A 47,340-nucleotide genomic window follows, 5' to 3' on the forward strand; every position below is an offset into this window, starting at 1 on the left:
CGCGAGCGCCGGGACGAACTGCTGGGCATGGCCCGACACAACCCGTTCGCGGTGGTGGTGCTCACCGAGATCGACTCGGCCGCCGCGGGCGGGCCCGAAACCCGGCTGGCGCGCAAGACGCGGCTGCTGCGCCTGCTGTACGAATACACCTACGGCGAAGCGGACGTGAACCGGCTGTTCACGTTCATCGACGGGGTGCTCACGCTGCCGCGGGCGCAGGCGCGCCGGTTCAACGAGACAGTGGACGCCATCGAAAAGGAGTACGACGTGGCTTACGTGACGAGTGTGGAGCGCATCGGGATCGAGAAGGGGTTGGAACAGGGGCGCGGCGAAGGCCGTCACGAAGGGTTGCGCCAGGCGCTGTCGTCCCAGCTCGAACGCCGCTTCGGCCCGCTGCCCCCAGCCGCCCGCGAGCGCGTGCAGACCGCGTCGGTCGACACTCTTCAGGCCTGGCTGCTGCGCGTGCTGGATGCGGCGAGGCTGGACGACGTGTTCGAAGCATGATCTTCATCATCGCAACGCACGGGTCGCACCTGCCCGCGTCGCAGCCCATGCCTTAGCCCGTGGTCACGGCGTAGACGAAGTGATGGTGCGCTCGAAGCGCTCGGCCACCGGCCCGACGTAGGCCAGCGCGAGCGCGGCGCCCCAGCTCGTCGTCGCGACGAAGTAGGCGAGCGCCTGCCAGCCGGTGACTGCTGGCGTCGCTGTGATCGTCACGATCACCAGCGAGATCGCGGTGCAGGCCAGCGCCAGGCTGCGACCCCAGCGCTGGAAGGTGAACAGCCCCAGGAGCATGGCGCCATAGGCGCCGATCAGCGCACCGGCCAACAGCATGAAGAGGGCGCCCTGGGCCTGGCCCAGCGAGGGCGTGGGCGCGTCGCCGCGGATCGTGCCTGCCAGGACCAGCCCGGCGTACAGCAGAGCGGCGATGACCTGGACGGCGAGCAGTAGGCGGTAGTGGTTGGGCGTCATGGTACGAGGCTGGGAGCAGACGAGTCGCGTCGCGCAATGTAGCACTGAACGGATGCGTGCCGTCCACCACGTCGTGGCGGTCCGGCGCCAGTCGGCGTCGCCAGCGCCGGCCATACGTCCACGCAGTCGTCGCGGGCGATGGCTCGCACACGATGGGGCGCAACCACTCGACGCACGAGCCCGCGGCGCGCCCGCGCTCAGGCGCCACCCAGCAGGTCGCGCGCATTGAGCAGGTCGTAGACGATGGCCGGGTTGTTCTCGAAGCAGCGCCGGATCGCCGTCGGCAGCGCCTGGCGGGTCTTGCGGCAGAGCCCGGGCATGGGGGTGATGCGGATATCCAGCCCGCGCACGGTACGCACGCCGTGCATGCTGGGCGTGACGTCGACTTCGAGGCCGAGCTGCTCGCGCATCAGGTTCTGCATCCGCTGGAAGTCGGTGTAGCTGCCGATGCGCTCGATGCGGGCGAGCAGCCGCTGCTCCTCCTCGCGGGTGAGCAGCAGAATGCGCGCGTCCGCCTGCGGGTTGCCGTGCAGGGTGTCGCGCTCACAGATACAGGCGCCCGGCGGGCATTCCTTGCGCAAGCGTACGTTGGTGGTCATGGCGGCGTCCATGATAGCGCGTGCGCTTGCGGGGCGTGCACACGCGGGTTATTACTACGCGGCGGTGCGCTCGGCGCCGACAAGAACTCACAAAGGAGACGACACATGCGGCAGAATCGGTTTCGCGATCGGGTCGAGGTCACCCTGGACGAGGCCGGCGTGGCCCAGGTCGTGCTGGATCGACCCGACAAATTGAATGCGCTGGATGGCGACATGTTCGAAGGGCTGGTCGAGGCGGGCGACTGGCTGGACCGGGCCCAGGGGCTGCGCGCCGTCGTGCTGCGCGGTGCCGGGCGCGCCTTCTGCGCCGGTCTGGACATGGCCAGCTTCGCGCGCATGCGCGAAGGGGCGGGCGACACCGCGACCCGCGACCTGCTCGCTCGCACTCATGGTCTGGCCAACCGTGCTCAGCAGGTTGCATGGCAATGGCGCACGCTGCCCGTGCCGGTCATCGCAGCAGTGCACGGCGCGGCCTTCGGCGGCGGCCTGCAGGTGGCGTTGGGCGCCGATGTGCGCTATCTCTCGCCGGATGCGCAGATGTCGGTGATGGAGATCCGCTGGGGTCTGGTGCCCGACATGGCCGGCATCGCTCTGATGCGCGAGCTGTTGCGTGCGGACGTGGCCCGCGAGCTGGTGTACAGCGGGCGCGTGCTCAAGGCCGACGAAGCCTGCGCGCTGGGCCTGGGTACGCGCGTGTGTACGGACCCGGTGCATGAAGCGCTGGCGTTCGCCGCCGATGTGGCCGCACGCAGTCCCGACGCGATCCGCGCGGCCAAGCGTCTGCTGGGCCAGGGCGCGGACGCGGACGCCGGCGAGCTGCTGATGGCGGAGTCCGTGGAGCAGCAAAAGCTGATCGGCAGTCCGAACCAGCGCGAGGCCGTGCTCGCGGGCATGGAAAAGCGCGAAGCGCGCTATATCGACGTTGACTGAACCCGGCTGAGTTTCATCGCCGTCCGGCGTGCGCATCACGCGTCGGACGCCTCGCTGTCGGCACTCCCCTGCGTCTCGGCGTCCAGCCGCTGCATGCTGTCGAGCATTTTCAGCAGGTAGTGCAGGGTGTGCGTCATGTCGTTCACGGAAAAGTCGCCCAGGATGCGTTCGTAGTACGCACGGATCTTGGGTTGCGCCTGCACTTCCCACACCTGCCGCCCGTGCTCGGTCATCGTCACCAGCCGGGAGCGTCGATCGCGCCCGTCGGGCACGATGCGCACGTTGCCGTCGCGCTCCATGCGGCCGATGAGCCCGGACAGGTTCTGCCGGCTCACCATCAGATAGCGCGCCAGTTCGCCGATGCCCATGCCATGAGCGGCCCGCGGACGCGAGAGCGCGCCCAGCACCGCCCATTGTTGCGTCGTCAACCCCTCCTGCTCGACTGCCCTCGTCCCGGTTTTATGCAACATGTTTGCGCATTGATATAGCCGGAAGAAAAGCCTGTTGGCGAGGTCAATCCGAGTTTCGCTAGGGTTTTCTCTCATGTTTCTTTCGAATTTACGGTGCAAACGCACTTGCCAAGTCGCGGTTCTTGCGCCTAGTATATGTCAACATATTTACTTAATTAGCTGCCGGCAAAGACGGACGGCAGGGTGATGGTCAAGGAGCAAGCATGGGCAGGTTCTCAGGTAGAACGGTGGTGGTCACCGGCGGGGCGGGCGGCATCGGCGGCGCAACGTGCGCACGTTTCGCGGCAGAGGGTGCCCGCGTGGCGGTATGCGATCGAGACTTGGCGGCGGCCGAGCGAATGGCAGCCAGTCTGTCGGCGCAGGGCGCCACGGCGCTGGCGGTGCACTGCGATATTACTGTGGGCGACAGTGTCGACTCCGCAGTGCACACCGTCGAGGCGTCGCTGGGGCCGATCGACGTGCTCGTGAACAATGCGGGCTGGGACGTGTTCAAGCCGTTCGTCAAGACCACGCCCGAAGATTGGGCTCGGCTCATCGCCGTCAACCTGACCGGAGCGCTGCACATGCACCGCGCGGTGCTGCCGCTGATGGCCGCACGCCAGTCGGGGCGCATTGTGAACATCGCTTCCGATGCGGCGCGCGTCGGCTCCTCCGGCGAAGCCGTCTACGCCGCCTGCAAGGGCGGACTGGTGTCCTTCTCCAAGACGATCGCGCGCGAGCACGCCAGGCACGGCATCACCGTCAACGTGGTGTGCCCGGGGCCGACCGATACCGCGCTGTTCGCCGAGTACCGCGAGGGCGCGGGCAATCCCGAAAAACTCATGCAAGCCTTCACGCGCTCCATCCCCCTGGGCCGCATCGGGCAGCCGGCCGACCTGCCGGGGACGATCCTCTACTTTGCCAGCGACGACGCGGCGTATGTCACCGGCCAGGTGCTCAGCGTGTCGGGCGGGCTGACCATGAACGGCTGAGCCGCTTCGCCAGACATCCCGGAGACGACACATGCAATTCGAAGACATCCTGTACGAAGTCCGCAACGGCGTAGCGTGGATCATCATCAACCGCCCCGACAAGATGAACGCCTTTCGCGGCCAGACCTGCGACGAGCTGATCCGCGCGCTGAACCGCGCGGGCTACGACCGCTCGGTTGGCGCCATCGTGCTCGCCGGCGCGGGCGAACGGGCTTTCTGCACGGGCGGCGATCAGTCGGCCCATGACGGCAACTACGATGGACGCGGCACCATCGGCCTGCCCATGGAGGAGCTGCACACGGCGATCCGCGATGTGCCCAAGCCGGTCATCGCGCGCGTGCAGGGCTACGCCATCGGCGGCGGCAACGTGCTGGCCACGATCTGCGATCTCACCATCTGCTCGGACAAGGCCGTGTTCGGCCAGGTCGGCCCCAAGATGGGGTCGGTCGATCCGGGCTACGGCACGGCATTCCTTGCCCGCGTGGTCGGCGAGAAGAAGGCGCGCGAGATCTGGTACCTGTGCCGGCGCTATTCCGGCCAGGAGGCGGTGGCCATGGGCCTGGCGAACGTCTGCGTGCCGCACGAGGCGTTGGACGGCGAAGTGCAGCGCTGGGCCGAGGAGCTGTGCGAGCGCAGCCCGACCGCGCTGGCCATTGCCAAGCGCAGCTTCAACATGGACACCGCGCACCAGAGCGGCATCGCCGGCATGGGCATGCTCGCCCTGAAGCTCTACTACGACACCGAGGAATCCCGCGAGGGCGTGGCCGCGCTCAAGGAAAAGCGCAAGCCGGAATTCCGCCGCTACGCGAAGTGAGCCGGCCCGCCGCCTGGCCATGCGGGCCCGATGCGGGCATGCCGCGTTGGCCGAGGGCGCCGGCGCAGACCAAGGAGACGAACGTGAATCCCTATATCGACGAAGACGTGCAGGCGCTTGCGCAGCACACGCGGCGCTACGCTCAGGAGCGGATTGCGCCGGGCTTCCTGGAGCGCGACCATACCCGCGTGCTGGATCGCGGCCTGATGCGCGAGATGGGCGGGATGGGCCTGATCGCCCCGGAGTTGCCGGAGGCGCTGGGCGGGCAGGGGACGGGGCGGGTGGCGGCGGGCGTCATCCACGAGGAGATCGCGCGGGCGGACCTGTCGATGTCCTACGTCAACCTGCTGGGCTCGCTCAATGCGCAGATCCTCTGCGCGCATGGCGCGCCCGAGGTCGTCGCGCCGTGGCTGCGCGGCATCGCCGCCGGCGAGTTGCTGTGCGCGATCGCCCTGACCGAGCCGCGCGGCGGCTCGGATGCCGGCAGCCTGCGCCTGCGCATCGAGCGCGTGGGCGAGCACTATGTGCTCAACGGCGAGAAAACGTCCATCTCGGCGGCGGACCAGGCCGATCTCGCGGTGGTCTTCGGCCGCACCGGTACGGTGGCGTCGGGCGCCCGCGGCATCACGGCACTGGCCGTGCCGCTGGACGCGCCCGGCATCACGCGCACACGGTTCGACTGCCACGGCCAGCGCGCGATCGGCCGCGGTTCGCTGTTTTTTGAGAACGTGCGCGTGCCGCTCGCCCATCGCCTGGGCGAGGAAGACCAGGGTTTCGCCCAGGTCATGCAGGGTTTCGACTTCTCCCGTGCACTGATCGGCTTGCAGGTGCTCGCTGTGGCGCGCGTGGCCCTGGAGGAGAGCTGGGCCTACGCGGCGCAACGGCAGGCGTTCGGCCGGCCGTTGTCGGCCTTCCAGGGGGTGTCGCATCCGCTCGCGGATCTGGACACGCAGGTCTGCGCGGCGCGTCTGCTGTGCCTGCAAACGCTCTGGCTGAAGGATCGTGGCGCACCGCACACGGCCGAGGCGGCCATGTGCAAGTGGTGGGCGCCCAGGCTGGCCTACGACACGGTCCACCAGTGCCTGCTCACCTTCGGACACGGCGGCTACGACCATGGCCCGATGGAGCAGCGCCTGCGCGACGTGCTGGGGTTCCAGATCGGCGACGGCACGGCGCAGATCATGAAGACCATCATCGGGCGCGATCGTGCCGGGCGCGAAGCCGTGCCCGTCTGAGCAGGCGTGCAAAGCCGCTCCGGCGCCGGTCGAATGGGCCCGGGCGCTGCAAGTCACATCGCAAACCCAACGAAGCATCACCAGACTCGCGGCCGCATCGCGGTTACGCGGGCACGCCCAGGAGGAAGACCATGGAATTCGATGCCGTGTTGCTGCCGGGCCGCCGGGCCCGTCTGCGCGAAGCCGGGCATTGGCGGGACCTGACCATCAACGATGCCCTCGATGCATGCGTGCGCCTGGCGCCGGACAAGACCGCACTGACGGCGGTGACGGCCGCGGACGGCCGCGAACAGCGCTACACCTACCGCGAGCTCGCGCGCCAGGCCGATCGCATCGCCATCGGCCTGTACCGGCTGGGCGTGCGCCGTAACGACGTCGTCGCCTGCCAACTGCCCAACGTCTGGCAGTTCACGCTCACCTACCTTGCCTGCGCGCGCATCGGCGCCGTCATGAACCCGCTGATGCACATCTTCCGCGAGCGTGAGCTGCGCTTCATGCTGTCGCATGCCCAAGCCAAGGTAGCGATCGTGCCCGCGGTGTTCCGCGGCTTCGATCACGCGGCCATGCTGCAGGCGCTGCAGCCCGAGCTGCCTGCGCTGGAGCAGGTGGTGGTGGTCGGGGCGAGGCAAGGCGAGGGCGCCGCGGCCAACAGCTTCGAAGCCCTGCTGAGCGAACCCGCCTGGGAAGATGACCCGCAGGCCGAACGCATCCTGCGCGAATTCCGTCCGGGGCCCGACGATGTGACGCAGCTTATCTATACATCCGGCACCACCGGCGAGCCCAAGGGAGTGATGCACTCGTCGAACACGCTGTTCGCCAACATCATGCCGTATGCCGAGCGCCTGCGGCTGGGCAGCGACGACGTGATCCTGATGGCCTCGCCGATGGCGCACCAGACGGGCTTCATGTATGGCCTGATGATGCCGGTCATCCTGGGCGCGAGCGCCGTGCTGCAGGATACCTGGGAGCCGTCGCTCGCCGTGTCCTTGATCCGCAGGCACGGCGTGACGTTCACCATGGCGTCCACCCCGTTTCTCACCGACCTCACGCGCGCCGTCGAGCAGGGCGGCACGCCGGTGCCGACGTTGCGCACTTTCCTGTGCGCCGGCGCGCCGATCCCTGGCCCGCTGGTCGAGCAGGCGCGCAAGGTGCTCGGCAGCAAGATCATCTCGGCCTGGGGCATGACCGAGAACGGCGCAGTCACGTTGATCGATCCGGACGACGATGACGTGCGCGCCTTCACCACCGACGGCAAGCCGCTGCCCGGGGTCGAGCTGCGCATCGTCGACGGGGAAGGGCGCGAGCAGCCGGTGGGCGAGAACGGCCGGCTCCTGGTGCGCGGTTGCTCGAACTTCGGCGGCTACCTGAAGCGTGCGCATTTGAACGGCACCGACGCGGACGACTGGTTCGATACCGGCGATCTCGCGCGGCGCGACGAAGCGGGCTACATCCGCATCAGCGGGCGCAGCAAGGACGTCATCATCCGCGGCGGCGAGAACATCCCGGTCTTCGAGGTGGAGACCTTGTTGTATCGACATCCGGCGATCGCGCAGGTGGCGGTGGTGGCCTATCCGGATGCACGCCTGGGCGAACGTGCCTGCGCGGTGGTGGTGACCAAGCCCGGCGCCAGCCTGAGTTTCGAGGAGATGGCCGCCTTCCTGAAGGAGCAGAAGGTCGCCCTGCAATACGTACCGGAGAAGCTGCTCGTGCTCGACAGTCTGCCCGCGACGCCCAGCGGAAAGATCCAGAAGTTCCGCCTGCGCGAGATGCTGGAACAGGCGGCGGCCGGCTCCCGGGCGGCGTGAGACGCGGCGGCCCCACCTGACCCGGGAGCGCGCCGAGACGATATCCCTGCACGCCATCGGGCCGCACGCAAGGCGCGGCCAGGCAAGCAGCAGGCAGTTTGCAGGATGCAGCACCCCCATACAACACATACCCGGAGACAATCCATGCAAACCTTCATTCGCGCGCACGCCGTGCGCTGGTTGTCCACCGCACTGCTCGGCGCGGCCTTCGCGGCGGGCACGGCAGGCGCGACCCCCTGGCCCGAGCGCCAGGTTCGCGTTGTCGTGGGCTTCGCCCCCGGGGGCACCACCGACGTCATGGCGCGCCTGGTGGCGCAGGCCCTCGGCGACCAGCTCGGCCAGCAGTTCGTGGTCGAGAACAAGCCAGGCGCCAGCGGCAACATCGCGGCGCACGAGGTCGTGCGCGCCAATGCGGACGGCTACACCCTCCTGGTCGCGCCCACTTCCGTGGAAACGGCCAACCCGTCGCTGTTCAAGGCGAGTTTCCATCCGGCCCAGGATCTGGCGCCGGTGGCCAGCGTCGGACGTACGCAGATGTACCTGGTCGCCCGTCCGGACCTGCCGGTCGCCGACGCCGCCGAACTGGTCGCGCTCGCCAAGGCCCGGCCCGATACCTTGTCGTACTCGTCCTCAGGAACCGGCACGCCGCCCCATCTGGCGGCCGAACTCTTCAAGCAGCAGGCCGGCATCCAGGCGACCCACGTCCCGTATGGCGGGGCAGCGCCCGCGCTGCGCGACGTCATGGCGAGCCAGGCCGATTATGTGTTCGACCCGGGCATTGCGTTCCCGCACATCCGTACCGGCAAGGTGAAGCTGCTCGGCGTGGCGAGCGACAGCCGTTCGCCATTCTTCCCGGACGTGCCCACGCTTGCCGAACAGGGCATTGCCGGCGCCGGTCTGGACATCTGGTTCGGCGTCTGGGCGCCGCGCGACACGCCGGCCGAGGTCAAGACCGCGCTCGCCGCGGCCGTGGCCAAGGCGGCTGCGGACCCGGCTTTCGGCAAGCGCTTCAACGACCTGGGCGCCGAGCCGGTGGCGCTGGATACGGCCGCGTTCGCCAAGCTGCTGGCCGAGGAGGGCGAACTCATTTCGGGCCTCGTCAAGAGCCGGGACATCCGGGTGGAGTAGAACGACGGGCCTCGGCGCCGCGCCCGACTCAGGGGCGCGCCTGTGCCTGTGCCTGCGGCTGGACGCAGGGCGCGCCTACCTCGTCGGCACCGAGGGTATTGCGCACCCACACCAGCTCGGCGGCAATGGCCACCGCGATCTCGGCCGGCGTGCGGCTGGCGATCGGCAGGCCCACCGGGCCGCGCAGGCGCGCGATGTCCTCCTCGGTGAGGTCGAACATTGCCAGCCGCTCGCGGCGCTTGGCCTGGTTCGCCCGCGAGCCGAGCGCGCCGACATAGAACGCGCGCGACTTCAGCGCTTCGAGCAGCGCCATGTCGTCGAGCTTCGGATCGTGGGTGACCGCGACGATGGCCGTACGCTCGTCGGTACCGATGTCCAGCACGGTGTCGTCGGGCATTCCCGTCGTCAGCGTGGCGTGAGGCGCATTCCAGGTTGCCGTGACTTCTTCGCGCGGGTCGCAGACGATCACGTGGAAATCGAGCGTGACCGCGATGTCCGCGAGCACGCGCGCCGTCTGGTTGGCGCCGATGATGAGCAGGCGCCAGCGCGGCCCGTAGACGGCGCGAAAGACGCGGCCGTCGAAATCCGAGCCGTCGGTGGGCGAGGCAGCGCGCACGCTGGCCTCGCCCGTCTGCAGATCCAGGGTACGCATCACGATGCGATGCTGGCGGATCTCGCCGAGCACGGTGTCGAGCCAGGCGGTGTCGCGCAAAGGCTCGGCGATCAGGCGCAGCGTGCCGCCACAGGGCAGGCCGAAGCGCGCGGCCTCGTCGCGCGACACCCCGTAGGTGATGCGTTCGGCCTGTGCGGCCAGCCGGCCCTCGCGCGCGCGCTCGATCAGGTCGTCCTCCACGCAGCCGCCGGAGACCGAGCCGACCAGACGCCCGTCGGCGCGCAGGGCGAGCATGGCGCCGGCCTGGCGCGGCGCCGAACCCCAGGTCTGGACCACGGTGACGAGATGGACGCCATGACCTTGTGCGACCCAGTCGCGGGCCTGGTCGAGGACTTCGAGATCGAGAGCGTTCATGCGGATTCTTCGGTTCGGAAACGTCTGGATAGCACTTTGCGCAAAGTATACTTTGGCGACACTATACTCAAGCTCATGAGTTTCATCTATCCGGTACTCGCGACGTCCGAATGGCGGCGGGCCAGGGCCGTCGGTCTGCTGCTTGCGGCAGGCCGTGGCAAGCGCTATGCCCGCCTGTCCGGCGGCGCCGACAAGCTGCTTGCCTGCCTGCCCGACGGGCGCACGCTCGCCGAAGCGGCGGCGGGCCACCTGCTCGAAGCTGTGCCCCACGTGCTTGCGGTCGTGCAGCCTGGACAGTCCGTCCGCGCCGCCCGGCTGCAGGCCGCCGGTTGTGTCGTCATCGAGGCGCCGGACGCCGAACGGGGCATGGGCGCATCCCTGGCCGCGGGTGCGCGCTGCCTGCTGCAGCATGGTGTCGGCGCCGGGGCCGACGGCGCGCCGGCCTTGCTGGTCGCGCTGGCCGACATGCCGTGGCTGCGGCCATCCACCATCTGCGCCTTGCTGGCGTGCCGGCCCGCGGCAGCGATCGCCGTGCCCAGATACGGGCAGCGCCGCGGGCATCCGGTGCGCTTCGCGCGCGATCTGTGGAGCGAGCTTGCCGGCCTGGACGCAGACACCGGCGCGCGCGAGTTGTTCGCGCGCCATGACGTGGCCTTCTTGGACACGGCCGACGCCGGGGTGCTGCGCGACGTGGACGTGCCCCAGGCGCTGCGCGATCCCGTGTAGCGTCGTCCGGTTTCTTCGATGGTGCGGCTGCGCGGTGCCGGGAGCGGCCGCGACGGTCCGGAACTGCCCTCGCATCTCGGGAAAGCCAGCTTTGGACGTCGAACACGCGGCGCGGCGCGCCCGTGCCTTGGCCCCTCAGCCGGACAGGCGGGGCAGTGCGAGCCGGAACCAGGTGCTGTGGGCCGTTGCGCTCAGAGCGACGTCTTCTCCCGGCGCGACTTCCATGGCGCTCCAGCGCGCCCAGCCGTCGCCTGCGGCCGTCCGGCCTTGGCCGTCGAGGGCGAACAGCAGCACCGGCCTGTCCTGCGCCGGGGCACGCCACGTAGCGCCCTCGGGCAGCGCGAGCATGGCCAGGTCGATGCCGCTTTCGGTGAAACTCGCCAGGCGGCGCTCGCATACGCCGGATTGGCCGGCAAGCTCGCGCCAGGCGTAGGCCGCGGGGTGGATGAAGACCGGAGCACCGTAGCGCGGCGGCGGGTAGACGAGCGGTTTGCCGTTGACGTGGCTCCAGATGGCCTCGTAGCCGTCGCGGTTGCGCGGCTTGGCGGACTCGTCGTCGTGCCGGTACACGCCGCCTTCGAAGCGGCCGCTTTGCGCAAGCTCGCGCGCGCCTTGCGACATCTGCGCCATGCTCATGTAGCCCGAGCCGGAGGCACCGCCGAACTGGACGACCATGGTCAAGGCCGTCTGGCCGACTTCGGCCTGGTTCTGCGGGCCGTAGTAGCAGCCTTCCGGGAAGTACGCCAGGTCGCCCGCGTCGATGTTCAAACGCGGGCCGATGTTGGTCGGCGCTTCGAGCGCAACGCGCACCTGGTCGAAATTGTGGCGATGCCGCGGTGACAGGAAGTCGGCCTCGACGCGCCCGATGACCACGCCGTAGTTGTTCGGATCGCCTTGCGTGCCGGTCAGCAGTTCCTTGAATTCGATTCTCCCCTGACGTGGGTTGTCGATGAAACGCCAGGGCACATCGTCGTAGTTCGCAAGCTTCACGCTCGTCTCCCCGTAGGTTGGGACGAGTGCAGTCTAAATCGTCCTACGATTTTTCGTCAACGTACGGTGCTGCCGCCTGCAGCAGGAAGGCGGTGTGGCGAATGTGCGCACGCATCAGGAGCTCCGCGGAGGCGGCGTCGCCCGAGAGCACGGCGGCGGTGATCGCGCGATGATCGCTGTTCGAGCTGGGAAAGCTCTCGCGCCGCAGGTCGGCCGCCATGGCGATGCGAAAGAACGCGGTGGATAGGTGATCGACCTGGGCGCTCAGGCCCGGCGAGCCGGCCACCGCGAGCAAGGCTTCGTGGTAGCGGGCGTTGGCCTGCAGGTAGGCCTGCGCCGGCCGCCCGGCCGCCAGTGCGGCGTCGAGCGCGTCTTGCGCGTGAGCCACGGCCTGCGCGTCGATGCCGCGCGCTACGCGCAGGGCCGCCTTGCGCGCCACCAGGCCCTCGAGCACTTCGCGCATGTCGAGCAGGTCGGCGACTTCCTGCGCCGACAGCGAGCGCACGGTCGCGCCGCGAAAGCGGTGCAGTTCGAGCAGGCCCTCGGCCGCCAGGCGCGCCAGCGCCTCGCGCACCGTGCCCCGGCTCACGCCCAGGTTGCGCTGCAGCTCGGCCTCGACGACGCGGGCGCCCGGGGCGTAGCGGCCACGGCGCACGTCCTCGCGCACGACGGTCATGACGTGTTCGAGGGCGGATGAGCGCGCCAGCCGGGCGTGCGCCGGCTCGGGCGGGGTTGGCGGGCTGAGCTGCTTTGACATTGTCCTACGATCCTCTGACAATACCCAATAACGTCCTACGATAAATCAGGAGACAACCATGGCGATGCACACACGGTGCATGCGGTCTTTCGTGCTGGGCCTGCTCGTGGCGGCCGCGCTGCCAGCGCTGTCGAGCGCAGCGGCGGAGCATTATCCCGCACGCCCGATCACGCTGGTGAGCCCGGCCCCGCCCGGCGGCGGCACCGACGCCATCGGGCGCGCCATGGCGGACGCCATGTCGCGCAGCGCCGGCGTGCCGGTGGTGGTCGAGAACCGGCCGGGCGCGTATTCCCAGATCGCCACGGCCATGGTCGCGAAGGCGCCGGCGGATGGCTACACGCTGCTGCTGGTGGCGAGCGGGCACACGGTGAACCCGGCGGTCTTTCGGGAGCTGCCCTACGATACGCAGGCGGATTTCAGCGCGGTGGCGCAGATCGCCACCGCGCCGGCCGTGCTGGTGGCCAATCCCGGGCTGGGCGTGAGCACCGTGGCCGAGCTGCGAGCCTACGCGCGGCAGCATCCGGAGCGCGCCACGTTCGCGTCGTCCGAAGCCTCGATCCAGCTCATGACCAGCGAACTCGGTGCGCAATTGCCCGCGCCCCCGACCATCGTCTACTACAAGGGCACGGGCCCCTCGATCAACGATGTGCTTGGCGGTCACGTCGGCTTTGCCGTCACCAGCATCGCCTCCGTGCTGCCCCATCTGCAGGCGGGCCGCCTGGTGCCCATCGCGGTGACGGGCAAGCGGCGCGCCGAGGCCTTGCCGGACGTGCCGACATTTCAGGAGCAGGGCTTGAGCGGCCTGGAAAGCACGGTGTGGCAGGGCATTCTGGTGCCCGCGGGTACGCCGGCCGAGGTCATCGACTTCCTGAACGCTCGCGTCAACGAGGCGCTGCAGGACCCGGCGGTGGGCGCGCGTCTTCGCACGTCGGCCTATGAGCCTGTCGGTGGCGATCCCGCCGTGTTCTCGGCCTTTCTCGCGCAGGACATGGAGCGCCAGGCCGCGCTCGTGCGCAGCGCGGGCATGGTCCCGCAATAGGATCGCCGCCGCGGCGAGCCCCAGCGGGCCGTCGGCACAGCCGGCCGGGCGGCGGGCGTCTCGACGGGTTCTCAGGGGCGCTCAGGCTCCGGCCGCGCGCGCCGCGGATTCGCGCTCGCTCTGCCGCGCCCGCTGCAGGATGAACTCGATCAGCGTGGCCGCGGCCTTGGTGTGATGCAGGTTCGGCATGTACAGCATGTACATGTGATTGCCGAAGATGCTCAGGCGCCATTCGTCGAAGATGGTCACCACGTCGCCGCGGCGCACGTCTTCGCGGGTCACGTAGTCGGGCACGATACCCACGCCCAGGCCGGCCAGGATGCTGCTGCGCAGGAAGATGAAGTTCTCCGAGACGACCGTAGGCTCGAGCAGGACTTCGTGCCGCTCGGTGCCGATGTAGCCCGCCACGCGCAGGCGGCGGCCGATCACGGCGGAGGTGATGAGCGGCAGGCTGCGCAGCTCCTTGAGTTCGCTGGGCGTGCCGTGTTCGCGCACGTAGCCCGCCGAGGCGCAGGCGACGTAGCGCACCGGCCCCATGTCTCGCGCGACGAGGTTGGGCGGCGGCTCCGACATGACGCGCACGGCGATGTCGACTTCGCCTTGCAGCAGATCGGCGACCCGGTTCTCGAATACGACGTCGAGCACGATGCCCGGATACAGGCGCTTGAACTCCAGCAGCCAGGCGGTCATCACGTACTGGCCATAGCCGGTCGGTACGCTCAGGCGCACACGCCCCTGCAGCGTCTGGCCCAGGGTGGTGACCGACTCGCTGGCCGCGAGCAGTTCGTTGCGGATCGCCACGCCGTGTTGGTAGAGCTGCTGGCCGATCTCCGTCGGCTCGATGCGCCGCGTGGTGCGCCGCAAGAGCTGCTGGCCGATGTCGCGCTCGAACTGGTTGAGGCGGTAGCTGACGTTGGCGCGGGTCATCTTCAGCCGGCGGGCGGCTTCGCTCAGGTTGCCGGCATCGACAATTTCGACGAACAGAGTGAGCGCGTTGGGGTCCATGCCGGATTGTCAAATTTACTTTGACGGTTTGTCAATCTTCCCTGCCATTGTCAACTTCTGGGCAGCGGATGACAATGTTCGGCTTAGCTTACCCTGCCTGCGTGCCGGTGGCGCGGGCATGCCTCGGGAGTTTGTACAACATGAACCAGTCGGACAACGCGAGCGTGGTGCGTCGCGAACTGCACGGTCGCGTCCTGCTCGTGACCATCGACCATCCGCCGGTGAACGCGCTGAGCGCGGACGTGCGCGCGGGCCTGGCAGCCGCCATGGACGCGGCTGCCGGCGACGATCAGGTGGGCGCCGTCGTAATCGTGGGCCACGGCAAGAACTTCATTGCCGGCGCCGACATCCGCGAATTCGGCAAACCGCCGCGCGAGCCGTTCCTGCCGGAAGTCTGCCGCCGCATCGAAAGCAGCGTCAAGCCGGTGGTCGCGGCCATTGCCGGCGCTGCGCTCGGCGGGGGCCTGGAGATCGCGCTGTCCGCGCACTATCGTATCGCCCTGAAGGGCGCCAAGCTGGGCCTGCCGGAGGTCGCGCTCGGCCTGTTGCCGGGCTCCGGCGGCACGCAGCGTCTGCCGCGCCTGGTCGGCGCGAAGCTCGCCCTGGACCTGATGCTGAGCGGACGCCACATGGGCGTGGACGCCGCGCTCGACGCCGGTCTGATCGACCGCGTGGGCGACAGCGCCGATGCGTCCGCCGCGGGCCTGGCCTATGCCAACGAACTGCTGGCGTCCGGCGCGCCCGTGCGGCCCACGCGCGATGCGCAGGGCCTGGCTGACCGGGCGGCGGCCCAGGGTGCGATCGACGAGGCTCGCAAGACGGCGGCCAAGGCCCGCGGGCTGCTCTCGCTCGGTCGGATCGTCGATGCGGCGCAGGCGGCCCTGGATCTGCCCTTCGAGCAGGGCATGGCCAGGGAGCGCGAACTCTTCCTGGAGTGCCTGGCGAGCCCGCAGCGCGCGGGGCTGGTGCACGCCTTCTTCGCCGAGCGCGAGTCGGCCAAGGTGCCCGAAGCCCGCGTAGCCCAGCCGCGTCCGTTCGCGAGCATCGCGGTGATCGGCGGGGGCACCATGGGCGCGGGCATCGCCGTGGCCGTGCTCGACGCCGGCCTGCCGGTGATCATGATCGAGCGTGACGACGAGTCGATCGCGCGCGGCCGCCAGAACGTCGAGAAGGTCTACGACGGGCTGATCAAGAAGGGCCGCCTGACGCCCGAGCGCAAGGCCGAGATCTTGGCGCGCTACACGGGCAGCACCCGCTACGATGACATCCGCGACGTGGACCTCGTGATCGAGGCCGTGTTCGAGGAGATGGGTGTGAAAAAGGGCGTGTTCGCCGAGCTGGACCGGGTCTGCAAGCCCGGCGCGGTGATCGCCACCAACACCTCCTATCTGGACATCGACGAGATCGCCAACAGCATCACCCGGCCGCAGGACGTCATCGGCCTGCACTTCTTCTCGCCGGCCAACATCATGAAGCTGCTCGAGATCGTGGTGCCCGCCAAGGTGGCGCCGGACGTGGTGGCCACGGCCTTCGCGCTGGCGGGCAAGCTGCGCAAGGTGCCGGTGCGCGCCAAGGTGTGCGATGGCTTCATCGGCAACCGCATCCTCGCCGTGTATCGCCAGTCGGCCGACTACATGATGGAAGACGGCGCCTCGCCCTACCAGATCGACAAGGCCCTGCGCGACTTCGGTTTCGCCATGGGCCCGTTCCAGGTGTCCGACCTGGCCGGCGGCGACATCGGCTGGGCCACGCGCAAGCGACGCGCCGCCACGCGCGACCCCAACGCGCGCTACGTGCAGATCGCCGACCGCATCTGCGAGCGCGGCTGGTTCGGTCAGAAGACCGGGCGCGGCTATTACCTTTACCCCGAGGGCTCGCGCACCGGCCAGCCCGATCCCGAGGTCCAGGCCATCATCGACGCGGAACGCAAGCGCGCGGGCGTCACGCCGCGCAGCTTCACCGACGAGGAGATCGTGCGCCGCTACATGGCGGCCATGATCAACGAGGGCGCCAACGTGGTGAACGAGGGCATTGCCCTGCGTCCGCTCGACGTCGACGTCACCTTCGTGCACGGCTACGGCTTTCCGCGCTGGCGCGGCGGCCCCATGAAGTACGCCGACAGCGTCGGCCTGGACAAAGTGCTCGCCGACATCCGCGAGTTCGCCAAGGAAGATGCGCTGTTCTGGAAGCCCTCGCCACTGCTCGAGAAGCTCGTGGCCGAGGGCAAGGACTTCGACAGCCTGAATCGCGCGCAGTAGCGGCGCAGCGGCCGCGTGCCGTGCGCGCGGCGACGCCGAGGGCGCGGGCGCCGCGGGTGGCGTCCCCGCCCATTGTGGCCATCAGCACCGCCCTGGGCGGCGCGCATTTGCCGGCGTCGGCTTTAGCCGCGCTGGAACACGATCCACAGGAATTCACATGGACCTGAACTTTACCCCCGAGGAAGAGGCCTTCCGCAGCGAAGTGCAGCAGTTCCTCAAGGAAAAACTGCCCGCACGCCTGTCCGACAAGGTCAAGAGCGGCCTGCGCCTGACGCGCGAGGACATGGTGCAGTGGCACGCGATCCTGAACGAGCGCGGCTGGCTGGCCAACCATTGGCCCAAGGAAAACGGCGGCCCGGGCTGGAGCGCGGTCGAGAAGTTCATCTTCGAGACCGAGTGCGCGCTGGCCGGCACGCCGCGCATCGTGCCCTTCGGCGTGAACATGCTCGGCCCGGTCCTCATCAAGTACGGCAGCCAGGAGCAGAAGCAGTACTGGCTGCCGCGCATCCTCAACGGCGACGACTGGTGGTGCCAGGGCTATTCCGAACCCGGCGCGGGCTCGGACCTGGCCTCGCTCAAGACGACGGCGGTGCGCGACGGCGATCACTACATCGTCAATGGCCAGAAGACCTGGACCACGCTGGGCCACTACGCCAACATGATCTTCTGCCTGGTGCGCACCAACAAGGACGTCGCCAAGCAGCGCGGCATCAGCTTCCTGCTGATCGACATGAACACGCCGGGCGTCGAAGTGCGTCCGATCATCACCCTCGACGGCGAGCACGAGGTCAACGAAGTCTTCTTCACCGACGTCAAGGTGCCGGTGGCCAACCTGGTCGGCGAAGAGGACAAGGGCTGGACCTACGCCAAGTACCTGCTCACCTACGAGCGCACCAACATCGCTGGCGTGGGCTTCTCCATGGCCGCGCTCGAGCGCGTCAAGCGCACGGCCGCCAAGGTCAAGCGCAACGGCAAGCCGCTCAGCGAGGACCCGGCCTTCGCCGCCCGCCTGGCGCGTGTCGAGATCGATCTCGAGAACATGAAGACCACCAACCTGCGCGTGATCGCGGCGGTGGCCGGCGGCGGCGTGCCCGGCGCCGAGAGCTCGATGCTCAAGATCCGCGGCACCGAGATCCGCCAGGAGCTCACCGCCCTCATGCGCAAGGCGATGGGCCAGTACGCGCAGCCCTTCGTCGAGGAGGCACTGCACGAAGGCTACGAGAGCGAACCGATCGGCCCGCAGGAGGCGGCAACCGCTGCCGCCTCCTACTTCAACAACCGCAAGCTGTCGATCTTCGGCGGCTCGAACGAGATCCAGAAGAACATCATCTCCAAGATGATCCTGGGCCTGTGAGGATTGCACCATGAACTTCGAACACACCGAAGATCGGCGCATGCTGGCGGATACGCTGGATCGCTTCATCGCCGACCAATACGATTTTCCCGCCCGTGACAAGATCGCCACGTCCGACGCCGGATACAGTCCCGAATTGTGGGCACAATTTGCCGAGCTGGGCGCGATCGGCGCGCTGTTTCCGGAAGCCGACGGCGGTTTCGGCGGCGCGGGCTTCGACCTTTCCGTGGTGTTCCAGAGCCTGGGCCGGGGCCTGGTGGTCGAACCCTTCCTGGGCGCCCTGATGGTGGGCCGCGCGATCGGCCAGGCCGGCAGCGAGGCGCAAAAGGCGCGCATCGCGTCGCTGATCGACGGCAGCCTCATTGCCGCGCTGGCGCACGATGAGCCGCAGGGACATCACAGCGAGACCCGCGTCGGCCTGCGCGCCGAGCGCAAGGGCGACGGTTGGGTGCTGAACGGCGCCAAGTCGGTGGTCAAGCAGGGCGAGGCCGCGAACCTGTTCCTGGTCAGCGCGCGCACCGCCGGCGCCGAGGACGATGCCGACGGCATTTCCCTGTTCCTCGTGCCGGGCGATGCCGCCGGGCTCGCCCGCCGCGGCTACCGCCTGATCGATGGCGGCCGCGCCGCGGATCTGACCTTCGAGCAGGTCGAGGTGCCCGCCGACGCGCTGCTCGGTACTGAAGGCCAGGGCGCAGCGGTGCTGCAGCACGCGCTGGGCTACGGCCTGCTCGGCCTGTGCGCCGAGGCCGTCGGCGCGATGGATGTCGCGCGCGACGCCACGCTCGAGTACCTGCGCACGCGCAAGCAGTTCGGCGTGCCGCTGGGCAGCTTCCAGGCCCTGCAGCATCGCATGGCCGATCTGCTGCTGGAGATCGAGCAGGCCCGCTCGGCGGTCATCAATGCCGCAGCCGCCATCGATGGCGAGCCGGCCCAGGCCGCGCGGACCCTGGCTGCCACGAAGTACACTATCGGCCGGATCGGTATCCGCGTTGCGGAAGAGAGCATCCAGTTGCACGGCGGTATCGGGATGACGTGGGAGCTGCCGCTGGCTCATGTGGCCAAGCGCCTGGTCATGATCGACCACGAGCTGGGCGACGAAGACCACCACCTCGAGCGCTACATCGCCCTCGGCGCCCGCGCCGCGGCCTGAGGCGGCCCGTCGCACCAGCCCGCCGGGCAGCAGCGGCGGGCATGCAGGGCGGCGTCGCGCCGCCCTGCGCGGAACCGACCAGCATACGATCACGATCAGGGACACGAATGTCGGAAACTTCTCAAGGATTGCCGCTCGCCGGCGTGCGGGTGCTGGATTTGTCGCGCGTGCTCGCAGGGCCCATGTGCGCCCAGGCGCTCGGCGATCTGGGCGCCGAGGTCATCAAGGTGGAACACCCGGCGCGCGGCGACGATACCCGCGACTGGGGGGTTCGGATCGCCGCGACCAACACCGCCTATTTCAACAGCGCCAACCGCAACAAGCGCTCGATCGGCCTGGATCTGCAGACCGAGCAAGGCCAGCGCATCGCGCGCGAGCTGGCCGCCAAGAGCGATGTGGTAATCCAGAACTTCAAGACCGGCGGCATCGAGAAGCTGGGCCTAGGCTACGAGACCCTGCGCGAACTGAATCCCAAGCTGGTGTTCTGCTCGATCACCGGCTATGAGCGTTCGGGCGTGGAAGCCAAGCGCCCCGGGTACGACCTGGTCGTCCAGGGCGAGGCCGGTCTGATGGCGCTGAACGGCGAAGAAGGCCAGGGCCCATTGAAGTTCGGCATCGCGGCCGTCGACATGTTCACGGGCATGTTCTCCGCGCAGGCCATCCTCGCAGCGCTTTTCGATGCCCAGCGTACCGGCAAGGGCCGCCACGTTGAAATGGCGCTCTACGATTCCGGCCTGATGATCACCTCGTACTACGGCATGGAAGCCCTGCTCCTGGAGCAGGATCCGCCCAAGTACGGCAATGCGCACCCGTCCATCGTGCCGTACGGCGTGTTCGACGCGGCCGACGGCCCGCTCGTCATCACGGTGGGCAACAATGCGCAGTTCGCACGTTTTTGCGAAGCGATCGAACGCCCCGATCTCGCGGCCGACGAACGCTTCAAGACCAACATCGGGCGCGGCCAGAATCGGGTCGCGCTGATGGAACAGGTCGGCCCCGAGCTGCTCAAGCGCAAACGCGCCGACCTGCTCGCCAAGCTCGCTGCAGCGGGCATTCCTTGCGGTGAAGTGCTGGGGTTGCTGGAGGCACTGCGCTCGGAGCGCACGCAAAGGGCGGGCTTGCTCACGCAGCGTGATTATCCCGAGGCCACCGACGTCCCGGTCATGGCGCCGCCTTACAAGCTGGATGGCGAGCGTACGCCGGTACGCCTTGCTCCGCCCTCGCTGGGCGAGCACACCCGGGAGATTCTTTCGTCGGTTTTGGGCATGAAGGATGCGGAGATCGACACTCTCAAGACCAACGGCGTCCTATAGGGCGAACCGGCGGTCGGATGGATCCCACAAGGAGATAACTAACATGGCTTTTTCGTTTCAACCCGGTCGTCGCCATCTGATGGCGGCAGCGCTCGCCGTCTGCGCCAGTGTCGGTTTCGCGCAGTTCGCGCACGCTGCGGACAACTGGCCCGACAAGGCGGTGCGCCTGATCGTGCCGTTCCCGCCGGGCGGCCCGACGGACACCGCTTCGCGCATCGTCGGCCAGGAGCTCAGCAAGCGCATCGGCCAGCCGGTCGTGGTCGAGAACCGCGCCGGCGCATCCGGCGCCATCGCCGCGGCCGCCGTGAGTAATATGCCGGCCGATGGCTACACCTTCATGATGCTCGCCACGCCTACCTTGCTGGCGCCGCACCTGTATCCCAGCGCCAAGTACGACGTCCAGAAGGATTTCGCCCCGGTCGCGACCGTCTATTCGCTGCCGATCGTGGTCGTGGTCAATCCGAAGGTCCTGGACGTGCACAACATGCAGGAACTGATCGCCAAGGCCAAGGACGAGAAGGGCAACCTGAACTACACCAGCTCGGGTGTGGGCAGTTTCGGCCACCTCACCATGGAGCGCATCAAGAAGCTGGGCGACTTCGACATGCAGCACGTGCCCTACGGCGGCGGCACGCCGGCCATCACCGACACGATCGGCGGCCAGGTGCCCATGATGTATGCCGATCTGGTCGCCGCGCTGCCGCACATCCAGGCCGGCAGCCTGCGCGCGATCGCCGTGGGCTCGCCCGAGCGTCTGCCGATGCTGCCGGACGTGCCGACGATCGCCGAGCAGGGCTTCGAGGGTTTCGAGGCGGTGTCCTGGGGCGGGCTGCTCGCCCCGGCCGGCACGCCGACGGACGTCATCGAGCGAGTCAGCAAGGAAATGAAGGAAATCCTCGACGTGCCGGAAGTCCAGGAGCGCATGATCGGCGCCGGCGCCATCCCCAACTACGAGGATCCCGCAGGCGAGGCCGCCCGGATCAAGTCCGACGACGAAACCTGGGGCGCGGTGATCCGCGAGAACAACATCAGCGCGGGTTGATGTCCTGACCGGCAGCTCGCAAGGGCTGCTCCCATTGCGAAAAAGGCCGTGACGCCGTGAGGCGTCGCGGCCTTTTTTCTCTTTGGGTGCGCCTGGCCACGGCTCTTCGCGCCGGGCGAGACCGATGCGGGGCGCGGAAAACCCAGCCTCCTGCGGCGGGCACAACGATTGCTGTGCCATGGGCGTGGAATTCCCACTCTCTAGGAGACCTTCGATGAACAAGGATCAAGTGAAAGGCACCGCCAAGGATGCCGCGGGCAAGGTTCAGGAGGCCGCGGGCAAGGTGACCGGCAGCCGCGAAACCCAGGCCAAAGGCTTGGCCAAGCAGGGCGAGGGCAAAGCCCAGAAGAGCTGGGGCGACGCCAAGGAAGCCGTGAAGGACGCGACCAAATAATGAATGTCGGCAGGAACGCAGGGGGCGACGTGCCCCCCGCGTCGGGCCGCGGGCGGGCTGAGCCGCCCTTTGAATTGGAGAACCCATGAACAGCGATCAGTTTGAAGGCAAGGCGGACCGGGTGGTCGGGCGCGCGCAGGAAGCGGCCGGCGTGCTCACGGGAAATGACCGGATGCGAGGCGAGGGCGCTGCACGTCAGCTATCCGGCGCAGCACAGGACTTGTATGGGCAGGCCTGCGACCAGTTGAAGGGCGTCGCCGCCGAGGTGGCCGACCGCGTCGAGCGCAACCCGATCGGCGCGCTCCTGGCCGCCGGCTTCGTCGGTTACGTGCTGGGCGTGCTGAGCCGGCGTTGAGCCACAGGCATCGGCACCGGACTTCCCGGACTTCGTAGACCATCCATCAAGCGCCGTCGCCCGCAGGCGGCGCGGGAGCGCCCATGAAAGGAATTCTGCTTTGGCTGATCGGCATTCCGATCCCCATCATCATCCTGCTGTATTTCTTCGTTTTCTGAGGCTCCGCAAGCCGGCGCCTGCATGCCTCGGGGCCTTTAGGGGTCCCGGGGCATTGTTTTTTGCGGTGCGGCCGATCACAGGGCGCCTGCCGTCTGCCGCTACCCACCCGCCATCACCCGCCGAGCCGGCCGGGTTGGCGGTACACTTGCGCGCATGATCGAACTCGGCATCAACATCGACCACGTGGCCACGCTGCGCCAGCAGCGCCACACGTCCTATCCCGATCCGGTGCGGGCCGCGCTGCTGGCCGAAGATGCCGGGGCGGATCTCATTACGCTGCATCTGCGCGAGGACCGTCGGCACATCCAGGACGCCGACGTGCACGCCGTGCGCCGCGAGATCCGTACGCGCATGAACCTGGAGTGCGCCATCACCGACGAGATGCTGGCCATCGCATGCGGAGTGCGCCCGGACGACGTCTGCCTGGTGCCCGAGCACAGGGCGGAACTCACCACCGAGGGCGGTCTCGATGTGCTGGGCCACTTCGAGCAGGTAAGGCTGGCCACCGCCAGGCTGCAGGACGCGGGCATCCGCGTATCGCTGTTCATCGATCCCGAGGCTGCGCAGATCGACGCCGCGGCCCGTGCCGGGGCGACGGTGATCGAGCTGCACACCGGCGCCTACGCCGAGGCTGCCGAGCCGGCCGCCGAGATTCAGCGTCTGCGGGCCGCCGTGGCCGAAGGCCTGCGCCAGGGCCTGCGCGTGAACGCCGGGCACGGCCTGCATCTGGACAATGTGCAGCCGATCGCGGAGCTGGACGGCATCGCCGAGCTGAACATTGGCCATGCCATCGTGGCCCAGGCCGTCTTCGACGGCTGGGAGCGCGCCGTCCGGGACATGAAGGCCGCGATCGTTGCCGCGCGTGTGCGCACCGAGCGCGGCGTTCTGCTGGCGCGCTCGAAAGCATGAACGACGGTGCCGGGCCGCCGCTGCAGGCCAGCCCCTGCGCCATCGCCGGCATCGGCATCGACCTGCTGCGCACCGAGCGCGTCGTCGCTGCCCTGGCCCGTCACGGCGAGCGTTTTGCGCAGCGCATCCTGGGCCCGGACGAGTTGCAGCGCTTTGCGGCGCGGCGCGCGCGCGCCGAGCTGCGCGGCGTGCGCTATCTCGCCACGCGCTTTGCCGCCAAGGAGGCGTTCTCCAAGGCCATTGGCCTGGGCATGCGCATGCCGATGTATTGGCGCGCCGTGCAGATCCTGAACGAACCGTCGGGCAAGCCGGCGCTGCGCCTTGCCGATCCGGCTCTGCGCGCCTGGTATGACGCGCGTTTCGGCGCGGCCCATGTCTCCGTCACGGACGAGAGCGACCTGGTGGCCGCCTACGTCGTGCTCGAGCGCCGGCTCTGACCGTTTCCACCCTGATTTTTCCGACTGCCCATGTCCCCATCCGCATCCCTTCCTCCCGGCAATGTCATGGTCGACGTTGCGGGCCTGGAACCGACCGCTGCCGAGATCGAGCGCCTGCGCCACCCGCTGGTCGGCGGGGTGATACTGTTCAGCCGCAACTATGCCGACCGTGCCCAGCTTCGGGCCCTCACAGCGGCGATTCATGCCGCTCGCGACGAGCCGCTGCTGATCGCCGTGGACCACGAGGGCGGCCGGGTGCAGCGTTTTCGCTCGGATGGCTACACCGAGGTGCCGGCCATGCGCACGCTGGGCGAACAGTGGGAGCGCGATCGCATGCAGGCATTGCGCAGCGCGACCGCGGCCGGCTTCGTGCTGGCGGCCGAGCTGCGTGCCTGCGGTGTGGACTTCACCTTCGCGCCGGTGCTCGACCTGGACCATGGCCGCAGCGGTGTGATCGGCACGCGCGCGCTGCACCGCGACCCCGCCGTGGTTGCCCAACTGGCGCGCGCGGTGGCGCAGGGCCTCGCCCTGGCAGGCATGGGTGCCTGCGGAAAGCACTTTCCCGGCCATGGCTGGGCCGAGGCGGATTCGCACCACGCCCTGCCGGTGGACGAACGCACGCTGGCCGACATCCTGGCCGACGACGCGGCGCCCTACGGCTGGCTCGAGCACGCCGTGCTGCCGGCGATCATGCCGGCGCACGTCGTGTATCCCGCCGTCGATGCCCGCCCCGCGGGTTTCTCGCCGGTATGGGTGCGCGACATCCTGCGCGCCCGCCTGGGCTATGACGGCGTGGTGTTCTCGGACGACCTGACGATGGAAGGCGCCACCGTGGCCGGGGACATCCTGGCGCGCGCGCAGGCTGCGCTAGCCGCCGGCTGCGACATGGTGCTGGTGTGCAACCGGCCCGATCTGGCCGACGAGCTGCTCGCGCGCCTGGAGCAGCGTCCCGACCCCGCCTCGGTGGCGCGGCTGCGCCGGCTCTCGCCCCAGGCGCCGGCGCTTTCCTGGGACGCGCTGCAGGCCGACACCCGCTACCGTCAGGCCCTGGCCGACCTCGCCACGCTCTCGCGCTGAACGCGGCGGGCAAGACGAGCGGCCCCGCGGGGCTGCGATAATGTAGCCATGTCCGAAGCTTTCGACCTGCGCGCTTTTCTCGCCCAGTTGCCCAACCTGCCCGGTGTCTACCGCCATATTGATGCCCAAGGCAACGTGCTGTACGTGGGCAAGGCGCGCGATCTCAAGAAACGGGTGTCTTCCTACTTCCAGAAGACGCCCGGCAGCCCGCGCATCGCGCACATGGTGGCGCGCGTCGCCCGGGTCGAGGTGTCGATCACGCGCAGCGAGGCCGAGGCCCTGCTGCTCGAGAACAACCTCATCAAGTCGCTTGCGCCGCGCTACAACATTCTGTTTCGCGACGACAAGTCCTATCCCTATCTGAAGATCACCGGGCACGCGTTCCCGCGGATCGCCTATTACCGCGGGGCGACCGACCGGCGCAACCAGTATTTCGGCCCGTATCCGAATGCCTGGGCGGTGCGCGAGAGCATCCAGATTCTGCAGAAGGTGTTCAAGCTGCGCACCTGTGAGGACACGGTGTTCGCGCACCGCTCGCGTCCCTGTCTGCTGCACCAGATCGGGCGCTGTTCGGCGCCCTGCGTCGGTGCGGTGTCGGCCGAGGACTACGCGAGCGACGTCAATCGGGCCGTGCGTTTCCTGCAGGGGCACACCAGCGAGGTGATGGCCGACATCGAGACGCGCATGCTGGCCGCCTCGGCCGAGCTGCACTTCGAGGAGGCGGCCGCGCTGCGCGACCAGATGCAGGCGCTCTCCAAGGTGCTGCAGCAGCAGACCATGGAGTCCGACGCCGAGGACACCGACATCATCGCGGTGGCCGCGGCCGGCGGCCGCGTCTGCGTGAACCTCGCCATGGTGAGGGGCGGCCGCCACCTGGGCGACAAGGCCTTCTTTCCGACCCATGTCGATGGGGACGAAGCGGCGGCCGTCCTGGAGGCCTTCGTGTCCCAGCACTACGAGGATGGGCAGGTGCCGCCGGTGATCGTGATGTCGCACCCCTTGCCGGCCGAGTCCGAACTGCACGACGCGCTGGTGAACGCGCACGGCCAGCGCCCGCGCCTGCTGTTCCAGCCCCAGGGGCATCGGCGGAGCTGGCTCGAGCAGGCTATCCACAACGCCGAGATTGCGCTGGCCCGCCTGCTGTCGGAGGTCGGCTCGCAGCAGGCCCGCACCCGGGCGCTGGCCGAGCAGCTCGGTCTGGAGACGGACGAGGCCGCGCTCGACGCCCTGCGCATCGAGTGTTTCGACATCAGCCACACGGCGGGCGAGGCCACCCAGGCGTCCAACGTCGTCTACCATCACCACGCCATGCAGTCGCGCGAATACCGCCGCTACAACATCTTGGACATCACGCCGGGCGACGATTACGCGGCGATGCGCCAGGTGCTCACGCGTCGCTTCGAGAAAACCGCGCGCGGCGAGGCGCCGCTGCCCTCCGTGGTGCTGATCGACGGCGGCAAGGGGCAGGTCTCGATCGCGCGGCAGGTGTTCGACGAACTCGGGCTGGACGCCTCGGTGCTGGTGGGCGTGGCCAAGGGGGAGGGCCGCAAGGTCGGGCTGGAAACCCTGGTGTTCGCCGACGAGCGGCTGCCGCTCGTCCTGGGCAAGGAGTCGGCCGCGTTGATGCTGGTCGCGCAGATCCGTGACGAGGCGCACCGCTTCGCGATCACCGGCATGCGTGCCAAGCGCGCCAAGGCGCGCAACGTGTCGCGCCTGGAGGACATCGAGGGCATCGGGCCGAAGCGGCGCCAGCGCATGCTGACCCGCTTCGGCGGGTTGCGCGGGGTGGCCGCGGCGAGCGTGGAAGAACTGGCCAGCGTGGAGGGTGTCTCGATGGAGCTGGCCGAGCGCATCTACCGTGCCCTGCACTGAGCCGTCAGACGAGTCACTCCCGCGCCTGACGGTGGGAGCTTGCCCGCCGCTATGTGAGGGCGCCTTCGGCGCCGGGATGGGCTTGCCTCGCTTAGCCCTCGCCCCGAAGGGCGGGGCTAGCGCTTTGGCCCGTGGTCAAGCCGGCTACAATGCCCGACTCGTCGGACCCTGCCCGGGCCGCGCCTCTGGATTAAGATAAGGCCATGCCCCTGAATCTGCCCATCGTGCTGACTTGGCTGCGGATCGCCATGATCCCTCTGCTGGTAGCGCTGTACTACCTGCCGGCCACGACGGTCGATATGCCGAGCCGCGACGCGTGGGCGGCCGGCGCCTTCGTCGTGGCCGCGGTCACCGACTGGCTGGACGGCTATCTCGCCCGGCGCTGGCAGCAGACCTCCGCCTTCGGCGCCTTCCTCGATCCGGTGGCGGACAAGCTCATGGTCTCCGCGGCGCTGCTCATCCTGTTGAGCGAGGGCCGGGTGGACGCCATCATCGCGCTCATCATCATCGGCCGCGAGATCACCATTTCGGCCTTGCGCGAATGGATGGCGCAGATCGGCGCGCGCGCCAGCGTGGCCGTCAACTGGCTGGGCAAGTTCAAGACTGCGGTGCAGATGACCGCGATTCCGTTCCTGCTCTATTTCCACGATTTCAAGGGCATCGATGTCGCGTGGTGGGGTTCGCGCCTGATCGAGGTCGCGGCGATCCTCACCGTGTGGTCGATGTTCTATTACCTGAAGCAGGCCTGGCCGGTCATCCGCGAGCGCACCGGCTGATGGCGCGCACCCGGGCCTGCCCCCGGGGTCGCGTAGCGGGACATACACAAAAAGTGGCGGCCAACGCCGCCGGGAGACTGCCGCATCATGGCACACGCAATGGGCTATCCGAGCGCCGGGAGCGGCGCCGACGACTGGAAAGTCATCGGGCTCGTGGGTACGGCGCACGCCGGTTCGCATTTCTTCCAACTGGTCATCCCCTCGCTGTACGTCAGCATGGGGCCGGCCCTGGGCCTGGACTACACCCGGCTGGGCTTCATGATGTCGGTGTTCTTCGTGCTGTCCGCCCTGGGGCAGGCGAGCAGCGGCTTCATCGTCGATCGCTGGGGCGCGCGGCCGGTCCTGTGGTTCGGCCAGGCCTGCTTCGTCGTGTCGGCCGTGCTGATGGGGCTGGCGAACGGCTACCCCATGCTGGTGCTCGCCGCTGCCATCGGCGGTATCGGCAACTCCGTATTCCATCCGGCCGACTTCTCGATTCTCAACCGCCGCGTGAGCGCGGCGCGTCTGGGCCATGCCTTTAGCTGGCACGGCCTGACCGGCAGCCTGGGCTGGGCCGCCACACCGCTGTTCGTCACCGGCCTGACCCTGCTGGGCGGCTGGCGCACCGCGGCGTTCGGCGTGGCCGTGCTGCTCGGGTTGGTGCTGACGGCAACCCTGGTCTGGCGCCGTCTGCTCGGCGACGAGGCCGTCGAGAGGGGCGCTGCGGACGGCCACGCCGCGGGGCGCCCGCGGGCGGCCGGGCAGGCCAACCTGCGCGCATTGGTGGCCAACCCGGCACTCTGGGGCGCATTCGTCTTCTTCGCCCTCACGTCCACCTCGCTCTCGGCGATCCAGAACTTCACCCTGCCGATCCTGCATGCGTTCTACGACATGTCGCAGGTGTACGCCAGTTCGGCATTGTCGAGCTACATGGTGGCGTCGGCCTGCGGCATGTTCGTCGGCGGCTTCCTGGCGGGCGCCCAGCCGCGCACCGAGCGTACGGTCGCCGCCGCCTTCGTGCTCGGGGGCGCGCTGCTCCTGTGCCTGGCCTCGGGAGCCGTGCCCTCGTACCTGGCCCTGATCACGCTGGCGGCGGCGGGCTTCTGCTCGGGTGTCGCCGGGCCGTCGCGCGACATGCTGATCCGCCGCGTCACGCCCAAGGGCGCCCTGGGCTCGGTGTACGGTCTGGTGTATTCCGGGATGGACGTCGGCGCCGCGCTGGCGCCGCTCGCCTTCGGTCTCATGGTCGATGCCGGCGTGCTGCGCGGGCCCTGGCTGATCGCCGGGGCGGCGTTCTGGCTTGCCGCCGTCACGGCCGGCTTCATCGCCCGGCGCGCGCGCCGGGCCGAGGCCGAGACCGTGACGGCCGCCGCCTGAGACCGTGCGCATCCTCCTGGTCGAGGACGAGACCGCGCTCGCGCACTGGGTCGCGCGTGCCCTCGGTCGCCAAGCCGGCTACGTGGTGGCCTGGGCCGACGACGGGGCGCTGGCCGAGCGTCGGCTGCAGCTCGAGGAGTTCGACGCCATCGTGCTCGATCTGGGCCTGCCCGGGCTCGACGGCCAGAGCCTGCTCACGCGCATGCGCGCGCGCGGCGACACCACGCCGGTGCTCATCCTCACCGCGCGCGATTCGCTGGCAGCCCGCGTGGACACCCTGCATCAGGGCGCCGACGATTTTCTCGCCAAGCCGTTTCGCATCGAGGAACTGGAGGCGCGCCTGGTCGCGCTCGTGCGGCGCAGCCGGGGCCGCGAGCACGCCAGGTTCGCCTGCGGCAGCCTGGTGCTGGATACCGCGGCGCAGAGGTTCACGGTGGGCGACGCGCCGCTGCAGCTCACCCCGCGCGAGCACCGCGTGCTGCGCGTCTTCATCCAGCGCAGCGGCGAGCCGCTGTCCAAGCAGCAGATCCTGGAGCGCGTGAGCGACGACGATACCGACACCAACCTCGAAGCCATCGAGGTGCTGGTGCACCGCCTGCGCAAGAAGCTGGCCGGCACCGACGTGCAGATCGTGACCTTGCGCGGGCTGGGCTATTGCCTGGAAGCCGTCGCCGACACGCCGGGCAGCTAGGGCCATGCGCGCGCGCAGCCTGAAGACCACGCTGCTGCTCTGGCTGCTGCCGCTGCTCGTGCTCACGATGGGGGCCGCGCTGGTCTACTCCAGTGCGTCGCTCAAGCAGCAGGTCGACGTGGCCTACGATCGCGCGCTGGCCGGCGCGCTGCGCGCGATCGACCTGAACGTCTCCACGGCCAGCGGCGGCCTGGCCATGGAGCAGCCGTATCTTCTGCTGGAGTTCTTCGAGCTCACCGCCAACGGCCGCGTCTACTATCGGGTCGCCACCGAGGACGGCCTGGCCGAGATCGGTACGCCGCAACTGCCGCTGCCCAGGCAGCCGCTCGTGCCGGGCGTGCCGGTGTTCTATGAAGCCCAGTACCTGGGCGAGGCGGTGCGCATCGCCGCGCTGCTGCGGCCCATGGACCCGCCGATCCCCGCCAATCCCGAGGGCCTGTTGATCGTGCAGGTGGCGGAGGCTCTCGACACCCGGCAGGCGTTCATGACCGAGGTGCTCATGCGCGTGATCGGGCGCGACGTGGCCGGCATCGGCCTGAGCCTGCTGGTGGTGATCGTCGCGGTGGTGATGGCCTTGCGCCCGCTGGTGCGCCTGCGCGATGAGCTCGATGCGCGTCCGGTCGCCGATCTGCGCGCGCTCGAGGCTGCCGGCCTGCCCAGCGAGGTGGTGCCCCTGGTCGACGCGCTCAACCTGCACATCGGGCGGCACGAAGCGCAAAGCCGCGCCCAGCAACAGTTCCTCGACGACGCTTCGCACCAGTTGCGCACGCCGCTCTCGGTGCTGCGTGCCCAGCTCGGCTACGCCTTGCGCGAACGCGATCCCGAGGAACTGCGGCTGGTGATGGGCGCGATGGCCGAGGGGCTGGACCGGGCCGAGCGCATGGCCAACCAGATGCTGGCGTTGGCGCGTGCGCGCGACGCGAGCGTCATGCGGCACCAGCTCAGCTTTTCGGGCCTGGATCTCGGCGTGCTCGCCGAGGGGGTGCTGCGCAGCCTGATGCCGGCCGCGCGTGCGCGGCGCATCGATCTTGGTCTGGAGCTGCAGGGCGAGGTGTGGATCGAGGGCATCGAATGGCTGCTGCGCGAAGCGCTGACCAACCTCGTGGACAACGCCTTGCGCTACACCCCGGCGGGCCGCGCGGTCACGGTCCACGTGGCGGCACAGCAAGCGTACGCGCACGTGCGTGTGGTGGACGCCGGGCCCGGCATGAGCGATCAGGACATCGCCCAGGCCGGCACGCGGTTCCGGCGAGGCATGGCCGGCAAGCAGGCCAATGGCGCCGGCCTGGGGCTGGCGATCGTGCACGCCATCACCGAACTGCATCGCGGCGAGGTGCGTTTCAGCCGAATTCCCGACGGCCCTGGCCTGATCGTGGACTGGCGGCTGCCGCGGCATCGCGAGCACTGAATGCGTCACGGGCGGGCAGCCTGCATGACAGGGGGGCCACCGGCGATCGCCGGACATTGGGACTTTCCCTAGGTCAGCCCGGTAATCCCGGCTTTGAAAGGAATCAGAAAGGGTCGCTTGCGTAGTGTTACCGGCACGGGCGGTCGCCGTATCGCCGACAACATCACGACCAGGAGACTTTCCTATGCGCTCGATCCGTTTGCGTTCCGGCGTTGCCGGTGCAGCGATTTCCCTGTTTGGCCTGTCCTTTGCCGCGCCTGCCGGCGCGCAGCCGCAGCGCCCGGAATGCGTGGCGCCGGCCCAGCCCGGCGGCGGCTTCGACCTCACCTGCCGGCTCGCCCAGACCGCGCTGAAGGAGACCGGTACGCTCGAGCGGCCCATGCGCATCGTCTACATGCCGGGCGGCATCGGGGCGGTGGCCTACAACAACATCGTGGCCCAGCGCCCGGCCGAGGGCGGCACGATCGTCGCGTTCTCCGGCGGTTCGCTGCTCAATCTGGCCCAGGGCAAGTTCGGCCGCTACAACGTCGACGACGTGCGCTGGCTGGCCGCCGTGGGCACCGACTACGGCGTGGCGGTGGTGCGCGACGATTCTCCGCACAAGGATCTGGCCAGCCTGATGGCGACCTTCAAGGAGAACCCGGCCGCGCTCGTGCTGGGCGCCGGCGGCTCCGTCGGCAGCCAGGACTGGATGAAGGCGGCCCTGACGGCGCGCGCCGCGGGCGTGGACTACAAGCGCATGCGCTTCGTCGCGTTCGAGGGCGGCGGCGAGGCCGTGACGGCGCTGCGCGGCGGCCACATCCAGGCCTACATGGGCGATGCGGCCGAAGCCGTGCAGATGCTCGAAGGCGGCGCGCCCATCCGCATCCTCGCGGTCTATCACAACGAGCGCCTGCCGGGCCGCCTGGCCGAGGTGCCGACCGCCAAGGAGCAGGGCTACGACATCGAGTGGCCGATCATCCGCGGCTACTACGTCGGGCCCAAGGTCTCCGACGAGGATTACGACTGGTGGGTCGAAGCCTTCAAGAAGACCACGGCCAGCCCCCAGTTCGCCGACCTGCAGCGCCAGCAGGGCCTGTTCCCCCTGAACCTCATCGGCGACGACCTGGACCGCTACGTCAAGGAGCGCGTCAAGCTGTATGCCGAGCAGGCCAAGGAGTTCGGCCTCATCAAGTAAGCCCCGGCACGCACCGCCCGCCGAGGCTCGCGAGGGCTTCGGCGGACATGCGGCCATCTTCGGGACATTCATCATGCTTCTCAACGATCGCATCCTGGGCGTCGCCGCCCTGGTCGTCGCCGCATTTCTGACGTGGTTCGGCTGGCGCCTCGAAGCACCGTTCGCCTACGAGCCCGTCGGGCCGCGCGCGTTCCCCTTGCTCATCGCCGCCATCATCGCGCTGTGCGGCCTGCGCCTCGTGTTCAAGGGCGGCGGCGAGGTCGAACCCAATCCCCCGGGCGCGAACGCGCGCATCGCCTGGATGGTGGCCTGCGTAGCCGGCTACGCGCTGCTCTTCCAGTGGCTGGGCTTCGTGCTCGCCACCACCGCGGTCACCGTCCTGGTGGCGCGCCTGTTCGGCGCCACCTGGCTGCAGGGCCTGCTCGGCGGCATCGGCATGGGCGTGGGCTGCTTCCTGCTCTTCGACAAGGTGCTCGACGTGGTCCTGCCCACCGGGCTGCTGGGGAATCTGCTATGAGCGGCGTACTCGATCATCTGGCGCTCGGCTTTGGCGTCGCGCTCAGCTCCATGAACCTGCTGGTGGCCGCGATCGGCGCTTTTTTCGGCACCATCGTGGGCGTGCTGCCGGGCCTGGGGCCGATCAACGGCGTGGCCATGCTGGTGCCCATCGCCTTCGCCATGAACCTGCCGCCGGAGACCGCGCTGATCCTGCTCGCCGCGGTTTACGTGGGCGCGGAGTACGGCGGGCGCATCACGTCGATCCTGATCAATGTGCCGGGCGAGGCGGCCGCGGTGATGACCACCTTCGACGGCTATCCGCTCGCGCGCCAGGGGCTGGCCAGCGTGGCGCTCTCGCTGTCGGCCTGGTCGTCGTTCGTCGGCTCGCTGATCGCCACCATCGGCATCGTCATCCTGGCGCCGCTGCTGGCGGGGTGGGCGCTGGCCTTCGGGCCGGCGGAATACTTCGTCCTGATGGTCTTCGCCTTCTGCGCGCTCACCAGCCTGCTGGGCGAGCAGCCCGCCAAGGGCATCCTCGCGGCCATGCTCGGCCTGGGCATCGCCACCGTGGGCGTGGACGCCAATTCGGGGGTCTACCGCTACACCTTCGATCTGCCGCACCTGGCCGACGGCATCGATTTCGTCGTCGTGGTGATCGGTCTGTTCGCCGTGGGCGAGATGCTGCAGATGCTGGAGAAGCTGCTCACGGGCCAGTCGATCAACGTCCCGGTGAGCGGGCGCAAGCTCTTCAACTGGCGCGAACTCAAGTTCACCAGCGGCAGTACGGCGCGCGGCGGTCTGCTCGGGTTTTTCATCGGCGTGCTGCCCGGCGCGGGGGCGAGCGTGGCCTCGGCCGTGGCCTACGCCAACGAGAAGCGCTACAGCGAAGGCCGCGACCCCGACGCCAAGTTCGGCAAGGGCGACATGCGCGGCCTGACGGCGCCCGAGGCGGCCAACAACAGCGCGGCCACGGGCTCGTTCATCCCCATGCTGACCCTGGGCGTGCCGGGTTCGGGCACGACGGCGGTCATGATGGGCGCGCTCACGCTCTACAACATCACGCCGGGCCCGGTGCTCTTCGAAGCGCAGCCCGCGCTGGTGTGGGGCCTGATCGCTTCGCTCTTCGTGGCGAACGTGATGCTCTTCTTCATGAACGTGCCCATGGTGCGCGTGTTCGCGGCGATGCTGGCGATTCCTCCCTGGCTGCTCGTGCCGGGCGTATTGGCGATCAGCTTCGTCGGGGTGTATGCGATCAACGCCACCACCTTCGATCTGCTGCTGGTGGTCGTCATCGGCGTACTGGGCTACTTTCTGCGCAAACTGTCCGTGCCGATGGCCCCGCTGATCCTGGGCGTGGTGCTGGGCACGATGATGGAGCAGAACCTGCGCCGCGCGCTTTCCATCTCCGACGGCGGCATCGGCATCCTGGTCGAGAGCCATGTAAGCAAGGCCTTGTGGCTGGCGGCATTCGCGGTGGCGGTGCTGCCCCAACTGGTGCGCTGGATGCGGCGCGGCCGCACCGGCGGTGGCGCCGCGCCTGTCGCGCGCTGACGGGGAGCGCCTGCGGTGACCGCAGCAGCACAGGCCCCGGACGCCCGTTGGCGACGCGTGCTGGCGGGCCTGCTCCTCGCGGTGGCGGGCGCCGGCGCAGCGCTCGTTCTGCATGCGCCCATGCCCTGGCTGCTGGGGCCGCTGCTGCTTGTCGCGGCCACCCGCATGGCGGGGCTGGCGAGCGCCTGCCCGCCGGCGATGCGCCAGGGCGGGCAGTGGGTGATCGGCACGTCGCTGGGCCTGTATTTCACGCCCATGGTCGTCGCCCACATCGGCGTGCATGCCGGCTTCATCGTGGCCAGCTCGCTGTTCGCCGTTGCGCTCGCGGCCATGGGCACGTGGATGCTGATGCGCCTGGCGGGTACGGATCTCTCCACGGCATGGTTCGCATCGGCCATCGGCGGCGCCAGCGAAATGGCCAACCTCGCCGAGCGCCACCAGGCCCGCGTGGACCGGGTAGCTTCGGCGCACAGCCTGCGTATCCTGATGGTGGTGGTGATCGTGCCGTTCGCCTACCAGTGGGCCGGGCTGAGCGGCCTGGACCCGACGATCCCGGGCCCGCGCGAGGTCCGGCTGCCCGGCCTGATGGCGCTGGCCGCCTGCACCTGCGTCGCTGCGCTGTTCATGAAACGGCTGAAGCTGACCAATCCGTGGGTGCTCGGGCCGCTGGCGGTGGCCGCCGTACTCACCGCCAATGGCATCGAATGGTCCGCGTTGCCGGGCTGGCTGATGAACGTCGGACAGCTCCTGATCGGCTGGTCGCTCGGCGATCGCTATCGTCCCGACTTCCTGCATGCCGCGCCGCGCTTCATGGGCGCGGTCGCGCTCTATACCGGCGTCTCGCTGGCGCTGACCGCCGTGCTGGCCTGGCTGCTGGCCGCCTGGGCCGACATTCCCTGGGCCACGTTGCTGCTCGCCACGACGCCCGGCGGCATTGCCGAAATGACGCTGACCGCACGGGCGCTCGCGCTGGGCGTGCCCATCGTCACCGCCTTTCACGTCACCCGCATGATCTTCGTCCTGCTCGTGACCGGCCCCATCCATCGCTGGCTGACGCGCGCGCGATCGGGCTGAGACGTCGGGCGCATGCCACGGGCGCCGCCGCGCGTCCCATCGCGCCGGCTGCGGGCATGGCGGACGCGCCGATCCCTGCCGGCACGACGGCGAACCTTCCTGCCTTGACCTCGGCGGCATCGCCATGTCGATATGTCCTAGGGTAAACCCGCGCTTATGCTGCCTTGCAGCATGTCGGCATTTCATAAACAGAACCGTGTTTTCGTATCATGAAATCATGTTCTCAAGTCTTTGATTTTACAGAGACAAATTTTTAGTCTTATATAAGATATAAGCCTTGTATGCCCCGCGTCAGACCACTAGACTATCTTCAACGGTCGACGCACAGCAGCGCTGTTTCGCCGGCCCCCCGGGTTCCCTTTCCCATCCCCTATCTCGAAGGAGTCGACAATGTCCGCACGTGAACAAGAAGCCCAGCAGTTGCGCCGTGAATGGGCCGAAAACGCCCGCTGGAACGGCATCAAGCGCGGGTACACCGAAGACGACGTGATCCGCCTGCGCGGTTCGCTCGCGGTCGAGCACACGCTCGCCCGCCGCGGCGCAGAGCGCCTGTGGAAGCTCATCAACGAAGAGCCGTTCATCAATGCGCTGGGGGCGCTCACGGGCAACCAGGCCATGCAGCAGGTCAAGGCCGGTCTGAAGGCGATCTACCTCTCCGGCTGGCAAGTGGCGGGCGACGCCAACCTCGCCGGCGAGATGTACCCCGACCAGTCGCTGTACCCCGCGAACTCGGTGCCGCAGGTGGTCCGCCGCATCAACGCCTCGCTGACCCGTTGCGACCAGATCCAGTGGTCCGAAGGCAAGCAGCCCGGCGACGAAGGCTACATCGACTACTTCGCGCCCATCGTGGCCGATGCCGAAGCCGGTTTCGGCGGCGTGCTGAATGCCTTCGAACTCATGAAAGCCATGATCGAGGCGGGCGCCGCGGGCGTGCACTTCGAAGACCAGCTCGCTTCCGTGAAGAAGTGCGGCCACATGGGCGGCAAGGTGCTCGTGCCCACCCGTGAAGCCGTCGCCAAGCTGGTCGCCGCGCGCCTGGCCGCCGACGTCATGAACGTGCCGACCGTGCTTCTGGCCCGCACCGACGCCGACGCCGCCGACCTCATCACCAGCGACGTGGACGAGAACGATCGCCCCTTCATCACCGGCGAGCGCACCGTCGAGGGCTTCTACCGCACCCGCCCGGGCATCGACCAGGCGATCTCGCGCGGCCTGGCCTATGCGCCGTATGCCGACCTGATCTGGTGCGAAACCGCCACCCCGAACCTGGAGTACGCCCGCAAGTTCGCCGAGGCCATCCACAAGCAGTTCCCCGGCAAGCTGCTCTCGTACAACTGCTCGCCCTCGTTCAACTGGAAGAAGAACCTGGACGACGCCACCATCGCCAAGTTCCAGCGCGAGCTGGGCGCGATGGGCTACAAGTTCCAGTTCATCACCCTGGCCGGCTTCCACGCCCTGAACTACGGCATGTTCGATCTGGCCTACGGCTATGCCCGCGAGAACATGTCGGCCTTCGTCGAGCTGCAGCAGAAGGAGTTCGCCGCCGCCGAGCGTGGCTTCACCGCCGTGAAGCACCAGCGCGAAGTGGGCACCGGCTACTTCGACGCCGTCACCCAGACCATCGAAGGCGGCCAGTCCTCGACCACCGCGCTGACCGGCTCGACCGAGGAAGCCCAGTTCGCATCCAAGGCTGCGTAACCTGCGTGTCGGGGCGAGGGGCCCCGATCCGACAGCCCGGCCGGTGTCTGGCGACGCCGGTCCCTGGCGCCAACCTTCGGGTTGGCGTTTTTTTTTGCCGCGGGCCGCCCCTAGGAAAAAGGCGCTCGTTGGGACTGCCAGCTGCAGGATGCCCGACTTTCCCACGGCTGCTGCGGGCTGCCGCCGCAGGCCCGTGAAGAGGCCGCGCTAGAACCGGCCTCGCAGCGACAGCATGAAAGTCCGGGGCGCGCCATAGAAGTTGTTCGATGTGGCTCTGCCCAGGAATTGCAGATACGTCCGGTCGAACAGATTGCTGACCGACATTGCCGTGCTCCAGTTCTTGTTGATCTGATAACCGACACGGGCGGAAACGATGACACGTCCGCCTTGCCTGACGCTGGCCGAATAGATGTCGCTCTGTGCCTGGACACCCGCGCCGATACTCCACCCTTGCAGCGCACCATTGAGGTCGGTCGGCGAGAACCGATAGTGGGTCCACAGCTTGAACAGGTGCTCGGGCAGCAGACTCGCGTTGAAGCGCTCGCCCACATTGGAGGCTGTGGTGTCGCTTTCGTACCTTGCTCTGGTGTAGGTATAGCCAGCCGATACATCCCACTGTCGGGACAAGGCGCCCACCAGTTCGATATCGAGGCCATCGCTTTGGACTTCGCCGGCGGCCATGTAGCACGCCGCCGTGGCCGAGGTTCCGCAACCGACGTGATCGGGGTCGACCATGGCGCGGTTGGTATCGCGGATACGGAACACGGCGACATTCAGGTTCAATCGGTCGTCCAGAAACCGCGCTTTCGCACCCGCTTCGGCCTGCCAGCCTACGCGGGGCTCCAGAATGTTCCCCAGATAATCTTCCTGAGTCTGAGGGACAAAGGTATCCGCATAGCTGGCATACAGCGTCAGGTTCTTCCGCACGTCCCAGATCAAGCCGCCATACGGCGTGAACTCCCAGCTGGCCTGGGCCGTACTCGCAACCCAGTCCGAGGTGGCAGCAGCGATCGTGCGGCTCTTGCTCTGGTAATCCGACCAGCGACCGCCCAGGATGAACTGCACCGTATCGGCAAGGCTGAATCTCGCCGACGTGTACACCCCCGATTGCTCGGTAATCGTCTGCCGGTGCGACGCGATGTTCGTGTTCAGTACGCCGCTGTAGTTGTGATCATTGAAGACATCCCAGCCGGGCAGCGAGGTGCTGACCGAACCGAGCAGATTGTCCTGCTTCGTCTGGTTGTAGCCCAAGGTCAGATGGTGCTTTCTCCCCAGCAACGTGATGGGTCCGTTGACATTGAGATCCAGGCTGTTCCAGCGCACCCCCCTGTCGTAATAGGTTGCGCTCATCGTTGCGAGTCCGGTGGCCGTATCCACCGCGCCCGTCGTCCCCGCCCCTGCGTAGTTGCCGATCAATTCCCGGTAACCATAAGTCGCTTTGACGATCCAGCCGCTGTCGAAATGGTGCTGGATATCGGCCGCCGCCTCCTTGATCGTATAGACCGAGTCCATGTCCGGTCCCATGAATGCAGTGCGTCCCGGCAAGCTGCCGTCGCTCATGAGCGGCAGGCCCCAGAACGTATTGGTATGGAACCGGCTGTAGGCTCCGGACAAGCCCACCGTCGTGCGCGGGCTCAGGTCGTACTCGATCACCCCATATGCGATCTCGTCCCGCGATTCGGCCACGTCATAGAACTTGTGCTGATCCTGCCGGACCAGCACACCCCGAGCCCTGAGCGACCCGTCGCCGTTGAGCGGGGTGCTGACGTCCAGCTCCCCACGGTAAGTATCGTTCGACCCCGCCGACACGGCGCCGGACAGTGTGCGCGTGCCGAGCGGGCGCTTGCGCACATAGTTGACAGTGCCGCCAGGCTCACCGCTGCCGGTCAACAGGCCGGAGGGCCCCCTGAGTACCTCGACCCGGTCATACAGCGCAAGGTCGCCGGAAATTGTCGTGATCAAGCCCGTCACCGGCACACCGTCTGTCTGGGCATTCACGCTGTAGCCGCGTATGGTGACAGACTCGGTGCGATCGTATCCGGTGGCAGTGACCCCTGTGACCTGATTCAATGCATCCGCCGAGCTGACCAAGCCCTGGTCTTCGATCTGCTGTCTCGTGACGACCGACACCGACTGCGGAATGTCTTTCAGCGACCAGACACCGTTCATCAGACTCGCTGCATCGGTAGCATACGAACCGCTCCCTTCCGTACCGGGATCGATCACGGCCGTGACGGTCACAGGGGCAAGTGTCGGTGTGCCTTGCGGACCGTGGGCACGCTCCAGCACATAGCCACCACTTTCCCGCATGACGGCGTGCAAGCCCGTTCCCGACAGCAAAGAGCCCAGGGCCGATGCAACAGTATGCGTGCCCCTCAACCCGTCCGTATGCAATCCTTCCGTCAAGGATGTCGAGAACGACAACATGATTCCCGAATTGCGGCCAAACCGGTTAAGGGCACCCGTCAGGTCGCCTGCGGGAATCTCGTACGATCGTGCCGTCTCAGCGGGTTGCGCATACCCCGGCGGCGTAGCCACCGTGCCCGCCAGTGCGCCGGCACCCAGCACGATGTGCAGCACCACGGTTGCGGCCACGGTACGACGAAAAGGAGGATACAACGGGAAATGCGTGTTCCTCGGCGGATGAGCTTGGGTCATTGACGTTTCGCGGAAGTTCGAATGAAGAGTGGTCTCTCGTCTTCATTGCCCCGCGAAAAACGAAAACGGCTCAACGTCTCGGGAATGCTGGTCCTGACGATCCAGAATCAGACGGTGGCCGCCTCGACCCTTACCCAATATCGCGTCATGTAGCGGATCTCGACCGGCAGCGTGGCAGCCAGCATGTCGAGTACCTTACCCGTGTCATCAAGGGGGTAGGTGCCGGTGATGGGCAGGTGGGCGACGGTGTGGTCACACCCGAGATAGCCGCTGCGGTACAGCGACAGCGCGGCGACAAACTCGGCCAGCGGCATATCGCGGGCCACCAGCATGCCGTCCACCCAGGCGGACGCAGCGTCATCCGCCTGGTCGACGGCATCGAAGTGATTGCGGGTGAACACGACCTGCTGGCCGGCCCTGACGATACGCGCATCGTCCGAGGCATTCGCGCGTGCCTCGACTGCACCCGCATAGACCGCGATGCGGCTACGGCCGCTGTCGCCGTCGCGCTGATGCACGAGAAACCGGGTTCCCAATGCACGCAGGCGCCCTTGTGCTGTTTCCACCAGGAACGGACGGCCAGCGCGCCCCGAGACTAGCGGATCGGGCGCAGTCTCGATGAAGCATTCCCCCTCCAGCAAGCGCACCAGCCGTTGCGCATCGTCGAAGACGACATCGATCGCCGTGCGTGCGTTGAGGTGTAGCTGCGTGCCGTCGTCCAGCACCAGGTGACGGCGCTCTCCCGTGCTGGTACGGCGGTCAGCCAGCCACACGCCGAGAGGCATCTCGCGCCCCGCCGTCCACGCCGTACCGCCTGCAAACAGCAAGATCGCCAGGGCTTTGACCGCACGTCGGCGCGCGTCCGATCTGGGGGCGGTCAACACCGCATGGGCAAGGGGTGATGACAATCCCTGCAACCGTGCGCTGAAGGCCTCGACGCTCTGCCAGGCGCGCGCATGGTCCGGGTGCGCGTCTCGCCATTCCCGCCAGCGTCGGCGCGTGTCCTCTCGCACCTCGCTGCTCTGCAACTCGACCAGCCATTCGACCGCCTGCTGCTGCACTCGGAATGGGATCGACATCGACTCGGTACCCATGCGGGCCTTACTCCGCAAAGCAGCAAGCCGCCAACGCCTTGGCGATATGGCGCTTCACCGTGGCGATCGATATACCCAGCCGCTCACCGATCTGCGCGTGACCAAGCCCATCGAGCTGCGACCACAGGAACGCTTTGCGCACGGGTGCGCTCAACCCGTCGAGCAGCCGATCGATCTCCACCAGGGTTTCCAGCATCACCGCACGCGCTTCAGGAGAGATCGCGTGCTGCTCCGGCAGTTGCGCCAAGGCGTCGAGATAGGCCTGCTCGATGCGGCGGTGCCGGTACTGATTCGCGACCAAGCCCTGCGCAATCGTCGTCAGATACGCACGCGGCTCGCGAATGATCTCGACGACATCGCGGGTGAGCACGCGCAGGAAGGTGTCATGCGCAATATCGGCAGCGTCGAAAGCGTTGCCCAGGCGCTTGCGCAACCAGCCATTGAGCCAGCCATGGTGCTCGGTGTAGAGCGCCCGCACATCGGGCTGTGTTCCGGTCTTGCCGACAGGCATCGGGCGTCGTTGAGATAATGAAAACAATTCTCATTATAGATCAATGGCAACCCGATGACGGCAGGCGTTTCTACGTGCGAACGACGAGGTTCTTCAGGAGACGCAGGGTTGGATGCCGCCGAAACACCGAGTTGCGGGCGCTGCGCGGCGGTTCAGACTGGCTCAGATCGCCTGGCCGCCGGAGACCTCGATGCGCTGCGCATTCACCCAGCGGTTGTCCTCGCCGAGCAGGCTGGCGATCATGGGGCCGATATCGTCGGGCACGCCGACCCGGCCCAGGGCCGTAATGCTCGCGATGTGCTGGTTGATCCCCGGCGTATCGCGCACGGCACCGCCGTGGAAATCCGTCTCGATCGCGCCGGGCGCCACGGTGTTCACCGCGATGCCCCGGCCGCCCAGTTCCTTGGCGAGGTAGCAGGTGAGGACTTCCACCGCGCCCTTCGCCGCCGCGTAGGCCGCATAGCCGGGCAGGGCGAAGCGGGTCAGGCCCGATGAGAGGTTGACGATGCGCCCGCCATCCTCGATGAGCGGCAGCAAGGCTTGCGTCAGGAAGAAGACCCCCTTGAAATGCACGGCGACCAGGCGATCGAACTGCGCTTCGGTCGTCTGCTCGATGGGAGCGGCATCGCCGTGGCCGGCGTTGTTGACCAGGTGGTCGAAGCGCTCGCGCTGCCACGTGCTGTGCAGCGTGTCCCGCAACTGCTCGGCGAAGGCGGCGAAACCGGCGCTGTCGCCGGTGTCCAGCCGCAACGCCACGGCTCGGCGGCCCAGCGCCTGGATCTCGGCGACGACGGCCTGGGCTTCGTTGGCCTGGCTGTGATAGGTGATGACGACATCGCCACCCTTGCGGGCGATGCTGAGTGCGGTGTTGCGGCCTAGGCCGCGGCTGCCGCCGGTGACGAGGGAGATGGTGCTCATGCTGGGCTCCTGTTGGGATTTGAAAGACGCCCCAGTGTGGGCGATCGTGCCCCGGCAGAGTTGCCGGAAGCTCGACGACTCTTGCTCGATCCTGCAGAATGGCATGCCAGACCTTCCTGTCGGCGTAGGCTTGCACCATGACGACTCTGCTCGATACCGTCGGCCGCTATGCGCTTGCCCACGCCGATGCGCACGGCCTGGCACGCACACCGATTCCCGGGCTGTGCGCCGTGTGCGCGACGGCGCCCAGCGGCTTGATCCACGAGGTCTACCGGCCGTTGGTATGTCTGCTCGTCCAGGGCTGCAAAGAGGTCACGATCGGCGCGCATACCTACACGTTCAAGGCGGGCGACTCGTTGCTGATCGGCGCCGATGTGCCCACGGTGAGCCGCATCGTCGACGCCAGTCCGGCGGCGCCGTACCTGTCGCTGGTGCTCGAACTGGACCCGACGATCGTCGCCGATCTCGTCTCCCGCATGGACGTGGCGCCCGCCGGGAACGAAGCGATGGTGCGGGTCGCGCGTACCGAATCCGAGGTCGTGGACACGGCGCTGCGCCTGACGCGCTTGCTCGAACGTCCCGCCGCCCTTGCCATCCTGCAGGACGCCCTGCTGCGCGAGATGCACTACTGGCTCCTGGCCGGCAGGCACGGCGCCGCGATCCGGCAGCTCGGCTGGCCCGATGGCCATGTCCAGCGCATCGCGCGGGCGATCGCCGTGCTGCGCGCCGAGTACACACGCAACGTCCCGGTCGAGCGCCTGGCGGCCATTGCCGACATGAGCCCGTCGTCCTTTCACCATCATTTCCGCGCCGTCACGTCGCTCTCGCCCCTGCAGTTCCAGAAGCATCTGCGTCTCGTGCAAGCCCGTCGCCTGCTGATCACGCAGGGCGCTTCGGCGAGCAGCGCCGCTTTCGCCGTGGGCTACGAGAGCGTGCCCCAGTTCACGCGGGAATATGGCCGGATGTTCGGCGCCTCGCCGGCGCGCGATGCCCGGGCCGCCCGGGAGCAGGGCGGGCAGCGGGCGGCATAGGGCGGTGCACCGCCGGCACTGGGCGAGCGTGAGGCAGGCGTTCTCGCCGCGCGACAACGCGGCGAGGACCGTCGGGAGGGTGTCGGCGGTGCGGTTGTGGGCTGGGCGCGCGCCGCGCGCGGTCATGTGGCTGTGGCGGGCGGGGTAGCGGAATCGGGCCCCGCAGCGGCCTTGGCCAGCAGCTTCGCCAGGCTGGCGCGTTCCCGGGCGGACAGGCCGGCAAAGCGCGTGGCAATCCATTGCGCATGCCGGGCGAACACGGCTTCGGCGAGTTCGCCGCCCTTGGCGGTGAGGCGCACATGCAGGCCGCGCCGGTCAGCCGGATCGCGGTGCCGCTCGAGCAGGGCGTCGCGCTCCAGCCCGTCGAGCAGCCCGGTCACGGTGGCCCGCGTCACGCCCGCCCGCTCGGCCAGCACGTGCGGCGCCAACCCTTGCGGCACGCCGGCCAGCAGAAAGAGCATCACGAAACGCCCTTCCGAGAGGCCGTGGGGCGCCAGTGCCGCCGCGCACTCGCGGTCGATCTGTGCCGCCAGGGACAGCGCCTGGAAGCACAGGCGGATATCGTCGAGCCCGGGCAGCCCGCGCCGCTCGGCCTCGGCGAGCAGGGCAGTGTGCTTGCGATCCAGTGTCGTCATGGTGCCGCCATACTATATGGCGGCAAATCGTATGGCAAGCGCGGGATAGTGGCGTCTCGAACCGTACGCCGGCGCTGTGCCGGGCAAGGTGCGGTGTCGTCCTGCGACCATCGTCCAGGTATCTTCGTTCGAATACTTCGACTATCGTTGTTTGCGACGACAACCACCCGGGTGGCGCAGACCACCGCATACGGAGACTATCCATGGCCGACTACGCCGCGTTCTATCAGCGTTCCCTGCAGGAGCCCGACGCCTTCTGGCGCGAGCAGGCAGAGCGCATCGAGTGGGCGGCCCCACCCACACAGATCTGCGACACGAGCCGCCCCCCGTTTGCGAGCTGGTTCGCCGACGGCTCCACCAATCTGTGCCACAACGCGGTGGACCGCCACCTGGCCGAACGCGCCGAGCAGCCCGCGCTGATATGGGTCTCGTCAGAGACCGACCAAGAGCGCATCGTCAGCTATGCGGAACTGGATCGCGAGGTGCAGCGCATGGCGGCCATCTTCCGGCAGTTCGGCGTCGGGCAGGGGGACCGCGTCCTGATCTACCTGCCCATGATCCCCGAAGCCGCCTTCGCCATGCTGGCCTGCGCGCGCATCGGCGCGATCCATTGCGTGGTCTTCGGCGGCTTCGCCTCGGGCAGTCTCGCCACCCGTATCGACGACGCGCAGCCCAAGCTCATCGTCAGTGCCGATGCCGGCTCGCGCGGTGGCAAGGTCATTCCTTACAAGCCCTTGCTGGACGGTGCGCTCGCCCAGGCCCAGCATCCGCCTGCCCACGTCCTGCTGGTGGACCGCGGCCTCGCGCCCATGGAAAAGGCGCAGGGGCGCGATCACGACTACACCGATCTGCGCGGCCAGCACATCGACGCCGACGTCCCGTGCACCTGGCTGCCTGCCACCCACCCCAGCTACGTTCTCTACACCAGCGGCACCACCGGCAAGCCCAAGGGCGTACAGCGCGACACCGGCGGCTATGCCGTCGCGCTGGCGGCGAGCATGCGCCACATCTTCGACGCGCAGCCGGGCGACACCTTCTTCTGCGCCTCGGACATCGGCTGGGTCGTCGGCCACAGCTACATCCTGTATGCGCCGCTGCTGGCCGGGCTGAGCACCGTCATCTACGAGGGCCTGCCGATACAACCCGACGCCGGCGTCTGGTGGCGCCTGGTCGAGAGGCACCGCGTGAACATCATGTTCACCTCGCCCACCGCGATCCGCATCCTCAAGAAGCACGATCCCGCCCATCTCAAGGCGTCGGATCTGTCCAGCCTGCGCACGCTGTTCCTCGCCGGCGAGCCGCTGGACGAACCCACCTCGACCTGGGTCGCCGATAGCCTGGGCGTGCCCGTCACCGACAACTACTGGCAGACCGAGACCGGCTGGCCCATCCTCACGATCGCGCGCGGCGTCGCGCCGCAGCCGGGCAAGCCCGGCAGTCCCGGCGTGCCGATGTACGGCTATCGCGTGGGCCTGTACGACGATGCCAGCGGCGAGCCGATCCAGGAGCCCGGCCGCAAGGGCGTTCTCGGCATCGAAGGCCCGCTGCCGCCGGGCTGCCTGCAAACCGTCTGGGGCGACGACGAACGCTTCGTCAGTACCTATTGGAAGAGCATTCCCGGCCGCATGGTGTACAGCACCTTCGACTGGGGCGTGCGGGACGTCGACGGCTACTACTTCATCCTCGGGCGGACCGACGACGTGCTGAACGTCGCCGGCCACCGCCTGGGTTCGCGCGAAATCGAGGAAGTCATCACCGGCCATCCGGCGGTGGCCGAGGCCGCCGTGGTCGGCGTCGCCGACGCCGAAAAAGGGCAGGTGGCCGTGGCCTTCGTCGTGCCGCGCGGCGCCGGGCCGCTCGAAGACGAGGCCGAGAAGGCCGCGGTGGGTCAAGCGATTCTTGCGCGCGTGGCCGGAGAGCTGGGCGCCGTCGCCAAGCCGGCGCGGGTGGTCTTCGTGCCGGTATTGCCCAAGACGCGCTCGGGCAAGCTGCTGCGCCGGGCGATCCAGGCGGTGTGCGAGGGCAGGGACCCGGGGGACCTCAGCACGATGGAGGATGCGGGGGCGCTGGAGTGGGTGCGGCGGGGGTAGGCCCGCCACGTCGCTGGCCGAGGCCAGCGGCGTGCTTGGCCCAGGATGGCCCGGCCGGGCTCGCCGCACCACGGTATGGCCCGGCGAGCGCGTCAGGGCGCCATGCGAATTGCGCGCGCGCGTCATGGAGACAGGAAAGCCGGCGGGCTCCAATCCATAGGTCGTGAATTGCGACTGCACATGCCCACAACAAGGAGCGGCAGAGACCATGGATTTCGAACTCACCCCCGTCCAGCGCGATCTTCAGCAGCGCGCTCGAACGTTCATCCGCACGGAGGTGCTGCCCCACTACCGCGAGTGGCCGGTGGCGAACTGCGACTACAGTCCGGAACTGACGGCCAGCCTGAAGCGCAAACTGGCCGACTACGGCCTGGCCAAGCTGATCGTGCCCAAAGAGTTCGGCGGCCAGGGGCTGGGGCCGATGGAGGACGTCATCGTACTTGCCGAGTTCTCCAAATCGCCGCGGCGCATGCCGGGCGGCCCCTTCGCCCCGTGGCCGGTGCTGTATCAGGCGCCGGAGAAAATTCGGCAGAAGTATCTGTACCCGGTGCTGGAAGGCCAGACGGGTTGGTCGATGTGCTTCACGGAACCCGAGGCCGGCTCGGATCTCGCGGGTATCCGCACGACCGCCGTACGTCAAGGCGAGCACTATGTGCTCAACGGCACGAAGATGTGGCGGACAGGGCATCATTTCGCGTCGTATACCGCGGTGGCCGCGGTCACCGATGCAAGCAAGGGGCATCGGGGCATCAGTGTCTTCCTGGTCGACAACGACACGCCGGGCTTCACCAAGTCGCGCGACATTCCGGTGATCGCCCGGCAATGGGGCGTCGAACAGGAGGTGAAGCTGGAGAACGTGATCGTGCCGGCGGAGAACCTGCTGGGCGAGGAGGGCGCCGGGTTCGCCATCGCCCAGCATCAGTTCAATCGGTTCCGCCTGCGCTTGGGCGGCACGGCATTGGGCATGGCCGAGCGCAGCCAGGAACTGGCCGTGGAATACGCCCGCGAGCGCAAGGTGTTCGGCAGGCCGTTGGGCGACAATCAAGCGATCCAATGGATGCTGACCGATTCGCAATACGACATCGAGTCGATCCGCCTGAATACGTTCTATGCGGCATGGATGGTGGATCGCGGCGGATACTCGGCCGCTCGGCTGCAGGCGGCGATGGTCAAGGGGTACTGCATCGACGCCGGCTTGCGCGTGATCGACCGCTCGATGCAAATCCTGGGCGGCCGGGGGCTCGCCATCGACGACTACCCCTTCGCCGATTTCTACAATCTGCTGCGCATGTGCAAGCAGATGGAAGGCTCGACCGAGATCATGAAGATCGTGATGGCGCGCGAGATCCTGTCGGGCGAGCCGGTCTGATCCAAGCCCGGTCGTGG

44 protein-coding genes are annotated in these 47,340 nt (G+C 68.2%); 32 read left to right on the top strand and 12 right to left on the bottom strand.

Features of this window, described 5'->3' with window-relative positions:
• A partial coding sequence (locus tag FOZ76_RS08840; RefSeq protein WP_143947786.1) for a DUF4351 domain-containing protein occupies window positions 1–504 on the top strand: 504 nt, incomplete at its 5' end.
• A 63-nt stretch (window positions 505–567) separates the two neighbouring features.
• Here the strand turns inward: FOZ76_RS08840 and FOZ76_RS08845 are convergent.
• On the bottom strand, window positions 568–972 hold the full coding sequence (locus FOZ76_RS08845; RefSeq protein WP_143947787.1) for a hypothetical protein: 405 nt from the start codon (window positions 970–972) through the stop codon (window positions 568–570).
• Window positions 973–1,169: 197 nt separating this feature from the next.
• Window positions 1,170–1,571: a hypothetical protein gene (locus FOZ76_RS08850; protein WP_211366149.1), complete on the bottom strand. Its 402-nt coding sequence runs from the start codon at window positions 1,569–1,571 to the stop codon at window positions 1,170–1,172.
• A gap of 105 nt (window positions 1,572–1,676) precedes the next feature.
• On the opposite strand from FOZ76_RS08850, the gene FOZ76_RS08855 reads away from it, so the two are divergent.
• Window positions 1,677–2,501, top strand: a complete 825-nt coding sequence (locus tag FOZ76_RS08855; protein ID WP_143947789.1) for a crotonase/enoyl-CoA hydratase family protein — start codon at window positions 1,677–1,679, stop codon at window positions 2,499–2,501.
• 35 nt (window positions 2,502–2,536) lie between these two features.
• Here FOZ76_RS08855 and FOZ76_RS08860 read toward each other — a convergent pair whose 3' ends face one another.
• Entirely contained in the window at window positions 2,537–3,046 is a 510-nt protein-coding gene (locus FOZ76_RS08860) for a MarR family winged helix-turn-helix transcriptional regulator (RefSeq protein ID WP_143947828.1), read from the bottom strand.
• 128 nt (window positions 3,047–3,174) lie between these two features.
• On the opposite strand from FOZ76_RS08860, the gene FOZ76_RS08865 reads away from it, so the two are divergent.
• The 5 genes from FOZ76_RS08865 to FOZ76_RS08885 all read left to right on the top strand — a co-directional run bounded on the left by FOZ76_RS08865 (window position 3,175) and on the right by FOZ76_RS08885 (window position 8,924).
• Window positions 3,175–3,942 carry a glucose 1-dehydrogenase gene (locus tag FOZ76_RS08865; RefSeq protein WP_143947790.1) on the top strand — a complete coding sequence of 256 codons (768 nt, stop codon included), beginning with the start codon at window positions 3,175–3,177 and terminating at the stop codon, window positions 3,940–3,942.
• A gap of 31 nt (window positions 3,943–3,973) precedes the next feature.
• Window positions 3,974–4,756: a 2-ketocyclohexanecarboxyl-CoA hydrolase gene (badI, locus tag FOZ76_RS08870; protein WP_143947791.1), complete on the top strand. Its 783-nt coding sequence runs from the start codon at window positions 3,974–3,976 to the stop codon at window positions 4,754–4,756.
• 83 nt (window positions 4,757–4,839) lie between these two features.
• Window positions 4,840–5,991 (top strand): cyclohexanecarboxyl-CoA dehydrogenase, encoded by a 1,152-nt coding sequence (gene aliB, locus FOZ76_RS08875; protein WP_143947792.1) that lies wholly within the window; start codon window positions 4,840–4,842, stop codon window positions 5,989–5,991.
• 131 nt (window positions 5,992–6,122) lie between these two features.
• Window positions 6,123–7,796, top strand: a complete 1,674-nt coding sequence (gene aliA / locus FOZ76_RS08880; RefSeq protein ID WP_143947793.1) for a cyclohexanecarboxylate-CoA ligase — start codon at window positions 6,123–6,125, stop codon at window positions 7,794–7,796.
• 144 nt (window positions 7,797–7,940) lie between these two features.
• On the top strand, window positions 7,941–8,924 hold the full coding sequence (locus FOZ76_RS08885; RefSeq protein WP_143947794.1) for a Bug family tripartite tricarboxylate transporter substrate binding protein: 984 nt from the start codon (window positions 7,941–7,943) through the stop codon (window positions 8,922–8,924).
• 28 nt (window positions 8,925–8,952) lie between these two features.
• Here FOZ76_RS08885 and FOZ76_RS08890 read toward each other — a convergent pair whose 3' ends face one another.
• A complete protein-coding gene (locus FOZ76_RS08890; RefSeq protein ID WP_143947795.1) occupies window positions 8,953–9,951 on the bottom strand; it encodes an XdhC family protein in 999 nt (332 codons plus the stop codon).
• Between the two features lie 75 nt (window positions 9,952–10,026).
• On the opposite strand from FOZ76_RS08890, the gene FOZ76_RS08895 reads away from it, so the two are divergent.
• Window positions 10,027–10,677, top strand: a complete 651-nt coding sequence (locus tag FOZ76_RS08895; RefSeq protein WP_143947796.1) for a nucleotidyltransferase family protein — start codon at window positions 10,027–10,029, stop codon at window positions 10,675–10,677.
• A 135-nt stretch (window positions 10,678–10,812) separates the two neighbouring features.
• Here the strand turns inward: FOZ76_RS08895 and FOZ76_RS08900 are convergent, their stop codons facing one another.
• Window positions 10,813–11,667 (bottom strand): hypothetical protein, encoded by an 855-nt coding sequence (locus tag FOZ76_RS08900; RefSeq protein WP_143947797.1) that lies wholly within the window; start codon window positions 11,665–11,667, stop codon window positions 10,813–10,815.
• 43 nt (window positions 11,668–11,710) lie between these two features.
• Window positions 11,711–12,424 (bottom strand): GntR family transcriptional regulator, encoded by a 714-nt coding sequence (locus FOZ76_RS08905; RefSeq protein WP_143947798.1) that lies wholly within the window; start codon window positions 12,422–12,424, stop codon window positions 11,711–11,713.
• A gap of 58 nt (window positions 12,425–12,482) precedes the next feature.
• Here FOZ76_RS08905 and FOZ76_RS08910 point away from each other — a divergent pair, with 58 nt between their 5' ends.
• Window positions 12,483–13,463, top strand: a complete 981-nt coding sequence (locus tag FOZ76_RS08910) for a tripartite tricarboxylate transporter substrate binding protein (protein ID WP_143947799.1) — start codon at window positions 12,483–12,485, stop codon at window positions 13,461–13,463.
• A gap of 81 nt (window positions 13,464–13,544) precedes the next feature.
• Here FOZ76_RS08910 and FOZ76_RS08915 read toward each other — a convergent pair whose 3' ends face one another.
• A complete protein-coding gene (locus FOZ76_RS08915; RefSeq protein WP_143947800.1) occupies window positions 13,545–14,468 on the bottom strand; it encodes a LysR family transcriptional regulator in 924 nt (307 codons plus the stop codon).
• 140 nt (window positions 14,469–14,608) lie between these two features.
• Here FOZ76_RS08915 and FOZ76_RS08920 point away from each other — a divergent pair, with 140 nt between their 5' ends.
• From FOZ76_RS08920 to aceA, 20 genes are all read left to right on the top strand, one after another.
• A complete protein-coding gene (locus FOZ76_RS08920; protein ID WP_143947801.1) occupies window positions 14,609–16,726 on the top strand; it encodes a 3-hydroxyacyl-CoA dehydrogenase NAD-binding domain-containing protein in 2,118 nt (705 codons plus the stop codon).
• 157 nt (window positions 16,727–16,883) lie between these two features.
• The gene (locus tag FOZ76_RS08925) at window positions 16,884–18,080 is read left to right on the top strand and encodes an acyl-CoA dehydrogenase family protein (protein ID WP_143947802.1); all 1,197 of its coding nucleotides are present in this window, start codon (window positions 16,884–16,886) and stop codon (window positions 18,078–18,080) included.
• 10 nt (window positions 18,081–18,090) lie between these two features.
• A complete protein-coding gene (locus tag FOZ76_RS08930; protein WP_143947803.1) occupies window positions 18,091–19,230 on the top strand; it encodes an acyl-CoA dehydrogenase family protein in 1,140 nt (379 codons plus the stop codon).
• Between the two features lie 107 nt (window positions 19,231–19,337).
• Window positions 19,338–20,543, top strand: a complete 1,206-nt coding sequence (locus tag FOZ76_RS08935; RefSeq protein WP_143947804.1) for a CaiB/BaiF CoA transferase family protein — start codon at window positions 19,338–19,340, stop codon at window positions 20,541–20,543.
• 43 nt (window positions 20,544–20,586) lie between these two features.
• Window positions 20,587–21,585, top strand: a complete 999-nt coding sequence (locus tag FOZ76_RS08940) for a Bug family tripartite tricarboxylate transporter substrate binding protein (RefSeq protein ID WP_143947805.1) — start codon at window positions 20,587–20,589, stop codon at window positions 21,583–21,585.
• 214 nt (window positions 21,586–21,799) lie between these two features.
• Window positions 21,800–21,979 (top strand): CsbD family protein, encoded by a 180-nt coding sequence (locus tag FOZ76_RS08945; protein ID WP_143947806.1) that lies wholly within the window; start codon window positions 21,800–21,802, stop codon window positions 21,977–21,979.
• Between the two features lie 85 nt (window positions 21,980–22,064).
• On the top strand, window positions 22,065–22,334 hold the full coding sequence (locus tag FOZ76_RS08950) for a CsbD family protein (protein ID WP_143947807.1): 270 nt from the start codon (window positions 22,065–22,067) through the stop codon (window positions 22,332–22,334).
• Between the two features lie 312 nt (window positions 22,335–22,646).
• Entirely contained in the window at window positions 22,647–23,402 is a 756-nt protein-coding gene (locus FOZ76_RS08955) for a pyridoxine 5'-phosphate synthase (RefSeq protein WP_143947808.1), read from the top strand.
• Window positions 23,399–23,839: a holo-ACP synthase gene (acpS, locus tag FOZ76_RS08960; protein ID WP_143947809.1), complete on the top strand. Its 441-nt coding sequence runs from the start codon at window positions 23,399–23,401 to the stop codon at window positions 23,837–23,839. The genes FOZ76_RS08955 and acpS overlap by 4 nt, the downstream gene beginning before the upstream one ends.
• 30 nt (window positions 23,840–23,869) lie before the next feature.
• Window positions 23,870–24,916 carry a beta-N-acetylhexosaminidase gene (nagZ, locus tag FOZ76_RS08965; protein WP_143947810.1) on the top strand — a complete coding sequence of 349 codons (1,047 nt, stop codon included), beginning with the start codon at window positions 23,870–23,872 and terminating at the stop codon, window positions 24,914–24,916.
• A gap of 48 nt (window positions 24,917–24,964) precedes the next feature.
• The gene (gene uvrC / locus FOZ76_RS08970) at window positions 24,965–26,788 is read left to right on the top strand and encodes an excinuclease ABC subunit UvrC (RefSeq protein WP_143947811.1); all 1,824 of its coding nucleotides are present in this window, start codon (window positions 24,965–24,967) and stop codon (window positions 26,786–26,788) included.
• A gap of 203 nt (window positions 26,789–26,991) precedes the next feature.
• The gene (gene pgsA, locus FOZ76_RS08975) at window positions 26,992–27,564 is read left to right on the top strand and encodes a CDP-diacylglycerol--glycerol-3-phosphate 3-phosphatidyltransferase (RefSeq protein WP_143947812.1); all 573 of its coding nucleotides are present in this window, start codon (window positions 26,992–26,994) and stop codon (window positions 27,562–27,564) included.
• Window positions 27,565–27,651: 87 nt separating this feature from the next.
• Window positions 27,652–28,920 carry an MFS transporter gene (locus FOZ76_RS08980; RefSeq protein ID WP_143947813.1) on the top strand — a complete coding sequence of 423 codons (1,269 nt, stop codon included), beginning with the start codon at window positions 27,652–27,654 and terminating at the stop codon, window positions 28,918–28,920.
• Between the two features lie 4 nt (window positions 28,921–28,924).
• Window positions 28,925–29,611: a response regulator gene (locus tag FOZ76_RS08985; protein ID WP_143947814.1), complete on the top strand. Its 687-nt coding sequence runs from the start codon at window positions 28,925–28,927 to the stop codon at window positions 29,609–29,611.
• 4 nt (window positions 29,612–29,615) lie between these two features.
• Entirely contained in the window at window positions 29,616–31,019 is a 1,404-nt protein-coding gene (locus FOZ76_RS08990; protein ID WP_143947815.1) for a sensor histidine kinase, read from the top strand.
• A 184-nt stretch (window positions 31,020–31,203) separates the two neighbouring features.
• On the top strand, window positions 31,204–32,196 hold the full coding sequence (locus tag FOZ76_RS08995) for a Bug family tripartite tricarboxylate transporter substrate binding protein (protein ID WP_143947816.1): 993 nt from the start codon (window positions 31,204–31,206) through the stop codon (window positions 32,194–32,196).
• Between the two features lie 73 nt (window positions 32,197–32,269).
• Entirely contained in the window at window positions 32,270–32,713 is a 444-nt protein-coding gene (locus FOZ76_RS09000; protein ID WP_143947817.1) for a tripartite tricarboxylate transporter TctB family protein, read from the top strand.
• On the top strand, window positions 32,710–34,245 hold the full coding sequence (locus FOZ76_RS09005) for a tripartite tricarboxylate transporter permease (RefSeq protein ID WP_143947818.1): 1,536 nt from the start codon (window positions 32,710–32,712) through the stop codon (window positions 34,243–34,245). Before FOZ76_RS09000 ends, FOZ76_RS09005 begins: the two co-directional genes overlap by 4 nt.
• A gap of 15 nt (window positions 34,246–34,260) precedes the next feature.
• Window positions 34,261–35,319 carry an AbrB family transcriptional regulator gene (locus tag FOZ76_RS09010; RefSeq protein ID WP_246129377.1) on the top strand — a complete coding sequence of 353 codons (1,059 nt, stop codon included), beginning with the start codon at window positions 34,261–34,263 and terminating at the stop codon, window positions 35,317–35,319.
• Between the two features lie 390 nt (window positions 35,320–35,709).
• A complete protein-coding gene (gene aceA / locus FOZ76_RS09015; RefSeq protein WP_143947819.1) occupies window positions 35,710–37,017 on the top strand; it encodes an isocitrate lyase in 1,308 nt (435 codons plus the stop codon).
• Between the two features lie 207 nt (window positions 37,018–37,224).
• Here aceA and FOZ76_RS09020 read toward each other — a convergent pair whose 3' ends face one another.
• The 4 genes from FOZ76_RS09020 to FOZ76_RS09035 all read right to left on the bottom strand — a co-directional run bounded on the left by FOZ76_RS09020 (window position 37,225) and on the right by FOZ76_RS09035 (window position 42,198).
• Window positions 37,225–39,675 (bottom strand): TonB-dependent siderophore receptor, encoded by a 2,451-nt coding sequence (locus tag FOZ76_RS09020; protein ID WP_143947820.1) that lies wholly within the window; start codon window positions 39,673–39,675, stop codon window positions 37,225–37,227.
• A 107-nt stretch (window positions 39,676–39,782) separates the two neighbouring features.
• Complete coding sequence (locus tag FOZ76_RS09025) at window positions 39,783–40,769, bottom strand: FecR domain-containing protein (protein WP_143947821.1); 987 nt, start codon at window positions 40,767–40,769, stop codon at window positions 39,783–39,785.
• A gap of 7 nt (window positions 40,770–40,776) precedes the next feature.
• Window positions 40,777–41,280, bottom strand: coding sequence for a sigma-70 family RNA polymerase sigma factor (locus FOZ76_RS09030; protein WP_143947822.1), 504 nt, complete (start codon window positions 41,278–41,280; stop codon window positions 40,777–40,779).
• A 162-nt stretch (window positions 41,281–41,442) separates the two neighbouring features.
• Entirely contained in the window at window positions 41,443–42,198 is a 756-nt protein-coding gene (locus tag FOZ76_RS09035) for an SDR family oxidoreductase (protein WP_143947823.1), read from the bottom strand.
• Between the two features lie 137 nt (window positions 42,199–42,335).
• Here FOZ76_RS09035 and FOZ76_RS09040 point away from each other — a divergent pair, with 137 nt between their 5' ends.
• Window positions 42,336–43,229, top strand: coding sequence for an AraC family transcriptional regulator (locus tag FOZ76_RS09040; protein WP_143947824.1), 894 nt, complete (start codon window positions 42,336–42,338; stop codon window positions 43,227–43,229).
• Between the two features lie 122 nt (window positions 43,230–43,351).
• Here FOZ76_RS09040 and FOZ76_RS09045 read toward each other — a convergent pair whose 3' ends face one another.
• Entirely contained in the window at window positions 43,352–43,864 is a 513-nt protein-coding gene (locus FOZ76_RS09045; protein WP_143947825.1) for a MarR family winged helix-turn-helix transcriptional regulator, read from the bottom strand.
• A 203-nt stretch (window positions 43,865–44,067) separates the two neighbouring features.
• Here FOZ76_RS09045 and FOZ76_RS09050 point away from each other — a divergent pair, with 203 nt between their 5' ends.
• Window positions 44,068–45,954, top strand: coding sequence for a propionate--CoA ligase (locus FOZ76_RS09050; protein WP_143947826.1), 1,887 nt, complete (start codon window positions 44,068–44,070; stop codon window positions 45,952–45,954).
• 208 nt (window positions 45,955–46,162) lie between these two features.
• Window positions 46,163–47,323: an acyl-CoA dehydrogenase family protein gene (locus FOZ76_RS09055; protein WP_143947827.1), complete on the top strand. Its 1,161-nt coding sequence runs from the start codon at window positions 46,163–46,165 to the stop codon at window positions 47,321–47,323.
• Window positions 47,324–47,340 lie beyond the last annotated feature (17 nt).

The organism is Verticiella sediminum, assembly GCF_007558815.1.
Classification (GTDB): Bacteria; Pseudomonadota; Gammaproteobacteria; order Burkholderiales; family Burkholderiaceae_B; genus Verticiella; species Verticiella sediminum.

Excerpts from the sequence above, each read along its gene's own strand:
- FOZ76_RS08945 (WP_143947806.1), top strand. The coding sequence starts at position 21,800 with ATGAACAAGGATCAAGTGAAAGGCACCGCCAAGGATGCCGCGGGCAAG.
- FOZ76_RS08930 (WP_143947803.1), top strand. The coding sequence starts at position 18,091 with ATGAACTTCGAACACACCGAAGATCGGCGCATGCTGGCGGATACGCTG.
- FOZ76_RS08905 (WP_143947798.1), bottom strand. The coding sequence starts at position 12,424 with ATGTCAAAGCAGCTCAGCCCGCCAACCCCGCCCGAGCCGGCGCACGCC.
- FOZ76_RS08910 (WP_143947799.1), top strand. The coding sequence starts at position 12,483 with ATGGCGATGCACACACGGTGCATGCGGTCTTTCGTGCTGGGCCTGCTC.
- FOZ76_RS08895 (WP_143947796.1), top strand. The coding sequence starts at position 10,027 with ATGAGTTTCATCTATCCGGTACTCGCGACGTCCGAATGGCGGCGGGCC.
- FOZ76_RS08855 (WP_143947789.1), top strand. The coding sequence starts at position 1,677 with ATGCGGCAGAATCGGTTTCGCGATCGGGTCGAGGTCACCCTGGACGAG.
- FOZ76_RS09045 (WP_143947825.1), bottom strand. The coding sequence starts at position 43,864 with ATGACGACACTGGATCGCAAGCACACTGCCCTGCTCGCCGAGGCCGAG.
- nagZ (WP_143947810.1), top strand. The coding sequence starts at position 23,870 with ATGTCCCCATCCGCATCCCTTCCTCCCGGCAATGTCATGGTCGACGTT.
- FOZ76_RS08955 (WP_143947808.1), top strand. The coding sequence starts at position 22,647 with ATGATCGAACTCGGCATCAACATCGACCACGTGGCCACGCTGCGCCAG.
- FOZ76_RS09040 (WP_143947824.1), top strand. The coding sequence starts at position 42,336 with ATGACGACTCTGCTCGATACCGTCGGCCGCTATGCGCTTGCCCACGCC.
- badI (WP_143947791.1), top strand. The coding sequence starts at position 3,974 with ATGCAATTCGAAGACATCCTGTACGAAGTCCGCAACGGCGTAGCGTGG.
- FOZ76_RS09020 (WP_143947820.1), bottom strand. The coding sequence starts at position 39,675 with ATGACCCAAGCTCATCCGCCGAGGAACACGCATTTCCCGTTGTATCCT.
- FOZ76_RS08865 (WP_143947790.1), top strand. The coding sequence starts at position 3,175 with ATGGGCAGGTTCTCAGGTAGAACGGTGGTGGTCACCGGCGGGGCGGGC.
- FOZ76_RS09030 (WP_143947822.1), bottom strand. The coding sequence starts at position 41,280 with ATGCCTGTCGGCAAGACCGGAACACAGCCCGATGTGCGGGCGCTCTAC.
- FOZ76_RS08980 (WP_143947813.1), top strand. The coding sequence starts at position 27,652 with ATGGCACACGCAATGGGCTATCCGAGCGCCGGGAGCGGCGCCGACGAC.
- FOZ76_RS09000 (WP_143947817.1), top strand. The coding sequence starts at position 32,270 with ATGCTTCTCAACGATCGCATCCTGGGCGTCGCCGCCCTGGTCGTCGCC.
- pgsA (WP_143947812.1), top strand. The coding sequence starts at position 26,992 with ATGCCCCTGAATCTGCCCATCGTGCTGACTTGGCTGCGGATCGCCATG.
- aliA (WP_143947793.1), top strand. The coding sequence starts at position 6,123 with ATGGAATTCGATGCCGTGTTGCTGCCGGGCCGCCGGGCCCGTCTGCGC.
- FOZ76_RS09005 (WP_143947818.1), top strand. The coding sequence starts at position 32,710 with ATGAGCGGCGTACTCGATCATCTGGCGCTCGGCTTTGGCGTCGCGCTC.
- FOZ76_RS08850 (WP_211366149.1), bottom strand. The coding sequence starts at position 1,571 with ATGACCACCAACGTACGCTTGCGCAAGGAATGCCCGCCGGGCGCCTGT.
- uvrC (WP_143947811.1), top strand. The coding sequence starts at position 24,965 with ATGTCCGAAGCTTTCGACCTGCGCGCTTTTCTCGCCCAGTTGCCCAAC.
- FOZ76_RS08950 (WP_143947807.1), top strand. The coding sequence starts at position 22,065 with ATGAACAGCGATCAGTTTGAAGGCAAGGCGGACCGGGTGGTCGGGCGC.
- FOZ76_RS08860 (WP_143947828.1), bottom strand. The coding sequence starts at position 3,046 with ATGAGAGAAAACCCTAGCGAAACTCGGATTGACCTCGCCAACAGGCTT.
- FOZ76_RS08925 (WP_143947802.1), top strand. The coding sequence starts at position 16,884 with ATGGACCTGAACTTTACCCCCGAGGAAGAGGCCTTCCGCAGCGAAGTG.
- FOZ76_RS08920 (WP_143947801.1), top strand. The coding sequence starts at position 14,609 with ATGAACCAGTCGGACAACGCGAGCGTGGTGCGTCGCGAACTGCACGGT.
- acpS (WP_143947809.1), top strand. The coding sequence starts at position 23,399 with ATGAACGACGGTGCCGGGCCGCCGCTGCAGGCCAGCCCCTGCGCCATC.
- FOZ76_RS08935 (WP_143947804.1), top strand. The coding sequence starts at position 19,338 with ATGTCGGAAACTTCTCAAGGATTGCCGCTCGCCGGCGTGCGGGTGCTG.
- FOZ76_RS08845 (WP_143947787.1), bottom strand. The coding sequence starts at position 972 with ATGACGCCCAACCACTACCGCCTACTGCTCGCCGTCCAGGTCATCGCC.
- FOZ76_RS08990 (WP_143947815.1), top strand. The coding sequence starts at position 29,616 with ATGCGCGCGCGCAGCCTGAAGACCACGCTGCTGCTCTGGCTGCTGCCG.
- aceA (WP_143947819.1), top strand. The coding sequence starts at position 35,710 with ATGTCCGCACGTGAACAAGAAGCCCAGCAGTTGCGCCGTGAATGGGCC.
- FOZ76_RS08940 (WP_143947805.1), top strand. The coding sequence starts at position 20,587 with ATGGCTTTTTCGTTTCAACCCGGTCGTCGCCATCTGATGGCGGCAGCG.
- FOZ76_RS09050 (WP_143947826.1), top strand. The coding sequence starts at position 44,068 with ATGGCCGACTACGCCGCGTTCTATCAGCGTTCCCTGCAGGAGCCCGAC.
- FOZ76_RS09055 (WP_143947827.1), top strand. The coding sequence starts at position 46,163 with ATGGATTTCGAACTCACCCCCGTCCAGCGCGATCTTCAGCAGCGCGCT.
- FOZ76_RS08915 (WP_143947800.1), bottom strand. The coding sequence starts at position 14,468 with ATGGACCCCAACGCGCTCACTCTGTTCGTCGAAATTGTCGATGCCGGC.
- FOZ76_RS09025 (WP_143947821.1), bottom strand. The coding sequence starts at position 40,769 with ATGGGTACCGAGTCGATGTCGATCCCATTCCGAGTGCAGCAGCAGGCG.
- FOZ76_RS08890 (WP_143947795.1), bottom strand. The coding sequence starts at position 9,951 with ATGAACGCTCTCGATCTCGAAGTCCTCGACCAGGCCCGCGACTGGGTC.
- FOZ76_RS08995 (WP_143947816.1), top strand. The coding sequence starts at position 31,204 with ATGCGCTCGATCCGTTTGCGTTCCGGCGTTGCCGGTGCAGCGATTTCC.
- FOZ76_RS08885 (WP_143947794.1), top strand. The coding sequence starts at position 7,941 with ATGCAAACCTTCATTCGCGCGCACGCCGTGCGCTGGTTGTCCACCGCA.
- FOZ76_RS09035 (WP_143947823.1), bottom strand. The coding sequence starts at position 42,198 with ATGAGCACCATCTCCCTCGTCACCGGCGGCAGCCGCGGCCTAGGCCGC.